Annotated in this window: 53 protein-coding genes and 1 tRNA gene; 27 read left to right on the top strand and 27 right to left on the bottom strand. The window is 44.6% G+C overall.

Annotation, left to right across the window (positions count from 1 at the left end):
• Positions 1-155: 155 nt before the first annotated feature.
• Both NO989_RS15800 and rhlB read right to left on the bottom strand, forming a co-directional pair.
• Positions 156-1667: a guanosine-5'-triphosphate,3'-diphosphate pyrophosphatase gene (locus tag NO989_RS15800; protein ID WP_371342859.1), complete on the bottom strand. Its 1512-nt coding sequence runs from the start codon at positions 1665-1667 to the stop codon at positions 156-158.
• A gap of 36 nt (positions 1668-1703) precedes the next feature.
• Positions 1704-2993 (bottom strand): ATP-dependent RNA helicase RhlB, encoded by a 1290-nt coding sequence (gene rhlB / locus NO989_RS15795; RefSeq protein ID WP_014997164.1) that lies wholly within the window; start codon positions 2991-2993, stop codon positions 1704-1706.
• A gap of 100 nt (positions 2994-3093) precedes the next feature.
• On the opposite strand from rhlB, the gene trxA (NO989_RS15790) reads away from it, so the two are divergent.
• The 4 genes from trxA (NO989_RS15790) (at position 3094) to NO989_RS15775 (ending at position 9324) form a co-directional block, all read left to right on the top strand.
• Positions 3094-3420, top strand: a complete 327-nt coding sequence (gene trxA, locus NO989_RS15790; RefSeq protein ID WP_012517074.1) for a thioredoxin TrxA — start codon at positions 3094-3096, stop codon at positions 3418-3420.
• A gap of 271 nt (positions 3421-3691) precedes the next feature.
• Positions 3692-4957 (top strand): transcription termination factor Rho, encoded by a 1266-nt coding sequence (rho, locus tag NO989_RS15785; RefSeq protein ID WP_014948094.1) that lies wholly within the window; start codon positions 3692-3694, stop codon positions 4955-4957.
• A gap of 229 nt (positions 4958-5186) precedes the next feature.
• Positions 5187-6485 carry an amidohydrolase gene (locus NO989_RS15780; protein WP_252119668.1) on the top strand — a complete coding sequence of 433 codons (1299 nt, stop codon included), beginning with the start codon at positions 5187-5189 and terminating at the stop codon, positions 6483-6485.
• A 22-nt stretch (positions 6486-6507) separates the two neighbouring features.
• Positions 6508-9324 carry an ATP-binding protein gene (locus NO989_RS15775; protein WP_371342858.1) on the top strand — a complete coding sequence of 939 codons (2817 nt, stop codon included), beginning with the start codon at positions 6508-6510 and terminating at the stop codon, positions 9322-9324.
• On the opposite strand, the gene nhaA is transcribed toward NO989_RS15775, so the two are convergent.
• Positions 9286-10560 (bottom strand): Na+/H+ antiporter NhaA, encoded by a 1275-nt coding sequence (nhaA, locus tag NO989_RS15770; RefSeq protein WP_014948097.1) that lies wholly within the window; start codon positions 10558-10560, stop codon positions 9286-9288. The genes NO989_RS15775 and nhaA overlap by 39 nt on opposite strands.
• A gap of 278 nt (positions 10561-10838) precedes the next feature.
• On the opposite strand from nhaA, the gene purE reads away from it, so the two are divergent.
• The 6 genes from purE to NO989_RS15740 all read left to right on the top strand — a co-directional run bounded on the left by purE (position 10839) and on the right by NO989_RS15740 (position 15250).
• On the top strand, positions 10839-11333 hold the full coding sequence (gene purE, locus NO989_RS15765; RefSeq protein ID WP_014948098.1) for a 5-(carboxyamino)imidazole ribonucleotide mutase: 495 nt from the start codon (positions 10839-10841) through the stop codon (positions 11331-11333).
• Entirely contained in the window at positions 11330-12466 is a 1137-nt protein-coding gene (locus tag NO989_RS15760; protein ID WP_252119670.1) for a 5-(carboxyamino)imidazole ribonucleotide synthase, read from the top strand. The genes purE and NO989_RS15760 overlap by 4 nt, the downstream gene beginning before the upstream one ends.
• Before the next feature lie 60 nt (positions 12467-12526).
• Positions 12527-12602 (top strand) — tRNA-Thr (locus NO989_RS15755).
• Between the two features lie 66 nt (positions 12603-12668).
• Complete coding sequence (locus NO989_RS15750; RefSeq protein ID WP_252119671.1) at positions 12669-13214, top strand: copper chaperone PCu(A)C; 546 nt, start codon at positions 12669-12671, stop codon at positions 13212-13214.
• A gap of 186 nt (positions 13215-13400) precedes the next feature.
• Positions 13401-13874, top strand: coding sequence for a Dps family protein (locus NO989_RS15745; RefSeq protein ID WP_014948101.1), 474 nt, complete (start codon positions 13401-13403; stop codon positions 13872-13874).
• 194 nt (positions 13875-14068) lie between these two features.
• Positions 14069-15250, top strand: a complete 1182-nt coding sequence (locus tag NO989_RS15740; protein ID WP_342325102.1) for a PQQ-dependent sugar dehydrogenase — start codon at positions 14069-14071, stop codon at positions 15248-15250.
• Positions 15251-15450: 200 nt separating this feature from the next.
• Here the strand turns inward: NO989_RS15740 and NO989_RS15735 are convergent, their stop codons facing one another.
• Complete coding sequence (locus NO989_RS15735) at positions 15451-17559, bottom strand: prolyl oligopeptidase family serine peptidase (RefSeq protein WP_371342857.1); 2109 nt, start codon at positions 17557-17559, stop codon at positions 15451-15453.
• Positions 17560-17842: 283 nt separating this feature from the next.
• Positions 17843-18175: a DUF962 domain-containing protein gene (locus NO989_RS15730; protein ID WP_014948104.1), complete on the bottom strand. Its 333-nt coding sequence runs from the start codon at positions 18173-18175 to the stop codon at positions 17843-17845.
• Positions 18176-18462: 287 nt separating this feature from the next.
• On the opposite strand from NO989_RS15730, the gene trxA (NO989_RS15725) reads away from it, so the two are divergent.
• On the top strand, positions 18463-19332 hold the full coding sequence (trxA, locus tag NO989_RS15725) for a thioredoxin (RefSeq protein WP_371342856.1): 870 nt from the start codon (positions 18463-18465) through the stop codon (positions 19330-19332).
• Between the two features lie 153 nt (positions 19333-19485).
• On the opposite strand, the gene NO989_RS15720 is transcribed toward trxA (NO989_RS15725), so the two are convergent.
• Positions 19486-19914: a hypothetical protein gene (locus NO989_RS15720; protein ID WP_371342855.1), complete on the bottom strand. Its 429-nt coding sequence runs from the start codon at positions 19912-19914 to the stop codon at positions 19486-19488.
• 264 nt (positions 19915-20178) lie between these two features.
• Here NO989_RS15720 and NO989_RS15715 point away from each other — a divergent pair, with 264 nt between their 5' ends.
• From NO989_RS15715 to NO989_RS15695, 5 genes are all read left to right on the top strand, one after another.
• Positions 20179-21357 carry an aminotransferase class V-fold PLP-dependent enzyme gene (locus tag NO989_RS15715; protein WP_283617329.1) on the top strand — a complete coding sequence of 393 codons (1179 nt, stop codon included), beginning with the start codon at positions 20179-20181 and terminating at the stop codon, positions 21355-21357.
• Between the two features lie 56 nt (positions 21358-21413).
• Positions 21414-21596, top strand: a complete 183-nt coding sequence (locus NO989_RS15710) for a DUF2065 domain-containing protein (RefSeq protein ID WP_371342854.1) — start codon at positions 21414-21416, stop codon at positions 21594-21596.
• 503 nt (positions 21597-22099) lie between these two features.
• The gene (locus NO989_RS15705; RefSeq protein ID WP_014948109.1) at positions 22100-23398 is read left to right on the top strand and encodes an adenylosuccinate synthase; all 1299 of its coding nucleotides are present in this window, start codon (positions 22100-22102) and stop codon (positions 23396-23398) included.
• Between the two features lie 316 nt (positions 23399-23714).
• A complete protein-coding gene (locus NO989_RS15700) occupies positions 23715-25121 on the top strand; it encodes an aldehyde dehydrogenase family protein (protein ID WP_371342853.1) in 1407 nt (468 codons plus the stop codon).
• 11 nt (positions 25122-25132) lie between these two features.
• Complete coding sequence (locus NO989_RS15695; protein WP_014948111.1) at positions 25133-25549, top strand: VOC family protein; 417 nt, start codon at positions 25133-25135, stop codon at positions 25547-25549.
• Between the two features lie 52 nt (positions 25550-25601).
• Here the strand turns inward: NO989_RS15695 and NO989_RS15690 are convergent, their stop codons facing one another.
• The gene (locus tag NO989_RS15690) at positions 25602-26309 is read right to left on the bottom strand and encodes a PepSY domain-containing protein (RefSeq protein ID WP_371342860.1); all 708 of its coding nucleotides are present in this window, start codon (positions 26307-26309) and stop codon (positions 25602-25604) included.
• 89 nt (positions 26310-26398) lie between these two features.
• Between NO989_RS15690 and NO989_RS15685 the strand changes: the two genes are divergently transcribed.
• Entirely contained in the window at positions 26399-26869 is a 471-nt protein-coding gene (locus tag NO989_RS15685; RefSeq protein WP_014948113.1) for an NYN domain-containing protein, read from the top strand.
• A 156-nt stretch (positions 26870-27025) separates the two neighbouring features.
• Here NO989_RS15685 and ggt read toward each other — a convergent pair whose 3' ends face one another.
• Complete coding sequence (gene ggt / locus NO989_RS15680) at positions 27026-28744, bottom strand: gamma-glutamyltransferase (protein WP_371342852.1); 1719 nt, start codon at positions 28742-28744, stop codon at positions 27026-27028.
• A 76-nt stretch (positions 28745-28820) separates the two neighbouring features.
• A complete protein-coding gene (locus NO989_RS15675) occupies positions 28821-30197 on the bottom strand; it encodes a Na+/H+ antiporter NhaC family protein (protein WP_371342851.1) in 1377 nt (458 codons plus the stop codon).
• Positions 30198-30393: 196 nt separating this feature from the next.
• Here NO989_RS15675 and NO989_RS15670 point away from each other — a divergent pair, with 196 nt between their 5' ends.
• Together NO989_RS15670 and NO989_RS15665 are read left to right on the top strand one after the other, a co-directional pair.
• Positions 30394-32367 (top strand): glycoside hydrolase family 3 N-terminal domain-containing protein, encoded by a 1974-nt coding sequence (locus NO989_RS15670; protein ID WP_287498769.1) that lies wholly within the window; start codon positions 30394-30396, stop codon positions 32365-32367.
• Between the two features lie 118 nt (positions 32368-32485).
• Positions 32486-33556: a mechanosensitive ion channel family protein gene (locus tag NO989_RS15665; RefSeq protein ID WP_014975538.1), complete on the top strand. Its 1071-nt coding sequence runs from the start codon at positions 32486-32488 to the stop codon at positions 33554-33556.
• Positions 33557-33715: 159 nt separating this feature from the next.
• On the opposite strand, the gene NO989_RS15660 is transcribed toward NO989_RS15665, so the two are convergent.
• Together NO989_RS15660 and murQ are read right to left on the bottom strand one after the other, a co-directional pair.
• The gene (locus NO989_RS15660; RefSeq protein WP_371342850.1) at positions 33716-35218 is read right to left on the bottom strand and encodes an exo-beta-N-acetylmuramidase NamZ domain-containing protein; all 1503 of its coding nucleotides are present in this window, start codon (positions 35216-35218) and stop codon (positions 33716-33718) included.
• Positions 35219-35236: 18 nt separating this feature from the next.
• Positions 35237-36250 (bottom strand): N-acetylmuramic acid 6-phosphate etherase, encoded by a 1014-nt coding sequence (gene murQ / locus NO989_RS15655; RefSeq protein ID WP_080759992.1) that lies wholly within the window; start codon positions 36248-36250, stop codon positions 35237-35239.
• Between the two features lie 190 nt (positions 36251-36440).
• On the opposite strand from murQ, the gene alr reads away from it, so the two are divergent.
• Positions 36441-37517, top strand: a complete 1077-nt coding sequence (alr, locus tag NO989_RS15650) for an alanine racemase (RefSeq protein WP_039225023.1) — start codon at positions 36441-36443, stop codon at positions 37515-37517.
• Positions 37518-37942: 425 nt separating this feature from the next.
• On the opposite strand, the gene NO989_RS15645 is transcribed toward alr, so the two are convergent.
• From NO989_RS15645 to NO989_RS15630, 4 genes are all read right to left on the bottom strand, one after another.
• Positions 37943-38668: a YitT family protein gene (locus tag NO989_RS15645; RefSeq protein WP_371342849.1), complete on the bottom strand. Its 726-nt coding sequence runs from the start codon at positions 38666-38668 to the stop codon at positions 37943-37945.
• 222 nt (positions 38669-38890) lie between these two features.
• Positions 38891-39202, bottom strand: a complete 312-nt coding sequence (locus tag NO989_RS15640) for a hypothetical protein (protein ID WP_014948122.1) — start codon at positions 39200-39202, stop codon at positions 38891-38893.
• Positions 39203-39294: 92 nt separating this feature from the next.
• Positions 39295-39681: a VOC family protein gene (locus tag NO989_RS15635; RefSeq protein ID WP_370133754.1), complete on the bottom strand. Its 387-nt coding sequence runs from the start codon at positions 39679-39681 to the stop codon at positions 39295-39297.
• Positions 39682-39729: 48 nt separating this feature from the next.
• The gene (locus NO989_RS15630; RefSeq protein ID WP_371342848.1) at positions 39730-40125 is read right to left on the bottom strand and encodes a Rho-binding antiterminator; all 396 of its coding nucleotides are present in this window, start codon (positions 40123-40125) and stop codon (positions 39730-39732) included.
• Between the two features lie 466 nt (positions 40126-40591).
• Here NO989_RS15630 and NO989_RS15625 point away from each other — a divergent pair, with 466 nt between their 5' ends.
• The 5 genes from NO989_RS15625 to NO989_RS15605 all read left to right on the top strand — a co-directional run bounded on the left by NO989_RS15625 (position 40592) and on the right by NO989_RS15605 (position 46043).
• Positions 40592-41710 carry a porin gene (locus NO989_RS15625; protein WP_014975544.1) on the top strand — a complete coding sequence of 373 codons (1119 nt, stop codon included), beginning with the start codon at positions 40592-40594 and terminating at the stop codon, positions 41708-41710.
• 19 nt (positions 41711-41729) lie between these two features.
• Complete coding sequence (locus NO989_RS15620; RefSeq protein WP_061439318.1) at positions 41730-42527, top strand: ABC transporter substrate-binding protein; 798 nt, start codon at positions 41730-41732, stop codon at positions 42525-42527.
• A gap of 146 nt (positions 42528-42673) precedes the next feature.
• Positions 42674-44011 carry an alginate export family protein gene (locus NO989_RS15615; RefSeq protein WP_342325132.1) on the top strand — a complete coding sequence of 446 codons (1338 nt, stop codon included), beginning with the start codon at positions 42674-42676 and terminating at the stop codon, positions 44009-44011.
• Positions 44012-44153: 142 nt separating this feature from the next.
• Positions 44154-45425 (top strand): NRAMP family divalent metal transporter, encoded by a 1272-nt coding sequence (locus NO989_RS15610; RefSeq protein WP_371342847.1) that lies wholly within the window; start codon positions 44154-44156, stop codon positions 45423-45425.
• Between the two features lie 147 nt (positions 45426-45572).
• Positions 45573-46043: a hypothetical protein gene (locus tag NO989_RS15605; protein WP_039225015.1), complete on the top strand. Its 471-nt coding sequence runs from the start codon at positions 45573-45575 to the stop codon at positions 46041-46043.
• 9 nt (positions 46044-46052) lie between these two features.
• Here NO989_RS15605 and glyA read toward each other — a convergent pair whose 3' ends face one another.
• A complete protein-coding gene (gene glyA, locus NO989_RS15600) occupies positions 46053-47309 on the bottom strand; it encodes a serine hydroxymethyltransferase (protein ID WP_371342846.1) in 1257 nt (418 codons plus the stop codon).
• 171 nt (positions 47310-47480) lie between these two features.
• Here glyA and NO989_RS15595 point away from each other — a divergent pair, with 171 nt between their 5' ends.
• Complete coding sequence (locus tag NO989_RS15595) at positions 47481-48338, top strand: LysR family transcriptional regulator (protein ID WP_371342845.1); 858 nt, start codon at positions 47481-47483, stop codon at positions 48336-48338.
• Positions 48339-48426: 88 nt separating this feature from the next.
• Here the strand turns inward: NO989_RS15595 and NO989_RS15590 are convergent, their stop codons facing one another.
• The 9 genes from NO989_RS15590 to NO989_RS15550 form a co-directional block, all read right to left on the bottom strand.
• Positions 48427-48756: a zinc ribbon domain-containing protein YjdM gene (locus NO989_RS15590; protein WP_014948132.1), complete on the bottom strand. Its 330-nt coding sequence runs from the start codon at positions 48754-48756 to the stop codon at positions 48427-48429.
• 24 nt (positions 48757-48780) lie between these two features.
• Positions 48781-49236: a GNAT family N-acetyltransferase gene (locus NO989_RS15585; protein ID WP_014948133.1), complete on the bottom strand. Its 456-nt coding sequence runs from the start codon at positions 49234-49236 to the stop codon at positions 48781-48783.
• A gap of 52 nt (positions 49237-49288) precedes the next feature.
• Positions 49289-49717, bottom strand: coding sequence for a GNAT family N-acetyltransferase (locus tag NO989_RS15580; RefSeq protein ID WP_348670497.1), 429 nt, complete (start codon positions 49715-49717; stop codon positions 49289-49291).
• A gap of 35 nt (positions 49718-49752) precedes the next feature.
• Entirely contained in the window at positions 49753-50085 is a 333-nt protein-coding gene (locus NO989_RS15575; protein WP_252119685.1) for a YnfA family protein, read from the bottom strand.
• A gap of 100 nt (positions 50086-50185) precedes the next feature.
• The gene (locus NO989_RS15570) at positions 50186-50437 is read right to left on the bottom strand and encodes a hypothetical protein (protein WP_371342844.1); all 252 of its coding nucleotides are present in this window, start codon (positions 50435-50437) and stop codon (positions 50186-50188) included.
• Between the two features lie 471 nt (positions 50438-50908).
• The gene (locus NO989_RS15565; RefSeq protein ID WP_371342843.1) at positions 50909-51187 is read right to left on the bottom strand and encodes a hypothetical protein; all 279 of its coding nucleotides are present in this window, start codon (positions 51185-51187) and stop codon (positions 50909-50911) included.
• A gap of 66 nt (positions 51188-51253) precedes the next feature.
• The gene (locus NO989_RS15560; protein ID WP_371342842.1) at positions 51254-51535 is read right to left on the bottom strand and encodes a hypothetical protein; all 282 of its coding nucleotides are present in this window, start codon (positions 51533-51535) and stop codon (positions 51254-51256) included.
• A 152-nt stretch (positions 51536-51687) separates the two neighbouring features.
• Complete coding sequence (locus NO989_RS15555) at positions 51688-51975, bottom strand: hypothetical protein (protein WP_131137123.1); 288 nt, start codon at positions 51973-51975, stop codon at positions 51688-51690.
• A 484-nt stretch (positions 51976-52459) separates the two neighbouring features.
• Entirely contained in the window at positions 52460-53164 is a 705-nt protein-coding gene (locus NO989_RS15550) for a hypothetical protein (protein ID WP_061439338.1), read from the bottom strand.
• Between the two features lie 199 nt (positions 53165-53363).
• On the opposite strand from NO989_RS15550, the gene NO989_RS15545 reads away from it, so the two are divergent.
• Positions 53364-54413, top strand: coding sequence for an IS110 family transposase (locus NO989_RS15545; RefSeq protein ID WP_061439340.1), 1050 nt, complete (start codon positions 53364-53366; stop codon positions 54411-54413).
• Between the two features lie 471 nt (positions 54414-54884).
• On the opposite strand, the gene NO989_RS15540 is transcribed toward NO989_RS15545, so the two are convergent.
• Together NO989_RS15540 and NO989_RS15535 are read right to left on the bottom strand one after the other, a co-directional pair.
• Positions 54885-55265, bottom strand: a complete 381-nt coding sequence (locus NO989_RS15540; protein WP_061439342.1) for a hypothetical protein — start codon at positions 55263-55265, stop codon at positions 54885-54887.
• A 141-nt stretch (positions 55266-55406) separates the two neighbouring features.
• Complete coding sequence (locus tag NO989_RS15535) at positions 55407-56078, bottom strand: hypothetical protein (RefSeq protein WP_061439344.1); 672 nt, start codon at positions 56076-56078, stop codon at positions 55407-55409.
• Positions 56079-56173 lie beyond the last annotated feature (95 nt).

The raw sequence follows: 56173 nt of genomic DNA, 5'->3' as shown, positions 1-56173 counted from the left end.
TATCGCGATCGCAGCCTTCGGCTGCTAGAAAAAATAAACCCCTCCGAAAAAAGAGGGGTTTATCATCAATCTGAGCCGTGCAATGCACGGCTTTTTTTATGTGTCTTTTTTATTTATCGTAATACATTTAACGCATCCTATCTGTATGTAAGTGATTACTTACAAACGAGTTCGCAGCCAGCTTTATGCTGAAGCCAGCATTCATTTGCTAGCTCTGCGTTGATCAAAGGATGCGATTTCAGCCAGCCTTCAGGAAAAGTAAGTGTCCACTTACTTTCTTCGCACTGCAAAGTTACCTCTGGTATATGTTTATTCTGACGACGCAGACATAACACCACTGCTATACGTAAAATTCGCAATAAGCCCTTTAGCATTGGACGGTAGTCTTCGTGGTACTTTTCAAATACGTCTGGCTTTATGTTTAACCTATGCTGAGCAACTAAATCGCGGATGGCTGCCCGCTGAAGGCGCGTGAAGCCGGGCAAATCAATGTGACTTAATATGTATTCACCATGCTCATGATGGCGCTTATATTCAATGTGAAGACCTATTTCATGAAGCTGTGCGGCTGCACCTAAAATAGTTTCGGTATCTAAATGACAAATATTCTGTTGTGCACAGAGTTGATGGCATAAAGTAAGCGCTACGTGACTAACCGAGTTCGCGTGACTAGCATCTACATGATAACGATGTTTTGCCTGATTAAGGGTCTGCTGGCGACGATCATTCTCGGTAACGTTATCTAACATTCCGTAGATAAGTCCTTCTCGAAGCGCACCACCAGAAATATTCATGTGCTTGATATTTAGCGCTTCAAATAAGCTGATGAGGATCGCTAAACCAGACGGGAAAATAGCTTTTCTGTTATCTTCCAATCCGTCGATATCAAGGGTTTTAATGCTGCCGCATTCAATACATTGCTTTTCTAAATGATACAAATAGTCTAAGCGGATAGCATCACTAATGCCCTGTGCTACAAGAATCTCAGTAATGGCTTGCGGCGTGCCAGATGCACCTAAACAATTCTCCCAATCAAAACACAAAAACGCGCTAGACACATCGGCAATAAGCGCGTGTGCGGCTTTTTTGGCATTGTCGAAATTGTTTTCGGTGATAGTGCCGCCGGTGAAATAGCGTTCCATAAACGTTACACAGCCCATATCCAAACTCTTAAGATGGATAGGCTGCATGTCGTTACCGATAATGATTTCTGTGCTGGCGCCGCCAATATCTATGACTAAGCTATTGCCTTGGTTGGCGGATGTGTAGGCTACGCCAAGATAAATTTGTCGCGCTTCTTCTTCACCGCTAATCACTTCAAGTTTGTGATTGAGAATCTCTTCTGCCTTGCGAATGAATACATGCGCATTGGTTGCCAGTCGCAATGTAGCGGTCGCTACAATTTTAATATTAGAAGGGGGGATATCCTGCAGGCGTTCCGAGAATACTTGCAGGCATTGCCAGCCGCGTTCCATGCTTACGTCATCAAGTGCGAAATCATCATCTAAACCTGCTGCCAGGCGCACTTTCTGTTTAATTTTCCCTATTATTTGCACACTGCCGTTAACAACGTGAACAATCACCATGTGAAAGCTGTTAGAGCCTAAGTCTACGGCGGCGTAATACTCGCCATAGGTCTGTGCGTCGTGCTGGAGTTCTGCCTGCATAAAATCTCGATTCTTATTGAGTTCCTTTACGCCTTATTACTGCGCTCTATTATTGCGTTGCTGGGGCTTTCCTCGGCCTCTACCGTTACCACGGCGTGAAGTATTTCTATTGTTAGGTGTACGTCTTCTACGTGGTTTTGGTGGCGTTACATCGTCAAGTAGAGCACTGCGGTCGTAATCGGTAACCGGAATAGCCTTTTGGATGTATTGCTCAATTGCAGGTAAGTTTAGTGCGTATTTTTCGCATGCGAAACTAATTGCAACACCACTTTGTCCTGCACGGCCAGTACGACCAATACGGTGTACGTAGTCTTCGGCGTCGTCAGGTAAGTCGTAGTTGAATACGTGCGTTACCGCGTCGATATGAAGACCGCGCGCTGCAACGTCGGTTGCCACCAAAATGTCTAGGTTACCCTTGGTGAAATCTTCTAAGATCCCCAAGCGTTTCTTCTGTGGTACATCGCCGCTAAGCAAGCCCACGCGATGGCCATCTGCGGTAAGCCAGTCGGTGACTTTTTCACAGCTGTTTTTCGTATTTGCGAACACAATCGCTTTTTCCGGCCATTCTTCTTCAAGTAGCGTAAGAAGTAACAGCATCTTGTCATCATCAGACGGGTAGAATAGCTCTTGAGAAACGCGTGTAGCGGTGGTTTGCTCTGGCGCCACCTGAACATGGGTTGGATTGTTCATGTGCTCGTATGCAAGTTCCTGTACGCGATAGCTTAGTGTCGCTGAAAATAGCATGCTTAAGCGTTCGCTTGCTGGAGGCATACGACGGAATAAAAAGCGGATATCTTTAATAAAGCCCAAATCGAACATACGGTCGGCTTCATCAAGTACGGCAACCTGAATATTCTTCAGTGTGAACACATTCTGTTTGTAGTAATCAAGAATGCGTCCTGTCGTACCAATTATAATATCTACCCCTTCTTCCAAAGTTTCACGTTGACTTTGGTAACCTTCGCCCCCATAAATCAAACCAAGCGACAATCCAGTATGCTCACTAAGCAATTTGGCGTCGTTATAAATTTGAACGGCTAGCTCTCTGGTCGGCGCCATGATAATTGCGCGAGGGCCATTTGATTTGCTGTTATCTGCATTTTCTGCTTTGCTTAGCAAATAGTGAAATGTAGCTACCAAAAAGGCAATGGTTTTACCGGTTCCGGTTTGAGCCTGACCTGCAATGTCGTGACCTTCCAATAAAGGAGGCAGTGCAAGTGCTTGAATTGGTGTACAATGTGAAAAATTAGCTGCCGCCAAGGCGTCAACAACCTTGCCGTTAATCGGCAGGTCAGAAAAGTGAGTATCAGTTAAGTGAGTAGGCATAGCTTATAGCTTATCAGTGCTTGCATTAAAAAACAGTTTCTATATAACACTTATGGTCAGGCTGAGACAAATCAGCGACAGACCAATAATGGAGAAAAGAATGAGCGACAAAATTATCCAGTTATCTGACGATAAATTCGAAGCAGATGTTATCAATGCTGAAGGTCCTGTACTGGTTGACTTCTGGGCTGAATGGTGTGGCCCGTGTAAAATGATCGCACCAATCTTGGAAGAAGTTGCGACCGAGTTTGATGGCAAGTTAACAGTTGGCAAGTTGAATGTCGATGAAAATAACGAAACTCCACCTAAATATGGTATTCGTGGTATTCCTACATTGCTACTTTTCAAAAACGGTAACGTTGCTGCAACTAAAGTAGGCGCGCTATCTAAAGCTCAATTAACAGAGTTTCTTAACGAAAACCTTTAATTGATTTCAAATTGAAAACCGGTGCTAACGAAGCACCGGTTTTTATTTACGCCACAGGGACTAACGTTTCATTCTAGAAGAGCAAGCCACAAATTATTTAACATTTCGGCGGTAAAACGCTGGACGTTGATTAAATATAGTGCTAACTTTTCTTCAGCGCTCATCCGAGCAGCGTTCTGCTTACGCCCACATCAGGGTGATATCAAATCTAAACTAGAACAGAGTGACTTTAAGTCCTGTAAGCGAAGTTCAAGCACAAAGACCCACCAGTATGAATTTAACTGAATTAAAGAACAAACCAATAAGCGAGTTGGTTAACCTGGCCGAGGAGATGGGCCTGGAAAACATGGCGCGCGCCAGAAAACAAGACATCATTTTCTCAATCCTAAAGACACACGCAAAAAGCGGTGAAGACATCTTTGGTGATGGGGTACTAGAAATTTTACAGGACGGTTTCGGCTTCTTACGCTCAGCTGACTCTTCGTATCTTGCAGGACCAGACGATATTTATGTATCGCCAAGCCAAATTCGACGCTTTAACTTGCGTACCGGTGATACGATTGCCGGGAAAATTCGTCCACCGAAAGACAGTGAACGATACTTCGCCCTGCTAAAAATCCGCGAAGTTAACTTCGACAAGCCTGAAAATTCACGTAATAAAATCCTTTTTGAAAACCTTACACCACTTCACGCAGCAGATCGCTTGCGCATGGAACGTGGTAATGGCTCAACAGAAGACATTACGGCTCGTGTACTAGATTTGGCGTCGCCAATCGGTAAAGGCCAGCGTGGTCTTATCGTAGCGCCACCTAAGGCCGGTAAAACGCTTCTTCTTCAGAATATTGCTCAGTCAATTGCTGCTAACCACCCAGATTGTGAGTTAATGGTATTACTTATTGATGAGCGTCCGGAAGAAGTAACCGAGATGCATCGTCTTGTTCAAGGTGAAGTCGTTGCTTCAACCTTCGATGAGCCAGCAAGTCGTCACGTACAAGTTGCTGAAATGGTTATCGAGAAAGCCAAGCGTCTTGTTGAACACAAAAAAGACGTGGTTATCCTGCTTGACTCGATTACTCGTCTTGCTCGCGCTTACAACACGGTTATCCCATCATCAGGTAAAGTACTTACCGGTGGTGTTGATGCGAATGCTCTTCACAAGCCTAAGCGCTTCTTTGGTGCTGCCCGTAATGTTGAAGAAGGCGGAAGCTTAACGATTATCGCAACAGCGCTTATCGATACCGGCTCTAAAATGGACGAAGTTATCTACGAAGAGTTTAAAGGTACAGGTAACATGGAATTACACCTTAATCGCAAAATCGCGGAAAAACGTGTATTCCCGGCTATCGACTTCAACCGCTCTGGTACCCGACGTGAAGAACTGCTTACAGCGCAAGATGAACTACAGAAAATGTGGATCCTTCGCAAAATCGTTCACGAAATGTCAGAAATTGACGCAATGGACTTCCTTATCAGTAAGTTGTCGATGACCAAGACAAACGATGAGTTCTTTGACGCAATGCGTAGACAAAAGAGTTAATAGAAACTTAGTAATAAGTTGATATTTAAAGAAAAGGCGCCACTCGGCGCCTTTTTTATTCCCTGCATCGATAAAGCACTTTTCTTATACTTCCGTCTAATACCCTCAGTCTTGTGAATGGGGTATTTTCGTCTGCTTATTGATTTTTAACAGCAATCGTTAGTTCAGTGGTGTGTTCTCCCTTGAGATGATTTACTCTGTCTAAAAAACACCAAAGGAAATAATAGTTATGTACCAGAAATTGCTGTCACTCGCATTTGCAGGGTTGACCTCTGTGTCAGCTGCTAATGCCGCTCAGATCAATGTTGATGAATTAGCGAATAAAGTCGAGCCTGATGTAATTAAATGGCGTCATCACTTTCATGAATTTCCTGAATTATCGAATCGCGAGTTTAAAACCGCTGAATATGTTGCTGACTACCTTGAAAGCCTAGGTTTAGAAGTGCAGACCGGTGTGGCAAAAACGGGTGTGGTAGCTATTTTAGACTCGGGCAAGCCAGGTCCTGTCGTTGCATTACGTGCAGACATGGACGGACTTCCTGTAAAAGAGCAAAACGATTTGTCCTACCGCTCAAAGCAGATGGGCGAATACAACGGAAAAGAAGTGCCGGTTATGCACGCCTGTGGTCACGATACTCACATGGCAATGCTCATGGGCGCGGCAAAAATTCTTACCGAAATTAAAGGCGACCTGAAAGGTAAAGTGAAGTTTATCTTTCAGCCAGCAGAAGAGGGCGCACCCGCTGGAGAAAAAGGCGGTGCGGAAGTTATGGTTGCTGAAGGTGTACTTAAGAACCCTGATGTAGACGCTATTTTTGGCCTGCATATCAATGCTAATACCGATGTGGGTAAAGTGCGTTATAACGCGGGTGGCACCATGGCCGCGGTAGACCCATTTAAAATTGTTATTCACGGTAAGCAAGCCCACGGCGCTTATCCTTGGAAGAGTGTTGATCCAGTGGTTACCGCTGCGCAAATGATCATGTCAATTCAGACCATAGTAAGTCGTGAGTTGAAATTGATTGACGATGCAGCGGTGGTGTCTATTGGCTCTATTCACGGCGGTAACCGTTCAAACATCATTCCAAATGAAGTAGAAATGGTTGGCACAATTCGTACACTCAATGAAGCCGCTCGCGATCACATTTACGAGTCGCTTCCGCGCAAAGTAAAGGCTATTGCTGAAAGTATGGGCGCAGAAGCAGAACTTACGCTACCGCTAGATTACTATTACCCCATTACGTACAACGACCCAGAGCTTACAAAAGCCATGCTGCCTACTATGCAGCGTACCGCAGGCGTTGAAAATACGCTGCTTTCTAAACCGGTCACGGGGGCGGAAGACTTTTCATTTTTCCAAGAACAAATTCCAGGTTTATATGTTTGGGTAGGCGGTAAGCCATTGGACGTGTCTGAAGAAGATAGCCCTGCTCATCACACACCGGAATTTTATGTTGATGATGAAGGCATGAAATTAGGCGTGAAGCTTCTAACGAACTTTACCCTAGATTACATGGCTCAACACTAAATCTATCCGCCGGAGACATGCGTTGAAAATTGGCAGTATTTCATTTTCTTTTTCATGGTCTCTGGCCCTTCAAGCACTGCTTGTATGTGTGTTAGGTGCGGGTCTTAATGCTCTCAACCCACCCTTTGATAGCACAGGGATAGCTACATTTGGCATAGGTGCGGCAGTCTACGCTTCACTTCGGTTTTCTCCTTTTATTTCCATTCCTATTGCACTTGTTGTCAGCCTTCCCTTATGGCTTAACGACGGGAGCATAGTTGGAAAAGAAAGCCTTACTCTACTGCCTATCGTGCTTAGCTTTTTTGGCTATAACAAGTCGCTTAAACAGGTGATAAAAGTAGGCGCAGGCTTTTGGTCTATTGTCTTTCTGCCCATTCTCGTTTTAGAGCATTCTCTTTATGATGGCGATAACGCAAATATGCTGTTTTCGGGTGTGCTGGTCACCTGGGTAAGCGGTGTATTTGGTCTTGTAACCGGACACTTTTCGTATTTGGCAGTCCACGGGCTTAAGCGACAAACATCAAGTAAGTCAGAGCGGGTTACGCTGCACTTTCTTTTTGGGTACTTCTTTTCCGGTTGCTTCTTCGTTGCTTCCATGGCAGTAATTTATTTGTCGGTAAGTCTGTTTCAACAACAGCAAGAAAGACAAATTCACAGTTACATGTCGCAGCGGGTGAATGTGCTGGAGTTCCAACTTTCGAATTTTATTCAGCAACACCAAAGTGCCATTATTAGTGCAGCGCAAGTGTTATCTAGCGAGGTATCAAACAGCGATTTCGATAATGCAGCGGTGACAAATTTGCGGGTGTTGGCATCGCACAATCCAGAATTTTTGACCTTCCTCATTGCAGATGACAAAGGCGATCTTACCCACGCTTACCCGCCTAGCCTGTTGGATAAGGCAAGACAAAGCGGCTTGTCAAATGTGGCTTACAGGCCGTATTTCTTTGAAGTCATGCAGACAGGTAAACCATTCCTTTCAAATGTATTTCAAGGCCGAGGTTTTGGTAACGATCCAATTGTAGCCTTGTCAGCTCCTATTACAGATGCAGATGGCACTCCAAAAGGTATTGTAGAGGGCTCTTTATCGTTAAAGAGCTTTTCTGCTATTGATAACTTAAGCTTAGGTGGTTTTTTGATGCTCATTGAGGATCAAAAAGGCGAAGTTATCTATGCATCTAAAGGCCTGAAGATGAAGCCACTCACTAAAGCACCTTTTTATATTTGTGAACCTGATTGTGCTGTTGAGGTGGAGAACGGGCCTCAGGGGAAAACATGGTTGAGGTTAGCGAAAGATATGCCTTTTGCTAGCTGGAAAGTTAGCTATTACTTCGACAAACGACTGCTAATGGCATCAATGAGTAATTATTTGCTAAAAGACTTACTGCTGCTATTGGCATTATCTGCATTTGGAACATTCACCGGATACGTAGTCGCAAAAATGGTCGGCGCGCCTATTCGTCGCCTTGTTCGCTACATTGCCGAATTCGACCCTACACAAAAAGAAGTTGTTATAGCACCACAAAGGGCACTGCACATTCAAGAGCTCTCGTCGCTAAGCGATGAGTTCGTGAGTTTAGAAGCCCGATTGCTCGATGCATTTGAAGAGCTAAAGGTTGCAAGAGAAGTAGAGCAAAGCCTGAATGTCGAGCTAGGGGAATTGAATCAGTCTTTGGAAAAGCGCATAGAAGAGAAAACCGAGCACCTTGCGTTAGCGCTTAAAGAAGCGGAAGCCGCGAATGTGGCGAAAACGCAGTTTCTCGCTAACATGAGTCACGAGATTAGAACGCCAATGAACGGCATTATTGGCTCATGTGAATTGATGCTCGAGAATGAGTTGCCGGAAAATGTTTCGGCTAGAGCCAAAACAATTTCACGCTCTGCTAGCAATCTACTTATCATCCTGGACAGTATCTTAGATTGGTCGAAGATTGAATCGGGTAAAATGCTCACCGATATCCAAAGTTGTGCCATTCGCGAGTTACTTGAAGCTTCTTGTGACCTCTACCGTCACGCTGCGCAAGTAAAAGGGTACGATATTGCTTTGTATATTAATCAGGGCGTACCTAACGCACTGAACATTGATGCAGGGAAGGTGAGCCAAATCATCAATAACTTACTTAGTAACGCGATTAAGTTCACCAGCGATGGTGTCGTGACGGTTAACGTCAGCTATGCCCACCAAGGACTTAAAATTTCGGTTACCGATACGGGAATAGGCATTGCTCCCAACAAACTACGCCTTATTTTTGATAAGTTTGAGCAAGCCGATCCGTCCACTACTCGAAATTTTGGTGGCACAGGATTAGGTTTGGCCATTTCTAAAGGTTTGGTTGAGCTTCTTGGTGGAGAGCTTTATGTTGAAAGTGAACTGGGTAAAGGAACAAGCTTCACCTTCCACATTCCTGCCACAGTAAGTGAAGAAAAAGAGCATGCAGAAAATGAGGTGATTCCGTCATTACCTGATGGATTACGGGTTTTATTGGCTGAAGACAACGACATTAATGCTGAAATCGTCATGGACATGCTCAAATCGTCCAACATCAAATGTATTAGAACGAAAAACGGGCAAGATGCTGTTAAGGCCGAGAAGAGGCACGATTTCGACGTAATTTTAATGGATTGCCAAATGCCGATCATGGATGGTCATACAGCATCGAAACTTATTCGAAGTGAAGGCAGGAATAAGGACACGGTCAGGATCATCGCCTTAACCGCCAATGCGTTTATCGAAGACAAAAATGCCTGCTTAGAAGCAGGCATGAATGCGCATTTAAGTAAGCCTATTCGAAAGCAGGTTCTATTTGACTGTATTGCCCGTGAACTTGCTAGCGTTTGAGGCTACATCAGTGTTATCGCTCGGCGCTTCGCTAACGAATCGCAGTACAATATACCCTAAGCACGCCGAGACAAGAGAGCCGGTTAAAATGCCCACACGCTCGTCAAAAATTTGATTGATACCTGTCTGTGCAAAGGCCAGTCCCCCAATGAATAAGCTCATTGTAAAGCCAACGCCGCAAAGTAGCGCACAGCCATAGATATGCTTGAAGTTAAGATCCTCTGGTAACTTAGCCAGCTTTAACTTCACCATTAAGTAGCAAAAACCGAATACGCCAATTTGTTTACCCACAACCAAGCCAAGAAAGATCCCAAAGGTAACAGGATGGAAAATACCCTCCGGACTGATGTTACCAAAACTTATGCCGGCGTTAGCGAAGGCGAATAAAGGTAGGATCGCGAAACTCACCGAGCCATTCAAACCGTGCTCTAGTCGCGTTACCGGAGAATAAGATTCGTCTTTCTCATCCCGCATAGGAATAAAGCCAGCAAGTACGACACCTGCCAGTGTGGCGTGAACGCCTGACTTCAACATGGCTACCCACAGAATGATTCCCACAAAAACATAAGGCGGAATATCTACCACATTGCGTTTATTCATTTGCCACAACAGCAATAAACAACCTGCAGCAATATACAGCGCACCCGCGGTAATGTGCTCGGTGTAAAACAGGGCAATAATTACGATAGCACCGATATCGTCAATAATAGCCAGGGTGACTAAGAAAACTTTCAGGCTCGTAGGTACTCGACTACCTAGTAGCGCCAAAATACCTAACGCAAACGCGATGTCAGTAGCGGCGGGAATTGCCCACCCTGCAATGGCTACGGGGTTGTCCCAGTTGATGCCTACATATATCAAGGCGGGTAGTGCCATACCACCTACAGCACCCGCTGCGGGTAAAATAATATCTTTGGGGTTGGCCAATTCACCTTCGCAGATTTCGCGCTTCAGTTCCAGACCCACGTGAAAAAAGAACACCGCCATTAACCCGTCGTTAATCCACAGCAATAATGGCTTATCGATAGCCCACGTACCGGCTGATATTTGTACCGGCATACTGATTAAATGATCGTAAAGCGTATCTAGGGGTGAATTAGCAATAATGAGCGCAAGAATCGTTGCACCCATTAACAATATGCCGGGAGCGGCTTCGCGATTTAAGAAGTCAGAGACCACGTCTTGTACTTCTTCTATCACCTCATCAAGTACGTCGGGTTCGTGCTTATCTGTCATCAATAACCTCTAACGCCCGTTCATGGTCAACGTCGCAAAATGTGGAAATAAAAGCGTTCGTTAATCCGTGTAGTCAGGCAACTTTTCTACATAAATTAATTATAGTTAATACGACTGACAGCGAAGAGATAGATCACCCTTATAAGAGAGTAGCCTCAACAACCCTTAAGCGAGTGGCGCTATAATTGACGCCATTTACGGTGGGATTTTGAACGGTTTTACGCTACAATCGCGGCCTTTCCAAGGTTGTCCACTTTACCTACCCCGAGGATCTCTAGATGGCAAAAGTCGCGATTGTAATGGGTTCAACTTCAGACTGGCCTACTATGCAGCAGGCCGCAAAAATGCTGAAGTCGTTTGGTGTTGAATTTGAAGCGAAGGTGGTGTCCGCGCACCGTACACCCAACTTGCTAGTAGAGTTTGCAGAAAGCGCTGCAGATGAAGGTTTTAGCGCAATCATTGCTGGCGCAGGCGGCGCAGCTCACTTACCGGGTATGATTGCTGCACACACGCATTTACCTGTGTTTGGCTGCCCGGTTAAATCAAAGGCGCTCAACGGATTAGACTCACTGCTTTCTATCGTTCAAATGCCGAAAGGTGTTGCGGTAGGTACACTGGCAATAGGTGAGGCTGGTGCAGCAAATGCGGGTCTTCTCGCGGCACAAGTTGTTGCGCTGCAAGACGAAAGCGTACGCAATGCCGTTATCGCTTTTAGAAAATCGCAAACTGATACGGTACTTGCTTCAAGCAATACGTTGGAGCTAGATGAATGAGAGTAGTCGTTTACGGCGCAGGCCAACTTGCTCAAATGATGTACCTGGCGGGAAGCCCGTTAGGTATTGACGTTCAAGCTGTGGACGTAAACAACGATACCGTTGTACATCCAGTTAGCAAAACCCCTCTTGAAATCTCACTTACTCAAGCACTAGAAGGTGCAGATGCTCTTACCGTAGAATTTGAGCATGTACCTGAAAGGCTTCTTGAAGACGCGGCGAAAACAAACAAGTTGATGCCGAATATCGACAGCATTCTTGTTGGCGCCGATCGCGTACGTGAGAAAAAGCTGCTTGAAAGCATGCAGGTTGCAAATTGTGAGCACCAAATAGTTACCGACCTTGCCCAGTTAGACGATTGCGTAAAGCAGTTGGGTAGCAAACTCATTCTTAAGGCTAGCCGCGATGGCTATGACGGATATGGTCAATGGCGTTTAAGTGATGAGGCTGACTTACCTGAACTAAAAAATGCACTTCAGGGATTAGATTTGCAGACCGTGCCTTTAGTGGTTGAAAAAATGGTGGCTTTCGACAGAGAGTTGTCATTAATCGGTGTACGCAATGCTAATGGCGACGTACGCACCTATCCACTTGCTGAAAATTTGCATCACCAAGGTCAACTTCATGTGTCGGTTGCACCAGCGACTAACGTTGATGACGCACTTCAGGCCCAGGCTCACGATATTTTTGTGAAACTTGCTGAGGGTATGAACTACGTCGGTGTGCTGGCTGTGGAACTATTCCAAGTAGGCGACAAGCTACTTGTAAACGAACTTGCTCCTCGTGTACATAACTCCGGGCACTGGAGCCAGTCGGGCGCTGTAACCAGCCAGTTTGAAAATCACTTACGTGCAGTCTGTGGATTGCCTCTTGGTGACACGTCAGCCATTGGCCCAAGCGCTATGGTCAACATTATTGGTTGCAGCAGCTTCTCGCGCGATTTGCTAAGCATCGATGGCAGTCATCTTCACTGGTACGGAAAATCTGTTCGTGAAAAGCGCAAGATGGGACACATCAATGTCACCACGAATAGTTATGAAAGCTTGGGTGAAAAGCTCATGGCATTGAGCAAATATTTACCACTTGAGTACTTCCCAAAATTAGTTGGTGAAGCAACGCGATTAAAAGGTTGACACCCACGCGTTTATCGCTAGAATACGCATCCGCTGTCTAGGCAGCGGTTTTTAAAGTGTGCCGACTTAGCTCAGTTGGTAGAGCAACTGACTTGTAATCAGTAGGTCGCCAGTTCGATTCCGGCAGTCGGCACCATTTTTCTTTTTTCCTATGCCAATCTTACGTACACTTGCTTACGAGTATTCATTCGGAGCAGACTGTATGTCATTTTTTTCCAAATCACTTAAACCATTAGTTATCGTAACTGGCTTATTTTCTTTAAGCATGTCTGCGACTATTTACGCGCATGGCAATGACCATGATAACCATCACATGCCAAAAGAGCAGCACAAGCACGCCAGTAAGCAATCAGAAGTAATGGTAATGAATGGTTATGCCAGAGCGACCTTTGCTTTGGCAAAAACCGGCGCAGTGTACTTTACTTTGCATAATCATGGTGACAGCGATAAAACACTGACGTCTGTTTCAGTATCAAGCGATGTAGCAAGTGAAGCGCAAATCCACACAACGGTGATGGAGGAAGACGTGATGAAAATGCGTGAGCTAACTGAAGGCGTTATAATAAAAGCGGGCGAAATGGTCTCTTTTGAATCAGGCGGCCGTCATATCATGTTGATGGGGCTGACCAAAGGATTAGAAGAGGGCAGCGAAGTAGCACTAACCCTCACATTTAGCGATGGGAGTGAACTACCGGTTTTGCTACCTGTTAAAAAAGAAGCGGGCGAAAGCCACCATCACCACCATTAATAGAGTGGCTGAGGCAGAATGTATAAAGTCATCGATTAATGCGATGAATGCAATCAACTAAACCGTTAATCTAAATCAAAATTTCTGTAGTACTATTAACTTATATTATTTAAACCAAGATTTTTCAGCGCCGATGAATGGACTGAAGGTAAATCTAAAAAGGGTTTTAACGTTAAGGAGTGTGACATGAGCAAGATTGATATTGGTATTTCTGAGAGCGATCGTAACGCAGTAGCAGAAGGTCTTAAAAAGCTATTGGCCGACTCTTACACTTTGTACCTTCAAACACATAATTTTCACTGGAACGTAGAAGGTCCGCAGTTCCGTGAATTGCACCTAATGTTCGAAGAGCATTACACAGAGCTTGCCGAAGCGGTAGACGAAATTGCAGAGCGTATTCGTACTCTAGGTGTAGCTGCACCGGGCACATATAAGTCTTTCGCTGAGCTTAGTTCAATTGAAGAAGTGGAAGGTGTACCTGAAGCGACGGAAATGGTGAGATTGTTAACTCACGGTCATGAGCAAGTTGTGAAAACCTGCCGTGAATCGTTAAAGCTAGCGCAAGACGCAGACGATGAGTCATCTGCAGCGTTAATTGGCGATCGTATGCGCGTTCATGAAAAAACTGCGTGGATGCTCCGTGCAACATTACCGAAGTAAATCGCTACATAAGTGCGGTGACAGTGATTTAACATAGGCTTAATCGGCCAGTCACCTTTATCGCATAAGCAAGTAAAATTATCACAAAGGGTACAGCAGCGCTGTGCCCTTTTTTGTATACTGCCTTCCACTAAGAATAATAGAAGAAGCCTGTGTGAACGCGCACACGGCTTTTTAAAATGAGGCTCCTAGCGATGAAACCATCAACTATTTTAGCTGTACCATTCAAACCTGTGAGCGCGCTAGCGCAGTCACTTACTTGTGTATTGGCGCTTACGATCAGCCAATCCGCTTTAGCTCACGGAGATCATAAACATGGCGAAGCGCATGAAATCACCGACAGCGATATTACCGTAACCACGCTCGCTGAAGGGCTTGTTCATCCTTGGGGAATGGCATTTTTGCCAAATGGCGATCTGCTAGTTACGGAACGTGAAGGTGGCATTCAGCGTTTATCAAAAGACGGTAAGTTGTCAGGACGTCTAGGTAATGTGCCTAAGGTGGTTGCGCAAAACCAAGGTGGTATGTTGGACATCGCTATCGACCCGGATTTTGCCAGCAACAACACTATCTACTTCTGTTACAGCAAAGCGAGTGAGGTTGAGGGCAAGCCGGGCAGCAGTAGCAGTGTTGCAAAGGCTAAGCTTACCGACTCAGGCCTTGAAAATGTTGACGTTATCTTTAGTGCCGACTCAATTGTGGATAACGGCTTTCACTTTGGCTGTCGTTTAGCGTTCGATGCTAAAAAGCACTTGTACATCACCATGGGCGACCGCTACAAGTACATGAAAGAAGCGCAGAACACCGATAACCACTTCGGTAAAATTGTACGCATAAACCGTGACGGCAGCGCAGTAGAAGATAACCCATTCACAGACGGCAAAGCCCCTGAAATATTCAGCTATGGTCACCGCAACGTGCAAGGCGTTACTGTTCATCCTGAAACTGGTGCGGTATGGGCGATGGAGCATGGCCCGAAAGGTGGTGATGAAATCAATATCCTTGAACGCGGTGCAAACTACGGTTGGCCTGTGATTACCTATGGTGTTGACTATAGTGGCGACATTATCAGCGACAAAACCCATATGGATGGCATGAAGCAGCCTTGGGTGTATTGGGACCCATCAATTGCGCCAAGCGGCCTTACCTTCTACCAAGGTGAAATGTTCAAAGAATGGAACGGGGATGTACTGGTGGGGTCGTTGAAGTTTACTCACCTTCGTCGCATAAAAGTAGAAGATGGAAAGCCCGCAGAGCAGTTTGAATATGTTCGTGACAATCACGCCCGTATTCGCGACGTTGAAGTTGGCCCAGAAGGTGCCATTTACTTACTGACCGATGCACCGAACGGCAAAGTATTAAAGCTAACCAAATAGCATAGTACCAGTCCGCATAGATAAGTGCTCACTCAGAAGGCGCTGGCAAGCTTCATAGCGAAGCGTGGGAATGCAGGAATGGCTGTTCCCTTTCAAATTCTGGTATTAGACGTAGAATGAGAAAAGGCGCCACTTCATTGTTATTGTAAAATGAAGTAAGCGCCTTTTTTATTTATAAGGACATCGGGTCTCGTATTGACTTATTCGCCGTCGTTATTCTTCTTGTAGCGTTCAAACCACGCCACAATATTTCCTACTTTCTGTATTAAGCGAGAAGGGCGGCTTGCAATGCCGTGTGAAGCCCCTGGAATTCGCACCATTGCAGCATCGACACCTTGTAACTTCAACGCTTGATAATACTGCTCTGTCTCACTAATTGGCGTACGGTGATCGGCTTCACCGGTTAGCAGCATAGTGGGTGTTACTACGTTGCCCACTAAGCTCAAAGGGCTACGCTGCCAGAGTTTATCCGCAATAGCCCACGGCATATCTGCCATCCAGTAGTTGCTAAAGTACGGGTATGCGTCGGCAGTCAATGAAAAGCTCATCCAGTTAATAACCGGCTTCGCCACAACAGCTGCACTAAAGCGGTCTGTTTTACCAATGGACCATGCGGTAAGGGTTCCGCCGCCTGAGCCGCCAGTAATAAACAGATTCTCTGAATCTATATAGCCTTGCTTAACAACCGCGTCTACCACATCCATTAGGTCGTTATAATCTTCTGATGGGTAGTTATGGTGGATCAAATTACCAAAGTCTTCACCGTAAGAGCTGCTGCCCCTTGGGTTAGCCCATACCACGACATAACCTTGCGCGGCCATTAGCTGAATTTCCATGGCAAAGTGAGGGCCGTAGGCTGCATGTGGGCCGCCATGAATTTCTAAAATTAGCGGGTATTTTTTGCTGCTATCAAATCCTGGTGGCAAAGCAATCCATGCGTCGATAGGTAGCTCGTCCACACTTGATACTACGGAAAGGTCTTGTACTTCTGCCAGCGTTTTATGACCAAGTGCATCGCTGTTTAAATCGGTGAGTTGCGTATCGTCTTTGCCTTTTCTATAAAGCGCCAGATCGCCAGGTACAGTGCGGCTTGCCATGGTGTAAACAATGTCGCCTTTATCACTAACTGCGAAGTCGCCCGACGTGTAAGGGCGTCCAAACGCTTGTCCACCTATGCTAACGTCGATAGGCTTCACATCGCCTTTCAGGTTCACTGCAGCAAGTTTAGTTTCGCCGTGATCAAGGTAAGAAAAGATTAATCCTCGGCTGTCTTTGCGCCACTCAAATTTGCCTAAGCTTCTATCTAGTGACGTAGTTAAACGGGTGATGTCACCACTTTCAAGCTCAAGTACCACAAGGTCGCCATTCTGATAAGAAAGCTTTCTGTCGTTGAGCTGAGTAAATGCAAGGTATTTTCCGTCGGGACTCAAGGTTGGTCTACCTTCAGGCCCTTCGATATCGGTAACTTGTTCAACTGCCGCTGTATTCACATTCACTTTATAGATGTCGCTAAACAAAGGGTGCAGCGCGTAGTCTTCTCGTTGTGGTGTGGCGAAATAAATCCAGTCATTCTCTTTAGAGAAAGAAAGGGTGCCGCCGCTAGGGAATTTTCCAGTTGTTAACTGACGCGGCGTACCGCCTTCAACAGGCAGAACAAATATCTGGTCAAAGCCTTCACGCAAGTAGCCTCTTCCGTCACCTCTATACTGCACCGCATCAATATAGGTGCCTTGGTCAGCCCACTTTGCTCCTTTAGGCTTGCTCGGCATGCCGGTAAACAATGGCTTTTGCTTTTCTTCGGTAAACTGGGTGAAGGCTAAGGTTTTGCTGTCATGAGACCAGGTTAACTGACGAGGTGCTTCGCTGGTGTTGGTCAAGCGCACAGACTGCATGGTATCTAAGTAATAGAGATGGATTTGTGCGCGGCCGTTGACCGATTTTGTATATGCCACCATTTTGCCGTTGGGCGATAAGGTAGCCTGTGACAAGTTTTCATCTACACCAATAAACGGGCGATGCTCACCGGATTTAATATTTACTTGCCAAAGTCGGCTTTGTCTTCCGTCAGTCATGACATCCATGCTCTGACGAGAATAAATTACCGTATCCTTATTAAGAAACTGTGGGTTGGCCACAAATTCTAAGTTAAAGGTGTCATCGTATGTCAGCGCATTTAAGCTAGTCGAATCAGAGGCAGATTCCTGCACTGCATTGGCCTGACTTATACCTAAAACCAATAGTGATAATGCAGTCGAGGTAACACATAAGCCTTTTCGTACTGGTCGAAAGGCGAAACAAGACGCAAACATAGTTGTTCCTTTTGTTATTGTTTTTTGCGCTGAGCGCGATAGGTAGAATGTTCGCTGTCGTGTGCTTAGCGTAAATCCTAACGCAAATGTAGCAACCTGCGAACGTTGTCTCTAACCATATCGCTTTCGTTTCTTTTATGTAAAGCGCGTGCGGTGAAGAGGCTGGATTGTCCGTTAAAATTACATATCCAACATTAAGCGCAACGTTTAACAACGCAGGGCGCTAGCAATGGCAGTTGTCATTATTAATAGAGGGCTGGCCGTCCTTTAAGTCATTTGAGCTTTATTCGCCTTTAAGGCTAATTTTGCCCACAAGAATATCTTTAAACATGACCCAGTCGCCCATTAGGCTGTAAAGCGGGTGTTTAAATGTCGCAGGGCGATTTTTCTCAAAGAAGAAATGACCTACCCAAGCGAAACCGTAACCTACTAGCGGAATAAACCACAGTAGCGACCAGCTAGCCATAAATACTGCTAGTGCTATAACGCCGAGAACCAGCCACGAGCCGATAAAATGAAGCGTGCGGCATGTACTATCTCTATGTTCATTTAAATAAAACGGGTAAAACTCTTTGAATGAAGCAAAATGCGTGTCAGCGCTTGTTTGTGTAGACATAAAACCCTCTCGGCCATAAGCATGTATTTTATAGAAGTAGAGTGACTTAGTAGCAGTAGTTTACACTACGTTAACATTCTATTCTGAAATAGATTGTCGTGAATACGACAAAAAGAGAATGAGTTTTTGCAAATATGCGTGCTCACTGGCGCAGATCAACAAAGTGGCGAATTAAGAAGCGCTTCCTAGTGCAAGGCGCGGTGACCAAAGATAGCCTACCTTAACCTTGTAATTTCAGGCCGTCTGCCCCATATTCCTCTCAATATAAGAAATTAAAGGCCTGCGTTATGGAAAATCTCGTTGCGAATAGCCAAGCAACCATCGTAGATATTACGGTAGAAAACTTTCAACAAATCATCATTGAAGCGTCGCAAGATAAGCTGGTGCTAATCGATTTTTGGGCAGATTGGTGCGAGCCCTGTAAAGACCTTATGCCTATTTTGGAAAAGCTGGCGGGTGAATACAGCCAGCACTTGATTCTGGCCAAAGTTGACTGCGAAGCCCAGCAAGAAGTCGCTGCACAGTTTGGTATTAGAAGTCTACCAACGGTGATGGTGGTGCAAAATGGTCAGCCTGTTGACGGCTTTGCGGGTGTGCAACCTGAGCAGCAAATTCGCGAAATGCTCGCTAAATATTTGCCTAATCCTGAAGACGATCTACTTGCCACTGCTGGCAAAGCGATTCAGCAAGGTGATTATGCAGAGGCACTGCCCGCAGCTAAAGAAGCCCTAGCGCTTAACCCAGATAACGTAAACGTTAAATATATGCTTATTGATTGCTATATCGAGACCGGATCTATCGATACAGCCAAAGCGTTATTGGAAGAAATTAAGTTGGTTGATCAAGACTCTCGCTATAAGAGCTTAGCGGGAAAAATTGAATTGGCAGAACAAGCCGCCGACACTCCTGAAATTCGTCAGCTTCAAGCAGCGGTAGAAGCGAACCCAGACGACTTGCAGCTTAAAGTTGATTTAGCGGTACAGTTGCAGCAAGCGAACAAAGCACAAGATGCACTAGAGCTTCTTTATAGTGTGTTAAAGAAAGAACTTGGGTTTGGCGACGCCAGAAAGCTGATGATGGATATGGTGAATGCGCTTGCCGACGGCGACCCGTTGAAGTCGGAATACCGCCGAAAAGTTTACAGCTTATTGTACTAACAACGTCAGCATTTTAGCGGCTGTCGTAGGGAACAATGAGTCGAGTCTGACTTTGATAAATTGACTGTACGAGGTTCGTGCTGGTACTTGCAGGTGAACGAGAACGCATGCTGACGAGTGTCACCGTGTGTATTTCTACTTCGATTGCTGTATTTATTTAGGCGAGAGAATAGGGGAGAACCCCTCTTTGTGCAGCCAATTAAGTGCTTCGAAATACTTTTGAAAATAATCGCGCTCGTAGTTAGCTGATTCAGTGTCACGGTGCTTAGATGGGTGGGTTCGTTCTAATTGGGCCCGCCTAACCATTCCGGTATCCAGCACGTAAGCTGAGCGTGTAAGCCCTCGCGAAATGTTCACCTTTATTGCTTCTGCTAAACGGGTTTGGCATTCAGGCGTAGAAAGCACCCAGCGGCGTCCGTCCATAAGGGCAGCCCAAGGCTTATTGTCGAACTTAGCGATAAGTTCATGCATTTCTTCTATAAAAAACTCTGTCGTTTTCAGGTTCCACGCCCCGGTTGCAAACACCTCAAGTACGTTACCTGAGACATCCAATGAATAATTTCCGTATTTAGGAAAACGCATAAAATACCTTTAATGTTTGTCTGCGTGGAACAGACGGAGCTTGCTAACTCGGCTAACAAAAACATCTTGCCTCTATAGGGTATAGCAGAGTTCTTAAAATTTGCTGTAGTTGTGTTTATATAAGAAATATCACTAAGCACGTCGATTTGGGCAAAACAATTTACACTTAATTTGTAAATAAATGTTTTGTTGCAGGCGCAGATTCATGCGAAAAAGGTAGAAATTTGATAGGGTTTACGCAGTTTTTATATTGGGCACTAGAGCATGGCATATCAGCATTTTTATACGGGTTTTCTTAATGCGAACAAAGGTAAACAGCATTATGCGTGTCACAGCCACTACTTTTGGCCCGACTGCACGCGTGATGCAATGCTCAACTACTGGGATGACAGCGCTAAGTATGTTGACGAAAAATGGGGATATTTCTTCCAAACTTTGGTGCCAGAGCTACAGCAGCGCATTAGCAACATACTGAACACTGGTGCGCCACAGCAAATCGTTTTTGCGCCCAATACCCATGAGCTGCTTTATCGCGTAATGAGCTGCATCGATAGTACTGCGCCTTATAAAGTAGTGTCGACAGACAGCGAGTTTCACAGTTTTCAGCGCCAAGCGAGTAGGATGCAAGAGCAGGGTGCGATAGAACTTATTACCGTACCTACTAAACCCTACGATACGTTTGCGTCGCGCTTTAAGGCCGCCATTGCCGAACACGATCCCGAGCTGGTTTTCTTTAGTCAGGTGTTTTTTAATTCCGGATACGTGGTGAACGATGTCACAGATATCGTAAATAGCGTAACTAACGACAATACCCTTATTGTGGTTGATGGCTATCACGGGTTTATGGCAAAGCCTACCGATATAGCGAACATTGCCCACCGAGCCTTTTATCTTGCCGGTAGTTACAAATATGCTCAGGCAGGAGAGGGCGCATGTTTTGCGCACGTACCCGTGGGCTGTGAGCTAAGACCCGCATATACAGGCTGGTTTGCAGAGTTTGGCGAGCTAGATAAGCCTCGCAAGGTTGGCGGTAAAGACAGCGTTCAATATAGTCTAGATGGAATGCGCTTTGCTGGTGCGACCATGGATTTTACCGCGCTCTACAGATTAAGAGCCGTGCTTCGCATGTTCGACGACAATGGCATTGATGTCGCTACAGTTAACGAATACGTAATGGGCATGCAGCGCACATTTCTAGAGAAACTTGCTACCTGCAACCATCCCTTGCTAAACGAAAAACATCTAGCAGTAAGTGATGAAGCAAACCGAGGGCATTTCCTTACCTTTGAATTAGATAGTGCCGATGAAACAAAAGCCCTTGCTTCAGCGCTTAAAGAGCACCATATCCTTACCGATTTTAGAGGAAACCGCTTACGGTTTGGTTTTGGTCTGTACCACACCCCTGAGTACATTGATTTAACCGCACTGAATCAGAAAGCGTAAGTCGTTGCTTTAAACATACGTAAATATTAACGTCACACTTATTTAAGGATAGTTTTATGGAGTGGCTACTACCCGCTTTAGCGTTGGTACTTATTATAGAAGGAATAGGGCCGCTTCTTTTTCCTAATAAATGGCGCAATTATTTACTTCAGATAAGCGAACAGCCCAGCAATCAACTGCGTCAAATTGGCGGAACCCTTGTGATAATAGGCGCACTACTGCTGTTTTATTTCAGTTGAGTTAGCGCCCAGATCTAGACATTAAGAGGCGTGAAGCGGTGTGAAAACGGACCTCATCAAACACTGCCACACGCTTTACCATAATACATAGTACGAAAAGGAGCGCGACTTTACCGTTGACTGAAAAGTGTGCTCTTAAACCTGTATTCAACATTCAGAGGTATATTTTCAGCCCTTTGAATACCTCATTAGCTTTTAAGCATCCAATGCCCGCGAATAATAGCAAAACGTTATATAAATGGGCGTAGTGCAGACTGCGATAGACCGTCTGTTCAGCTTTTTTACCGGGTAATGTTTAGAAAGCTTTAAAAATTAGCGTCTTAGAATGTTTGTGCTGAAAAATAAGAAGCCAAGCCTTATTTCAAAAAGGCTCGAGCGGCAGTGGGTCATCTTTGTGATTTCAAAAATAAAAATAAAATAGTCGTATTTTTGTTCGAAAAAGAGATGATCCTTGCCCTAGAATTTTGTAGAATCCCCGCCTAATTTTCTTACACATATGATTCATGGCAAAGAACGTTGTGGTACTCGGCACTCAATGGGGTGACGAGGGTAAAGGCAAGGTCGTAGACCTACTCACTGATCGCGCAAAATATGTTGTTCGTTACCAAGGCGGACACAATGCAGGTCACACTCTAGTAATCGACGGTGAAAAAACCGTACTTCACTTAATCCCATCAGGCATCCTACGCGATAATGTTACCTGTATTATTGGTAACGGTGTTGTGCTTAGCCCTGACGCACTAATGAAAGAAATGACTATGCTTGAAGAGCGTGGCGTTCCAGTGCGCGAGCGATTAAAGATTAGTGAAGCTTGTCCGCTTATTCTTCCTTATCACATTGCACTAGACGTAGCGCGCGAAAAAGCCCGCGGCGCAAAAGCAATTGGTACAACGGGTCGTGGTATCGGTCCAGCGTATGAAGATAAAGTAGCCCGTCGTGGATTACGCGTTGGCGACTTGTTTAATGCAGAAGACTTCGCAGCAAAGCTGAAAGAAGTGCTAGACGTGCATAACTTCACGCTTACTCAGTACTATGGCGAAGAAGCAGTAGACTTTGACGAAACCTTAAAAGGTGCAATGGAAGTTGCTGACATTCTTAAAGCAATGGTTGTTGATGTAACTGACGAACTAGACAAAGCACACAATGCTGGCTTGCCTATTATGTTTGAAGGTGCACAAGGTACACTTCTAGACATCGATCACGGTACTTATCCTTATGTTACGTCGTCAAACACTACCGTGGGTGGTGTAGCAACGGGTGCTGGCTTTGGCCCACTTAAGCTAGATTACGTACTGGGTATTGTTAAAGCATACACTACGCGTGTAGGCTCAGGTCCTTTCCCTACTGAACTAGAATGTGAAGTAGGCCAACACTTAGGTGTTAAAGGTCACGAGTTTGGCGCGACCACAGGTCGTAAGCGCCGCACGGGTTGGTTCGATGCAGTTGCGATGAAACGCGCAGTACAAATCAACTCTATTACAGGTTTCTGCTTAACTAAGCTTGACGTACTAGACGGTCTTGAAAGCCTTCAAATTTGTGTAGGCTACAAAGATGCAGACGGTAACGTGAAAGACGTTCCACCTATGGCGGCTGACGGTTACGAAAAAGTGACGCCAGTTTATGAAGAAATGCCGGGTTGGACAGACAACACTTTTGGTGTAACTGAGTTTGAAGCGCTTCCACAAGCTGCAAAAAACTACATTAAGCGTCTTGAAGAGCTAACAGGTGTGCCGGTTGATATCGTTTCAACAGGCCCTGACAGAAACGAAACTATCGTTTTACGCAGCCCATACGACGCGTAATAGTTTCACATTAAATATGTTTAAAAGCCCAGTGTTCACTGGGCTTTTTTGTTTGTAATTTTTTGACCTTTTACTTTTATATAATCTTGTTATTGCTTCAACGTTAACTTTTTATACTTCTTAAGTGTAATGTCAGCCACTTGCACCTAAAATACGAGCTCATTAAACATTAATTAACAATTTAGTTGCGTTGTCTTCGAACATCCCTATTAATATAAGATAGTATCAGTTAATTATTGCGCTGCTTTGCCCGACAACAATCTTAAGACGAGCCATAGAATTGTTGCAGTGGGTGTTATGCTATCGGAGCCTTCTTATGCCAAATAGACCTTCTCTTCACGCAGTGGAAACTGGCGTGTGTTTCGTTGACGTTGTTCACAAGCTTAACGACAGTTTCGATACAGGGAAAACCCAGTCCTTGGAGTGGCGTAAAAGCCAGTTAAAGGCATTAGAAACTTTACTGAAAGACAACCAGCACGACATTTTGCAGGCCCTTAAAAATGACCTGGGCAAATGTAAGACCGAAGCCATGGTAGCGGAACAAGGGTTTCTGCTTTCTGATATCAAGCATACGCTTAAGCATTTGGATAAATGGGCAAAGCCACGCAAAGTATCAACGCCCATGGTGGCATGGCCAGGTAAGAGCTTTCGCAAGCCTGAGCCGCTTGGCACTGTGCTTATTATCGGAGCGTGGAATTATCCGCTTCAGTTATTGCTTGCCCCTTATATCGCCGCTATTGCAGCGGGCAACTGTGCGGTATTGAAACCCTCTGAATTGGCTGAAGAAACCTCGTCGCTGGTGGCTAAGCTTATCCCCCAATATATGGATAATTCATGCGTTGCTGTAATAGAAGGCGGTAAAGATGAAGCGACGGCGCTACTTGCCTGCAAATGGGACCATATTTTTTACACCGGTGGTGAAGTGGTGGGCAAAATTGTCATGAGCGCCGCGGCCAAACATTTAACGCCAGTAACCCTTGAGCTTGGCGGTAAGAGTCCCTGTTTTGTTGATAAAAACACAAACCTTGCTGTCACCGCGCGCCGTTTAGTGTGGGGTAAATGGATGAATGCGGGCCAAACTTGTATTGCGCCTGACTATGTCATTGTTGAAAAGGGCTTTGAGCAAAAGCTTATTGATGCGGTTAAAAAAGAGCTGAAAAAGCAATACGGCAAAGCACCTTTATCGTCACGAGATTACGGCAATATCGTTAATCATCGTCACTTAAAGCGTCTTGAAAGTTACCTTGAAAACGTCAATGTGGTGTATGGCGGCGAGCTAGATGAATCTCGTCCAGCAATGGCGCCTACCCTTGTACTGGAGCCATCGCTAGATAGCCCGCTAATGAAAGAAGAGATCTTCGGCCCTATTCTACCTATTATCACTGTTGACAGCATGGAGGCGGGCATTAAGTTCGTGAACAGCAGGCCTAAGCCACTCGCACTTTATGCATTTAGTGATAAGGATGATGTGCTTGATAATATTATCAGCAAAACCAGTTCAGGCAGTGCGTGTACTAACGACACTATGCTGTTTATGACTAACCCTGAGTTACCGTTTGGTGGCGTAGGAAATAGCGGCATGGGTAGCTATCATGGCCAAGCAGGTTTTGATACATTCAGCCATATTAAAACGGTAATGAAACGTTCATTCGCCCTTGACGTGTTCTTCCGTTATGCGCCGTTTTCTAAGTTTAAGCTGTCGTTGCTTAAGAAGTTTTTATAACAGGAGTTTCCATGGTTCAACCTTTTCATCTTGCCATTCCGGTCACTAATTTAACCGACGCAGAAGCGTTTTACGGTGAGTTGTTGGGTTGTGAAAAGGGCCGCAGTGATACCCAGTGGATAGATTGGAACTTCTTTGGCCATCAATTAGTGACCCACTGTGTAGAGGCTATGCCGTCGCCGCCTTCACATAACGGGGTAGACGATCATGCTGTGCCGGTGCCGCACTTTGGCGTTGTGCTAACCATGGACGATTGGCAAGCACTGGCAAGTAAATTAGAGGCTGCCGATACCGAGTTTGTTATCGCACCTTATATTCGTTTTAAAGGAAAGCCGGGCGAACAAGCCACTATGTTTTTCAAAGACCCTTTCGGCAACGCGTTAGAGTTCAAAGCGTTCGCCGATATTTCTCAGCTTTTCGCTTCATAATAATGGGGGCAGTTGCTCTTTGCCGTACATCAAAGAGCTGCCTGATACTAGGCTAGCGCTTCTTCTTTTTTGGTTTGAAGCGCTTATATAAAAGCGCAACACCTGTAAGGGTGAACAAAAAGGCGCTGCCCGAAAAAGCAATTAACCACGGCGTGTTAAAGTTACTTCTGTCCTTATAATCCATTATGTGCAGCATCCACATAAAATCAAACAGCCGCCATGTGTCGGTACGTACGCGCAGAACACTGCCTGTGTTTGGGTCGATATAAAACCGCGAATTAAGGTCGTCATCGAAGTTTACCTGCCATAATGGCGCAGACAGGTTTTGCACTTCTTGAGGTAACACGCTTAATAGCTGGGTCTCACCAATATCGCCAGTACCTGGGTATTGCCCTTTTGCTGCTTTACGAATAGCGCTTTCTTGCATGGTTTGCAAAGCTTCACCTGTTAATGCGCTGTAGCGATAGGCAATGTTGTCATCCACGACATGATAAACAGGAATAGCATGAAGCGTGTTTGGGCCAGCATGGCCTACTTCATTTATACGATGAGTAAGTGAAAGAACGGCAGCGCTACTGTGGTGGCGCAAAATGTCTGAAGGGGTAACCGTAACGTTGTGCCACGACGTAGTGACGGCGTGTTTTAAGTGGTTGCCTCTTACTTCATCTATGGGTAACCAGGCCATAACCAAGCCGCTTAAAAACCATAGGCCTATTTGTACAAATAGTATTAAGCCTAGGTAGTTGTGCGCCTTGCGCATAAATTTCATCATCAGGTTTTTTGGTTTTATTATCAAAAGGCTATAACATCAGAAAACAATAACCGAGTAAACCGAAGAAGAGGGTGGTTTTGAATAAAGCATTAGTGCTGGTAGACGTACAAAATGTGTATTACACCTGCCGTCAGGCGTACAAACGTAACTTTAATTACAACCAGTTTTGGCGTGAACTTACCTACAATTTAGACATAGCACATGCTTTTGCATACGCCATAGACAGGGGTGACAGCAAGCAACGTGAATTTCAAAACATTCTTCGTGCTATTGGGTTTGAAGTAAAGTTAAAGCCTTTCATTCAACGTGCTGACGGCTCGGCGAAAGGTGATTGGGATGTAGGTATAACAGTAGATGCACTTGAACACGCCGACGATGTTGATGAGATCATTTTGGTGTCGGGCGACGGCGATTTCGATATTCTTGTAAACGCCCTTAAAGCAAAAGGGAAAACCGTAACGGTGTACGGTGTTCCTGCATTAACGGCTGAAAGTATTCAAAAAGTGGCGTCTAAATACGTGCCTATCGACGCCACGCTGTTGCTGTAGTTTTCAGCTTGTACTTTGTTCAAGGCTGAACTAATTACACTGAGCCCTCAAAGCTACACTAATGGAGCTCAGCTAATGTGGCTGAGCTAACAGCCCTGTGCTAATACGGTTGTACTAAGACGGCTGTGTAAATACGACTGTGTTAATAAGGCTGTACTAATATGGTTGTACTAGGCTCTTACCTCGTCCGCTTTTTTCAGATGCGGCTTCTACACCCTCTTTAGTGCGCTTAATTAAATGCACATCACCAAAGCGACGATTATCTATGGTATAGCCCATTGCTTTAAGCTCATTTACCGTTGCCTCTGTAAACCCGTCGTGCATACGAATGGTGTCTTTGGGCAATAGCTGGTGATGAAAACGTGGTGAGTTCACGGCTTCTTCAGCGCTCATATCGTAAAGCAGGGCATTCAATAGCGACTGAGTTACTGACGAAATAATGGTAGTGCCGCCAGGAGAGCCTGTTACCAGTACCACTTGGTCGTCTTTAGTGACCAGCGTTGGCGTCATAGAAGACAGCATGCGCTTGTAAGGTTCAATAGCATTCGCCTCACCACCCACTGCGCCAAAGAAGTTAGGCACGCCAGGCTTAGCACTAAAATCGTCCATTTCATCATTTAACAAAAAGCCAGCACCAGTCACAACAACACCGCTACCAAACGTAAGGTTGATGGTCGTTGTATTGGCAACAGCGTTACCCCATCTGTCCATAATGGAGAAGTGTGTTGTATCTTCGCTTTCTTTTAAACCAGGCTTAACGCTTGGGGTATCAGAAATACTGGTAGGCTGAATATCTGCTGCGCGTTGAGTAATATAGTTAGCGTCAGTGAGCGCTTCTACCGGAACACTAACAAAATCAGGATCGCCCATGTATTCAGCGCGATCGGCAAACACGCGCTTACCAATTTCTGACATAACGTGAATGTATTCAGTACTGTTTTGCGCTGGCAAATCGTGCGTTGCGTCATAGGCTTCTAGCATGCCGATCCACTGGGCAACGGCAACACCACCAGAGCTTGGAGGAGGTGCGGTCACCAGCTCATAACCTTGCCAGTTTAGGTGAAGAGGTTTGCGCCACACTGCTTTGTAAGCCAGTAAGTCTTCATAAGTAATAAGGCCGCCGTTTTGCTGCATAAAATCAACAATATGCTTTGCTACATCGCCTTTATAAAAGCCATCCTTTCCCTGTTGCTGAATCGCTTTAAGCGTTTTCGCTAGCTCTGGCTGTTTGAAGGTAGTGCCTGCTTTAGCGTGTGCAAAATACTCGCTAAAGTTGTTATTGATAGATGCTTCTTTGGTACGCTCAATATAGTGATCAATGTTATTGGCCAGCTTCTCGTGAACCACAAAACCTTGCTCGGCTAAATCAACGGCTGGTGCGAGTAGACGCTCCCAATCCAATGTGCCGTATTTTTTGTGCGCGGCCCACATACCAGCAACGGTACCAGGAATGCCAGACGCTTTAGCCCCAAACAAAGACTCGTACGGTTTTACGTCACCTTGCTCGTCAAGATACATATCGCGATGCGCATTTTCAGGTGCCATTTCACGGTAATCTAAAAAGTCGGTGCTATCTTCAAACTTTATTGTCATAAAGCCGCCACCGCCTACGTTGCCCGCCTCAGGTAGAGTAACAGCCAAGACAAACTGTGCCGTAATAGCAGCATCAATTGCGTTACCACCTTCTTGGAGTACCTGCATTGCAGCATCGGCACTGTAGCTGTCAGGCATGGCAACGGCCTGTTGGCTAAGCCCTACTGTATTGTTGCTAGCACTATCAATAGAGGGATTTGGCGCATGGGAACACGCTGCCACTACTGAAATAAATGCCACTATTACCGAGATAAACCCGATGTTAGCTATCCGCTTTTTCATTACAAACTCCTTGTTACAGACATTGCTAAACCTTTGCGATTAGCAACTGACTTCCAGCAAACTTTAATCAACGGCATTAACCAAGCATGACCAAGCTTGCTACAAAATAGGCAATAAGCGTAAGTGCGCCCGCAAATAGTGCGTAGGGAAACTGAGTTTTAACGTGCGTTAATACGTCAGTACCTGCTGCTAGCGAAGATACGGCAGTAGTGTCGGAAATAGGTGAACAGTGATCACCAAATATGCCGCCCCCCAAAATAGCGCCAATGACCAGTGAAGGGGGTAACCCTAAACTTTGAATCAGCGGCACACCAATAGGAATTAGGATGGCGAATGTGCCCCATGACGTGCCTGTGGTAAACGACATGATCGCTCCGGCAATAAATAGCATGGGAACAATAAGCACTAAAGGAAGATACTCTCCCACTATGCCCGCGACAAACACGCCTGTTCCAAGCACCTTAAGGCTATTGCCTAAGGTTAACGACAGTAACACTATGGTTACTAGAGGAAGTAGTTCACCCATCCCTTTAAAACCAATTTCTACCGCTTCCTTGTGGGTAAAACGCTTGTGGATTAAGAGCAGACCATAGGCAATGGCAGTGGCAAGAGCCGTAGCGTAAAGTACAGATTTGCTCCCGCTGCCTTCAGACAATACGCCATTACCTGTCCAGAACATGAAGCCAACCATGCTTAATACCATTATTATTAGCGGTACCAACATAAAACGTGCCTTGGTGGCAGGTTCCGTAGTTTGGTTAACCTCTACATGCGTGAGTGCTTTTTCTTCCTCAGCCATGGGGCCGTGCACTTTGTCAGCGGAAATAGTGTAGGCCACAATAAGTAAGGTGAAGATAGCGTAAAAGTTAAAAAATACGCTGCCCCATAAAATTGAGGCTGACGAAGCTGGTAGCTCGTATGCATCGAGAAGGCTGAGTATAAATGCCCCCCAGCCGTTCAATAAAATCAAAATGCAAACGGGCGCGCTGGTGGAGTCGATGATGTAGGCTAAGCGCGCGCGGCTCATGCCGAAACGGTCAAACAGACCTCGGGCGAATATGCCGGCAGTGAGCACACTTAAGTTTGATTCTATGAATACAGCGATGCCAGTGAACATGGTCAAGCCGCCAACTTGTTTGCGACTCTTCGCTACCCCTTTGTTTACTAGAAAGTTGACCGTTGCCGTTACTCCGCCAGAGTCACGTATAAATGCGAGCAACGCGCCCACTAGTACAGAGAAAATAAGCACCCGTGTATTGCCCGGACTCGCGGCGGTATCAACCACGCGCTCTATGGCATTAATGGGCGCCATATAGCTGCCAGCGATATCAGCATTTACCAAAATTAACGCTTCCGCGCACAAAACAGCCAGCGCTAATGCGAGTATGACTTCTTTTTTCCAAAAGACGACGGCAATAGCCACAAGAGGGGGGATGACTGACATCCAATCCATACTTCTTTCCAAACTTAAATTTATGTGTGCCTAGGACTTGTTGAGCTTTGATAAGTTACTACGCTCTACTTGCCCTATAGGTATGTCTATTTGCGTAAGAGAATGTGTGATTGCAGTTCAAAGTTGGCGAACATGCTTCTCTCATTTATGCTAGCGTACCGTATTGTGCTTCGTGTTACCAAGGATTAGATAAACATTGTTATTCCAGCAAGTTATTTGTAAAAAACGTGCTTCATTGATGGGCCTTAGCGCTATCTTGTCAGGCATACTCATTTTATTAAGTGCTTCACTGTTTACTGCTAGCGCAACCGCTCAATCTGAAAGTGCTAACGCTTCGAATAATCCTAAGCCCAGCGCTGATGCCGAAACAATTCGCGCTGTAAAAAACATGCTCGGGCAAAAAATCATTTTGGATTTTCGCTATTTCTGTGAAGACAATACGCCGTCTTCGCGCTGCCGTACGCCCATGACCGTAATTCCACCGTCACTTTTAAATGTGCTTAGTACGCACAACATCGGCGGTGTTATTTTGTTTTCAGAGAACATTCAAAATACCGAGCAGTTAATTACGCTCAATTACACCATGCAGCAGCATATGGTAAAAGCAGGTCGTCAGCCGTTATTTATTGCTGTCGATCAAGAAGGGGGCAGAGTAGCAAGGTTGCCTTCAGACATGCTCTCGCCGTTTGCGGGTAACATGGCCATTGGCGCCACTTTTCATCAGCGAGGCAGCGCATTTGCGCAAAGTGTGGCATCTCATATTGGCCAAACGCTTTTACCGCTGGGAATAAACACCAATTTTGCGCCGTCGGTTGATGTAAATAGCGAGCCGAAGAACCCCGTTATTAACGTACGCAGCTTTTCGGAAAATCCAGAGCAGGTAGCCGCACTCGGGCAGACATTTGTCAGTGCTATGCAAAGTACAGGTGTAATGAGCGCTATCAAACATTTTCCAGGCCATGGTGATACCCATGTAGATAGCCACAGTGGCCTGCCGCAAGTAACGCATAGCAAAGCGCAAGCTATGGCGGGTGACATCCTTCCTTTTGCGAATATCATTAATAGTGCAACGCCTCCTGCAATGGTAATGAGTGCACACATTCAGTACCCGTCTTTAGACGATACGACAATTATTGATAAGCATGGTAAGTCACAAATAGTTCCTGCTACTTTGTCGAAGAAGATACTAAGCAATTTGCTTCGCAACCAATTAGGATATCAAGGCCTTATCGTTACTGACGCGTTAGACATGGCAGGTATTACTCAGTTTTTCTCCCATGAAGAAGCATTAGTCAGTGCATTCAGCGCAGGTGCTGATATTGCGCTTATGCCGTTCACCATAAGAAACCAAGACGACATAAAAAAGTTCGCGTTACTTTTGGATAATGCAGCAAATCGAATGTCGGAAAGCGCTTTCTTGAAAGCGTCTCATAATCGTATTATTAAGGCAAAACAGCGCTTTGCTTTGCAAAGTTTTATTTCCAAGCCCATGTCATGGTGGCTCAATGAAGCGAAAGAAAATGCTTCAATGAATAACCCTAACAGTTTGAAAAACAGAGGAATTCAAATTGAGAAAGCGCTTTCTAAATCGTCAGTTTCTGTACTCTTCGGGAAGGATGAGTTGCCAATAACTTCAAATCGCTGGTTGGCGCTTATGCCAGACGCAGCAAGATGTTTAGCATTTGAAGCCGCGCTTACACGCGCACGTTCCAACTTCAACAATAAGACTCTGGAGTTTGCGTGTTTGCCGTTAACTGCGTTACCTAAAACCCAATTAGCAATGAATCTACTAAAACAAGCTGACGTGCTGGTGGTTGGTAATATTAGTCCGCTACATGCTAACTATGAATTAGGAGGAGTCGATTTACCTGAGCATGTGAAACGACGCGCAAGCGAGACTGAGGTGATGGCATTTAGCAAAAAAATAATGGTTGCTGCGAAAGCACAGAATAAAACCGTGGTCTTTGCTCCACTGCGCATGCCATATAAAGCGCATGACGTGAAAGAGCTAGCCGATGTTGCTATTGCTACATTTAGTTATGCGGTGAACATTACACAGCAAAGTGATAAAGAAAATCAGCACGTTACGAGCTATAGTCTTAATGCTTTGGTTGATGTAATACTTGGTAGCGCGCTCGCTGAGGGACGTTCACCTGTTTCGTTGAAATAGGTGGCCACGCGAAAGCAGAGACCAAAACCAAAGATATTGCCCATTTAAGTGCGAACAAAGAGCCAAGCCAAAAGTCATTTCAAAAGCCAATTCAAAAGCCATTTCAAAAGGAAATACCGTGAATACAACAAATACATCAGGTGCTACGCAAACTTCATTAGTCGATACGGTATTAAGTGCGTTGTTCCCTTTTGTTCCGCTTCTTGTCGCTATTGTATTGGTAATAAGTGCGCTCATCGCACTGCACTACCTTCTGCTAGCCAAGCAGAGCCATCTTACTAGTGAGCAGAAGTTACCTCGCCAAGTTGGAATGTTGGTACTTACTATCATTGGCGCTGTTGTAATTGCAATGACGCTCCCTGTAAGTGAGAGTACTAGAAATCAGGTTATTGCACTTATCGGCGTACTTATATCAGGTGTGATTGCCTTTTCTTCTACCACCATGGTAGGGAATTTGATGGCGGGGATCGTACTTCGTGTAAATCGTCCGTTTAAAGTGGGTGACTTTATCAAGGTAGAAGGCTACAGCGGTCGCGTTACCGAAATGGGCTTGCTCGATGTGGAAATTCAGACTGAGAGCAGAGAGCTTATTGCCTTTGCCAATACGCTGATGGTGAATTCGCCCGTTTCTGTGACCAGAGCGTCTGGCGCAATTGTTAGTGTGGATATCAGCTTAGGTTACGATATTCATCACAGCATTATTGAAAAGCACTTACTTGTTGCAGCTGAAAATGCTCAGCTGTTAGAGCCATTTGTACAAGTAGTTGGGTTAGGCGACTTTTCAGTAAGTTATCGCATTTCAGGTCTACTAACCGAAGTAAAGAGTTTGCTGAGCGCGCGTTCAAGACTTCACAAAGCCGTACTCGACGCTTTGCATAATGCCGATATCGAAATTGTTTCTCCTAGCTTTATGAATCAACGCCCCCAACCTGACGGCTTGAAAATGATAGCTAAATCGCCTGGACACACTAAACAAGAAGAAGCATCTCCTGAAGACGTTATTTTTGACAAAGCTGAAGAGGCCGAGCAAAAAGAAAAAAGTAAAGAAACGCTGATGCAGACGATCGCCGATATTGATGCAAAAATCGCTGAGAGTGACGGCGAAAACAGAGATGAGCTTAAACATCAAAAAGCCACCGCTGAAGCTCAGCTCGCAGCTTTGGTAAAAACAAAAAATGAAGAAGGTTAGTTTTTACTAACTTTTTTAGCTTCCATTAAATCTGGGGGTATGCGGGTGTGAGTATTTACTTACACATTATGTGGTAAGTTTAGTATCGCTAACACTTCCTCCACATTTACCTTGATATGATACCTCAAATTCTCAAAGCTAAAGGTGTTTATCTGTCGATCAATCCGTGTCGTCGTAAAGCAAATAGGCCTTTCGTCTTTCTCTAAATTTATTTAAATCTTTCTGCCAACTTTGGCGAATTTCTGTAGGCGTTTTGCCAGTCTGAATTTGAATTCGTAGAGCATCAGTGCCCGCTAATTTGTCGAAGAAATCTGGGCGAGTAAAGAAGGTTTCTTCAGAGGCATTACTGGCGCTGATCATCTTGTTATATTCAGAAAAACGAGAATAGGCATCTATCAATGTAGCGATATCTAAGCCACTAATTGGTGAGCGCTTGTGAGTTGTTTGCTTAGAGTCAGAGCCTTCAAAGATCGTTGGATCAGCATAAGAAAAGACATGTGCACTTAGCAGAGTATTTTCATGTTTAGGGTGGGGCGCTGCGCTATTTGCATTTACCGGTATCTCGGTTTTACCAAATTCAACAAACGGGTGGCCAATAAGTTGGAAGGGAAAGTCAGTGCCGCGACCTATACTCACGTCGGTGCCCTCAAAAAAGCACAGCGTTGGGTAAAGGAGTATCGATAAATCGTTTGGCAGATTAGGGCTAGGGGCTACGGGCAATGAATAATGTGCAGTGCGTTGATAATCCTGCACTGGGACAACGGTAAGCTTAGCGTTGTCATAACTGCTCACGTCAATATCTAACCACTGTTCCCCCACAATCATTTGAGCAAGTTCGCCCAAGGTCATACCGTGTAAGACGGGAATAGGATGCATGCCAATGAACGACGAAAATTCAGATTGAAGTACTGGGCCGTCAACATAACGGCCGTTAGGATTTGGCCTATCTAACACGATAACGTCGATATTACGCGCAAAGGCCGCCTCCAACACATAGTGCAAGGTGCTTAAATAGGTATAAAAGCGTACGCCTACATCCTGAATATCGAAAACAATCACATCGATGCCATCCAACATGTCGGGGGTAGGCTTTTTGGTTGCGCCGTAAAGGGAGTGAATAGGTATACCGGTTTTAGCATCAATATTGCTATCTACCTTTTCGCCAGCGCCTTTGTCTCCTCTAAATCCGTGCTCCGGCGACATAATACTTACAACATTAACACTGCGTTGAAGTAGGGCATCAAGCAGATGCTGATTGCGCTGGCTTGTCTTTATCTTATTTTTTTGTGTAGCCAAGCTGTTGCTCGATTCGCGCTCTTCAGGCTCAACCGTGCTAGAAGGCAATGCGCTGTGGCTCGAAACCAACGCGCTTTGGTTTACCACCAAACTAACCCGTTTACCTGCTAGCAAGGGCAGGTATTTCGAATAGCGTTCAGCGCCTACAGTAAACTGCTTAGTGCTTGATACAGGCTGCTTATCCCCTAGTGTAGGCTGCTTCGCGTTGCCACCTGCACCGCTTGTATATACATGTGTAGATAAGCTTTGCTGTGCACAGCCGTTAAGCGATAAGCTAATTAGTGCTAGAGAAAGTACTGCAATGAATGCGCTCGACGTTAGGCGTCTAAAAACCTTGTTCACTGTGACCGAAGTTAAAACTTTCATAGCATTAGGCTACCGTGGTTATTCGCTTTTATTCACGGCGGAACGTAAATACCCACCGCTAGCATCTAATTGAGCGGCGGCCTGCTCGGCAGATTGCCCCGTTAATACCATTAAAATAGCAACTTTAGCTTTGTTATTACACGCACTAAGCGCTGCTAAAGCAGCATTTTCACTGCAGTCCGTAGCCTGCATAACAATGCGAAGCGCACGGGCTTTTAGTTTTTCGTTAGTGGCATTCACATCTACCATTAAGTTTTGATAGGTTTTCCCCAGCTTAATCATTGTGCTGGTGCTAATCATATTAAGAATTAGCTTTTGCGCCGTACCCGACTTCATGCGCGTACTGCCAGTAAGTGCCTCAGGACCAACAACTGGGCATATAGCTACATCAGCATGGGTAAAAATAGCGGCGTTAGGGCTACATGCAATAGCGCCGGTAAAGCAGCCAAGCGAACGGGCATATTCCAGTGCGCCACTTACATAGGGTGTACGACCGCTTGCCGAAATACCAATAACGGTATCGTTGTGGTTTAAGGACAGCGCTACAAGATCAGCACGCCCCGCGTCGACGTCATCTTCTGCACCTTCTACGGCGTGCTGAATGGCTTTTTCACCGCCAGCTATCACGCCAACAACCAGTTCATCAGGCACGCTAAACGTGGGGCGGCACTCTACCGCATCAAGTATGCCCAGCCTGCCGCTGGTCCCCGCGCCTATATAAATAAGCCTGCCACCATTTTTAATGCTAATGGTTGCAGCATCCACCGCTTTTCCAATTTGCGGAATTTGCGAGGTAACTGCGTTTGCCACTTTCGCGTCTTCGTTGTTAATGCGGGCAAGAATGCCTTCCGTGCTTAGCGTGTCTATATCGAGGGTGTCTGGGTTTCTGCCTTCTGACACAATTTTATTCAGTGACTGGGCTAATTCGTTAACGGTGGGTTTATTACCTGCCGCTTGATTGTCAGTACTGACTGTATTTTTAATACTGGCGTTGGCGGATGATTCTGAAGTAGAAGAATTGTGCGAAGACATTAAAAACCTTGGGGCAACGAAATTGTGATAATGAGCTAGCGCAAAGCATAACGGTATTTTATGCCATAAGAAACCTTGCGTTAGATGGTACGTTTTTCATTATTAATCCTGCGCAGCTAATACGTTTCTCGTGGTACACTTTGGCTTTCGATATTCTTTCTCATTAAACATTTAAGGAACGTGTTTTTCTGTGAGCCGACAAACGCAAGCTATCATTCATGCTGATGCCCTTTTACATAACTTTAAAGCCCTTGCTGCTTTAGCGCCCTCAAGCCAGTCTATGGCGGTAGTAAAGGCCGACGCTTATGGTCATGGAGCAGTAAATGTAGCGCGCATTCTTCAGCATGTTTCTTCGCGTTTTGCCGTAGCAATAATTGAAGAAGCCATTGCGCTTCGCGACGCGGGAATTTCTGCGCCTATTGTGGTGTTAGAAGGGGCACATCAGGCAAAAGAGTGCCAAATGGCATTTCAGCATAACTGTATATTAGTTATGCACTGCGAAGAACAGCTTACGTGGTTAGAAAGCTGCCCCGAACAGCAGCGCCCGCATATTTGGCTTAAAGTGGATAGCGGCATGCACCGGTTGGGATTTGCCCTTTCCGATATCGAAGGGATTGCTGCTAAGTACAATCATTTACTTAGCGAGCAAACGGTTATTGCTACGCACTTTGCGTGCGCTGACGATGTAGATAATAACTTTACCAACACGCAAATCGATGCGTTCAATCAAGTAGCGAGTAAATTGGACTTGCCAACCAGCGTGGCTAATTCTCCCGCCACGGTAAACTGGCCTGCAAGTCGAAATGCTTGGAACCGTTTAGGTGTGGGGGTTTATGGCGGTGCCGTTTCTACCTCACAAAATCTCGACATTGAAATCTACCCTGCCATGACACTTCGCTCCAGTGTATTAGCGGTACGAACCATACCGGCAGGCGAGGGAATTGGTTATGGTCAAACCTGGGTAGCAAGTAAGCCCAGCAAAATTGCAACCGTAGGCATTGGTTATGCCGATGGCTATCCAAGACACTGCAAAAACGGTACGCCGGTAATGATTAGAGGTAAACGTGCCTATTTAGCTGGCCGCGTTTCTATGGACATGATCACAATCGATGTAACTCATATCGACAACGTCGCGGTGGGCGATGAAGTTGAACTCTGGGGGCAGAATGTGCCAATTCAGGAAGTTGCGGCTAATGCTGACACTATCGACTACGAATTAATGACCCGCGTTTCTCAACGGGTGCCGCGCATTGTAAAATACCTTTAACTTTCAAAGCAGTGCCAATTTGGCTAGACTTCATATAAGTTTTAATAAAGCACTATTCATTAAAAGAATGAGACTTTTACCCCCATTTTGAGCCTATACTGTATCGGCTTGGTTGCGGGATTGCGGTGAATGTTTCGCCTCCAACTGTGCTGAGCAACAACTCATAAGTGAGGTTTGTATGCGTACTTCGTTTTCTCGTCCAAGAGTGAACCGTGGAGTAGTAAGTCGACCGTCAAGACCTGTTCAGAAGAAGCAATAGGTTTGTTGTAGGCGTCTAGGAATACAAATAAAAGATACAAGAAAGCCCGATTAGGTTGTGCCTAACCGGGCTTTTTATTTGTTGCCCTAATCATCGCTGCTGTCTCTTTTTGAGGGGAGTAACAGCGAAAATTTATGACCGAATGGCAAAGACTGGCTGAGTAAATTTAGCTGTTTTGTGCGCGAAGCTCGCTGTCTAAGCACTGTTTTAGGCTGTTTTCAGCACGATTTTCAATGTGATTGGTATCGGCATTGTTTGACTCAGCGTTTGCCTTTTTTGATTCAGATTCGCCTTGCACTGGGAAGTAACGCTCTGGTCTATGGTTAAGCGAAATAACCATGTTCAAACAAAATGCCGCTAAAATTGAAATTAGCACTAAAGGCCAAGCGATGAAAAACAGAGCACTAAGTAATATACAGCTATCGACGGTTAGCTGGAATGTACCGGCTCTAATATTGAAACGTTGTTGTAAATAGAACGCCATAATACCAACGCCACCAAGGCTTGAGCTATGACGAAACATCATCAGCATACCTACACCAATTAGAATACCGCCAAATACCGCCGCGAAAAATGGATTTACGTGGCTAATATCCACAAACGCTGGAATTTGCTCAGTTAGTACAGAAACCGTGGTGACGGATATAAAGGTGTTAATGGTGAAACGCTTGCTAATTTGCGTCCAAGCTAGGGTGTAAAACGGTAAGTTAATCAGAAAGAATAGCAAGCCGAAGTCCATATCTACGGCATAAGTACCTAACAGCGCTAAGCCTGCCGCGCCACCTACCATTAAGTCTTGAGACTGAAATAAATATACGCCAAAAGCAACAAACAAGCCGGCGCTTATCAGGGCGAAAACATCCTCGATGACACTGTGTTTTGTTTTTTGCATAAGAAAAAGTTTGCGTTAAGAAGACACAGCGTAATTATACGTTTACAACACAGTAGGTTACAGCGAGATGAAAAGTTAACTCGGTGCGATAAATGGCGGAAGGTAAGTTTGCCTTTACGACTTTTAGCGCACCGGTGAATAGGGTGTTGCGTCGATGTAAACGTTGCACCAACCTGGTTCACATAAATCGCAAAAAGTAGAGGAAACTTCTAGGGAGTCTGATTACTCAACAATAGAGAATACAACGGTATCTTGCTTATTAAACTCTACACTGCATTTCATAATGCCTAAGTGTAGAGGGCTATATGCTTCGATTTTGCTGCCATTTGCAACAAACTCTGTATCCCACAACAATAAGTTTGCAGTATCTAGCTGGCGTTCGACACTTTTTTTCGATACGCCAGGCGTAAAGTTATCGCAGAGAATTATGACTTCGCGCCTTGCTTCTATCCAATAAAACGTCGTAGTGATCAACAGTGCTATTGCCGCTATTGCAACAACATCAGCAATAATGGAACGCTTCATGGCCTGCACGTGCTACTTCTCCTCTACTTCCTTACACTATTCATTTAAAACCTTGCCGCAAAAAATATCGCAACGACAAGGCGCACTTATATAAAGTGCAATTAGGTCGTTTGGATCAAATCCCACTTATTGCCAAACTTATCTCTAAAGATGGCTACCGTACCATACACTTCTTTCCGAGGGGTTTCTAAAAATGCTACCCCTTTGCTTTGCATGGCATTGAAGTCGCGCCAGAAGTCGTCAGTATTCAAAATTAAAAATACTTTATCGGCGGCTTGGCTGCCAATGAGTGCCATTTCTGTGTCATTTTTTGCTTGCGCCAACAACAAGCTCGTAGCACTGTGTGGTGGGGTTGCCAGAACAAAACGCGAGTTTTCGCCGGTTACTTTGTCTTCGGTTAAGGTAAAGTTTAAAACCGTGGTGAAGTATTCAATGGCACTGTCGTAGTCGTCTACAAAAAAAGTAATGGCCGAGAGGTTTTGCGTCATAAATCAGGATCACTTTGAAAGTTAAGCTAAGTTAGCTGCGCATACTACCTAAAAGCTGACTGAGCTGAAATGCGGGTTGTCAGTTATTGCGTGAAGTTGAGCGGTTTCATTAAGCGCAATATTTTGCGTGGATGTGTCGATGGACATTTGAATACACTCTGTGGCCACGTCGTTGCGTTTATCGATAACTGTGGTCAGTGCTGTACCCTTTACCGTATTCCCGTCTTTTAATACTACGCTCACCTCAAGCCCATACATGCAGGCAATTTCGATGTAGTCGTAAAGCTGGCACGCTATGTTCACATATTCCCCTATTCGCTGTTCAAGTGGCGACCAATTAGTAGAGTAGACCTGACGTTCACAGCAAAACTTTCCACATTTACCGCGCATACATAGCGCTTCACTTTCCACAGTAAACGACCAATGTTTAATACCAGTCCGCATAGATCATTTCCCACTCAGCGAGATTTAAAATGTTCGTAATCGCGGCGTGTTACCGCAGGTATAGTGGTTCTACATCAAGGTGACACAACAAAGAGTACGGACATTTTAAACTCGCCCTTCGGGAAGGTCTGGCAAGCTTCCTAGCTTCATTCTGGGAATTTGAAAGGAAACAGCCATTCCTGCATTCCCACGCTTCGCTAGGAAACTTGCCAGCGCCTTCTGAGTTGGTAATGATCTATGCGGATTGGTATATCTGCCGCCTCGCGGGGGGCGATTAATTTCCATGAGTCACTTCACAGAAGTCTGACCTTAACAAATGATCTTTTTTTAAGGTTTGCTCAGTATTGTTAGTACTGAAGGATTTATTTTGGTGCGCGATACACCTAAGCGCTTGAACGCCCCTCATGTTTCTTAGAGGCATTTTTTAGCAAAGGGTTCCCGCCAAAAATTCAATACAGGAACAGTAATGAACAAGCTACTATCCGCATTTTCTTTAGTTTCAATAGCCTCGTGCACCTCAAGCTTCGCAAATGCCGACGAACTTCCCTTTAATTTAAGCGGCCATGTTAGGGTTAACTACGGGCATCAAGACTGGCAAATCCCCGAGTTTAGGGATGGTTTCGAATTTGAATCATTCAAACTTGGCGTGTCGGGTGAGTCAGATCAATTTAGCTATAAAGCCGAATATCGATGGTACGAAAACACCGACTTCGACACAGTAAGGTTCGCCGACCTGACTTATCATTTCGATGAGCAAACCGAGATTACAGCAGGTATAACCCAAACACCGTTTGGTTTGCAGCCCTTTGCCAGTAACAACTTTTGGTTCTCGGTAAATTATTACCTTGGCTTCGAAGATGATTACGATGCTGGGGTGAAAATAAACCACGATTGGGGCAACTGGGATTTTCAAGCCGCCTATTTTATGAACGACGAGTACAACGATGCCGCTGAGTTCGGGCGCTATTCGTTCGACGTGGCGGACGACGGTGAATATCGAAATAAAGAAGACGGCCAATATAATTTACGTGCTAACTACACAGCAAACTTTATTCGCGGAGGCACTACCGATATTGGCGTGTCTTACCAATACGGCAACATCTTAAACCTGGATACCCTGGACGATGGTGATATGAATGCCTATGCCGTGCATATGCGCCATACCCAAGGCGACCTAAAAGTCGAACTGCAGTATATCGATTATGAATACGATCTGGCTGCACCAGAAGGGCAAGCAGACGATCGCATAGCGCTATCCTCTTTCACCTTTCCGTTCTTAGCCGCGGCCGACGGTAAAACCTATTCAGCAAACCTTGTGTACTCTGTGCCTTATAAGTTTACTCACATAGAATCACTTACTTGTTATTCAGAGTACAGCGTGGCAAAGGGTGAAGGAAGTGAAGGGAAAAACTCGTCGCAGTGGATAAACGGCTGTAGCTTTGGCTGGGATAAATTGTTTGTATATGTAGATAGTATCCAAGGCAAAAACATGTGGTTCTCAGGCGGTCCGGGCGTGGGACTCGACTTAGGTGGTAGACAAGAAACTACCCACCGCCTGAACATAAACCTTGGTATTTACTTCTAATCACTAACAGGACTTTGACATGCGATTACTATTAATAGCGACATTTATACTAGCGCTAGTTCCAATGCAAAGTTTTGCCCATGCGTGGATGAAACTGCGAATAGCGACCACAGAGTATGCCCCTTATACGTCAACTGATATGCAGCACGACGGTTATATCAATCACATAATCGCTGATGCGTTTTTAGAGACGGGCGTTGTAGTTGAGTTTGTATCTTTACCCTGGGAAGAAGCGCTTGAAGCAACGCTGAAAGGCGAATACGACGCCATCTCATACGGCAATTTTGTGCGCGCCCGGGAAAGTGAGTTTTTCCACAGTAACCCTATTAGTGCGGAAAGCTTGGTGTTTTATGTTAATGCTGAAAAGGGCCCTGATACTTGGGCTGAATTAAGCGACTTAAAAGACCTAAAGATGGGCGTAACAGAAGGGTATTTATACAACGATGAACTTGCCGCTTACATTAAAAGCAGCAGTAATGTTGTGGAAAGTTCCACAGACAAAGACAATTTACAGGCGCTGATTGACGGTAAAATTGACGTTTTTCCCATTGATGAGTTAACCGGATGGTACTTGCTTCAGCGTGATTTCGATAGTGGCGACCGCAGAGATGTGATGCCCATTAAGCCGTTTATCTCAACTGTAACCACGCATCTGTTAGTGCCTAAAGGCGAAAGTGACAGTCAGCTTATTCTGTCGCTATTTAATAAAGGGTTAGAAGAGTTAACGCTGGACGGAAAACTGACCCGCTTTAAACGCCTTCTAAAAGAAGGCTACTATCAGCATCCGCAGAAAAAAGTGAATTTTGACAGACGCTAGCTGGCGTTTCAGGCCTAAGGGGCTATAGATAAGCCCCGCTGGCTAAACGCCAAAGGCATAATAAATTAAACTAAAAGGGCAGTGCGATAATAAAAATAATCTATATACTTCAGTGCACATGATACTGATGTAATGGTTATTTCCTAATGCGCAGCCCTTTATTTGTGCGACTTTACGGGCGTGGTCGTTTTCGCTCGCTGTTGAGCACATGCCTTCTGCTAATACTCGTTGTTATTTCCCCGTTAGCCAACGCGTCGAGTGATGAAATAACCTTTGATGTCTCTGGCTCGTTTAGAGTGCGCTACGAGTCGTTGAATAACCCTATATTTCCAACATCATCAGCTGCTCGAGAACAAAGTAATCAGCGTCTTTCAACACGCTTTATCGTGAATTCTACGGTAAGTTATCAAAACCTCGCGGCAACGATTGAAATACGTGACTCGCGAGTGTTTCTGGATGAAAACGATCCAACGCTAACGGCCAATCAGGTTAATACACTAGAGCCTACACAGTTTTTTATCACCTACAAACCTGAACGAGAATCAGGCTTATACGAAGTGTCTGCGATAAAAGTAGGGCGTATGGAGCTCGACTACGGCAGTCGCAGGCTATTGGCCAAAACAGCCTATCGCAATGCCACCAATAGCTATGATGGAATAGTGGTGGAAGCAAGAGTTGCAGATTGGCAAGTACACGGGGTGTACGTGCTGCCGGTATCTCGCTTTCCTACTGACAGTGAAAGTCTGGACGGGAACGAACGCGCGTTCGACAAAAGCTTTAGCGAACGAAAATTCTTTGGTGTGTACGCTGCGTCAAAAGACAACAACGTTAAGCTGCAAAGCTACTGGTTAAAAGAAGACGATAGTGAAGCACTTGCCACCAAAAACCGTGATTTGTACACATTGAGTGTGGACTATACCCAGCCTTTCGATAATGGCCTGATAACAAATATAGAGGTGGTGGGGCAAAAGGGAACTTCTTATCAAACTGCATCTGCTAACGATACAGACGAGAAAGACGTTCGTGCATATATGCTGTTTGGTTATGTTGGGAAACAGATTACAGACAACACCTTTCTTAGAGCTGAAGTTGACTATATCAGTGGCGACAACGACACAAGCGATGACACAATCTCTGACTTTGATACCTTATACGGCGTGCGACGTTTTGATTTCGGACCTACTGATGTATATCAGGCTATGCCACGTAGAAACCTAAAAGCAGTGGGGCTTCGAAGCGTGTCTAAGCCAGCAAAATCGCACAACATTATGCTTGGTTACAAAGCCATGTGGTACCAAAAAGCACCTCAAGACGTGGACAGTTTCATTGGCCATCAAGTGGAAGCTCGCTGGCGTTATCAAATGCGACCCGAGTTGCGATTAGTGCTAGGTGGAGCCTACCTCAAAAAAGGAGAGGGTTTTGCGCGTGGAGATTACAGCGACAACAGCGCCTTTTTATTCACTGGCGCTTTGTATACCTTTTAAAATCTCCGGCTAAATAGCCCGCGTAAACTGGGTACAGCTGCTTACACTACAAGCCTTGCAGATGAGCGCGTACTCTCTTTTCTGTTTATTATATTACTGATATGGTTAACGGCTATTTTGAAATGCCCATTTAGAGGTTGCCTTGTCGTATTCAGCTGAAACATCGTTTTTTGCCCGTTGTATTGCACTATTAAAATTGCTCGGCCCGGGTGTGCTTATGGCAACAGCGGCGGTAGGCGGTAGTCACTTAGTAGCATCAACTCAAGCGGGGGCGAAGTTTGGTTGGCAGTTAGCGCTGCTTATATTGGTAGTTAACTTACTCAAATACCCATTCTTTAGAGCAGGCGTTAGCTACACCATCAGTACAAAACAAACCCTTCAGCAAGGGTACTTGGGAATGGGACGACGATATTTGGCAATTGCCTTGGGTTTGAATACCATTGCGTCGGTGGTCAATGCTGCAGCGCTGTTGTTGTTTGCAGCAAGCTTATTGTCGTATTTTGTTCCTTTCGATATCGCCATAACGTTGTCCGCTTCAGTGGTTTTGGCACTTATTTTAATCATTCTACTCGCTGGCCATTTTGAAGGATTGGACAATATCGCCAAAGGCATAATGGGTGTGCTTGTGGTGGCGACAGTCGCCGTATTCGTGGTGGCACTAAGCAATTATTCTGCTTCACCAGCACCTGCCGTGGCACCGCCTTCGCCTTGGACGCTCGCTACATTAGGCCTTTTAGTAGTCACAATGGGGTGGATGCCTGCGCCTATTGAAATATCGTCCATTACTTCACTTTGGTTAAAGCGCCAGTGCAAAGGGCAAGCCGTAACGCCAAAGTCGGCCCTTTTCGATTTTAATTTAGGTTATGCAGTGACGGTGCTACTCGCATTGTTGTTTTTGGGTTTAGGTGCATTAATTTTGTATGGCAGCGGGACAGAGCTAAGTACCAGCGGTATCGGCTTTTCCCATCAGCTAATTAGTATGTACTCATCAACCATTGGACAGTGGGCGCATTGGCTTATCGCACTGGTTGCATTTTTGTGCATATTTGGTTCTGCGCTAACCGTTTACGATGGTTATGCGAGGGTGGTTGCTGAAGCAATAGCGCTTCTTTTTAACAAAGACAAAAACGCACGAAATACGCTGGTAACGCCGGTGTTACTGTTCATGGCAGTGGCGAGTTTTATCATTGTGTTGTTCTTTAAATCTGCGCTATTGGCAATGTTAGGCTTTGCGATGACGCTGGCCTTTGTTACTACTCCAATGTTTGCTTGGCTTAACCATAAGCTTGTGGCACAAACCAAGCTTCATCAAGACGCGGCGCCAAACGTGGTAGTGAAGCTGCTTAGCTATTTAGGCCTAATCTATCTATTTGGGTTTCTAATGGTGTTTATATGGTGGAAGTGGTTTAGCTAGCCACTTCCTACCGTAACGAGAGCGCAGAGCACTTTAGGTGCTTCGCAAGTCTCGCCTTAGTAAATTAGTTTAATTACGCGCACTTATGCGAGCCCTAGCGCAATACTCATCTATACTGTAGATGACATCGTTTGAGGAGTTCGCAGCTTGGTGCGTGGCAAAAAACTATTTCCTTCCACCCTTTTATTATGGGGTAAGCGTATCATGCTGCTTTCGCTTGTGAGTGCGGCAATGTGGGGCTGTTCAAAAGAACCGCAGCAAACTATCCACTGGCACAATGCTTACGACATTGAGCGCGAACTTCATCTTTTGGGGCAGCAAGAAGACCCTCGCGAAATCTACAAAAGGCTTCAAGGTATTAAGCAACAGGCTTCGCTACAGCTTTCTCAAATGCGTGAAGCAGGTAATCAGGACCCGTTATTTAGGGAATGGTTGGAGTCGCTACGCATTAGCTTATCGTTAGCCCCTTTGTACGGCGATACCATTGAAACGTGTAGCGTGTGGCAAGGCGCCATGGAAGACGCTTGGGGAGTGGGAATAGTGCAGTTTAATGAACGAGCCAAACTCGTGTGGCGGGTAATGGTGGCTACCTGCAACGCACGAGTTCGCTCGGTATAGTACTAGGTTTTACTTAGTATAAACGGGGCGAGCCGCTGTTAGCGTTGCCACTTTATCTATCACTTGCTGTACTACTGCATTGTCTTCTGGCGCTGCTAACACATCACAAATCCAATGGGCTAATTGAGCACAGTCTTCTTCACTAAAATTGCGTGAAGTGACCGCAGGTGTGCCAATTCGAATACCACTTGTAACGAATGGCGACTGCGGGTCGTTGGGTACTGTGTTCTTATTTACCGTTATATTCACGCTATTTAATATCGCGTCGGCTTCTTTCCCCGTCATTCCTTTGCTTACAAGACTTAGCAGGAACATGTGGTTGTCGGTTCCATTAGATACTACGTCAAAGCCACGCTTCATAAACACATCAGCCATAGCTTGTGCATTAATGACTACCTGCTTTTGATATGCGCGGAACTCTGCTGTCATGGCTTCTTTAAGCGCTACCGCTTTTGCGGCGATAACGTGCATAAGTGGGCCACCCTGAATACCAGGAAAAATTAATGAATTGAATTTCTTTTCAAGCTCGGGGTTTGACTTACACATAATAAGCCCGCCACGAGGACCACGTAGTGTTTTATGGGTGGTAGTAGTAACCACGTGAGCCGCGTTAATTGGCGAGGGATAAACACCGGCCGCAACAAGTCCTGCAACATGTGCCATATCTACGAGTAAATACGCGCCCACGCTATCAGCGATGTCTCTAAACTTCTGCCAGTCGACCACGCGAGAGTAAGCCGAAAAGCCCGCTACAATCATTTTTGGTTTGTGCTCTTTAGCCAAGGCTTCTACTTGGTCATAGTCAATTTCACCGGTTTCTGTGTTCAAGCCATACTGAATCGCGTTGTATAGTTTTCCCGAGAAGTTAGGCTTTGCACCGTGTGTGAGGTGCCCACCGTGATCAAGGCTCAACCCAAGAATGGTATCGCCAAGGTTTAATAGCGCCATATAAACTGCAGTATTCGCTTGAGAGCCAGAGTGAGGCTGCACATTCACATAGTCAGCTTCAAACAATGCTTTAGCTCTGTCGATAGCATGCTGTTCTACTTTGTCCACCGCCTCGCAGCCACCGTAATAGCGCTTGCCCGGATAGCCTTCTGCATACTTATTAGTTAGCTGACTGCCTTGCGCCTGCATAACAGCTTTACTGGTGTAGTTCTCCGATGCAATCAGTTCAATGTGATGTTCTTGGCGTTCGTTTTCTTGCGCAATAAATGCTGCGATATCTGGGTCTTGTTCGTGAAGGTGCTGGTTAAGTGGGTTCATGCTGGCTCCTAAATGTCATTATTTTGTATCTGATACTAGGAGTGTAAAAAGAATAAATAAAATTAATAAAAAATATGGCATTATAATTTTATTAAATGGCCTTGTGAGCAAGTTTGGCACTAGTAAGGCAAAACAGCAGACAAAGCTAATAGAGAGGTGTAAAGCAAAGTAATGAAAAACTTATCGATAGATTTTCTGCGTTCGTTCGTGCTTATTGCACAGACGGGTAGCTACACTCAATGTGCCGAGCAGCTTCAGCGCACACAGCCTGCCATTAGCTTACAGATAAAAAAACTAGAAGAAATGATTGGGGAAAAGCTATTTTCCCGCGACAAAAATCGCTTGGCAGTAACTGGCGCTGGTAGTCGCTTATTGTCGTATGGTGAAAAGATAGTGGCACTGAACGATCAGGCGATGGCCGAATTCGGCAAACCGCAGGTTACGGGAAATATTCGGTTAGGCATTCCCAGCGAATTTAGTACAACGCTTATGCCTAAAATTATTCGACGGTTCACGCAAACCTATCCGGAAATATCGCTAGAGGTGCATTGTGCGCTAAGTAAAGACTTACTTAGTGAGCCGCTTAAAAGCCAGTTCGATTTAATTCTTTCGCTACAAGAAACACCTGATCCTCAGCAAGACGGCTACATCATTTCAGATCAACTGGTATGGGTGGGGAGTCAGCGCTTTGTAAATAGCGTGCCTGTTAAACTGCCTATTATTGCTGCACCGTCGCCGTGTATTTACCGCAAGCGAGCAACCAATCTGTTATCGGCTATCAAAAAACCGTGGCAGGTGGTGTATACCATTGCTGACTTAAATGGCATACAAACGGCGATTAACGAAGGGCTGGGCATAACCGTTCTTGCAAAGAGTTCAGTGCCACCTGGTCTACACGTTTTATCTAATTCAGAAAGTTTACCCGAGCTTGGGCATGTGGGTGTTTGTTTAGTTAACCCTCAGAAAGTGTCATCGAAAGCGATTAGCTTGCTTACTGAAACCATTACCAACGAAGTCGCAAATTTTTAAGAAGGGATGGATTGGAATAGCTAGCGCGCCTAGTTGACAAAAAAATAAGCGCGCTAAAAGGAAATGAGGCTTTTCAATAAAACGCCGCTTATGCCTTTTTAACAAATTGTGCAGTCAGCATCATTTCACCCGCGCCATCTACTTTACAGTCTAGCTGGTGGTCTTTGGCATCTTTTACGTGTCGGATAACGGCTTTGGTTCCAATTTTTAGTACCAACGAACTGCCTTTTACCTTCAAATCTTTTGCTAGCGTAATTTTGTCGCCGGCTACTAACGGTGTACCGTTGAAGTCTTTAGCAGAGACTTCCTCTTCTACCTCGTTCGGGTTCCACTCGTGTCCACATTCAGGGCAAATAAGTAGAGGCTGATCTTCGTATACATATTCTGATTGGCAATGCGGGCAAGGAGGTAACGACATGTGGAATTCTCTTAAAGTACTAAATTAAAGCGCTCGGGTCATAAAGTGGCTGTTGGGATCGATTGAGTAACTGCCAAATGGACCGCAATCAACAAAACCAAACTTTTTGTATAGGGTTCTGGCCGCTAAAAAGTAGTCTTGCGTTCCTGTTTCTAAACTTACCGAACTAAACCCTTTCATTTTCGCATGTTCTAGGGCAAAAAGTAATAACTGAGACGCTACACCGCATCCTCTAAACGGCTTGGCTGTGCGCATAGATTTTAGCTCGGCGCTATGTGTATCAAGGGTTTTAATAGCGACGCAGCCCGCAAGCTGTTGCTGCTTCCAGCCACTAAAAAAAGTAATGTTCGAAGCTTTTAGTGCTTCAACATCTAATGCATGTACGCTCTCAGGTGGCGATGTAGCATACATATCAGACAAATGCTCTTCTAAAAGCGCTAGCACTTCTCCTCCGGTGAGATCATCAATAATAATCTTCATGTGCTTTGGCCTTTAGGTATATTCTGAATAGACGGCGGTACAAGCCTGTTTGTTAAGTGCTTAAGGGTTTAGTCATGTTAAAAAAGCGGTCGTCTTCACCTTCAATGATAAATCCCACTTTTTTATAAAGCGAAACTGCAGGGCTAACTTTGAATACTCGTAAGTCAAGCGAGTTAGTATTGGCCCCTAAGGCTAGTCTTTCTGCTTCTTCAATGGCAGCACTACCTATGCCTTTGTTCTGTGCGCTGGGTATGACCTGAAGGTCGCGCAATATACAGGTGTTACCGTCGTATTGAAGGCGCATAACCCCCACCGTTTCGCTGTCTACTTGAATGTCGTAATTAATGAGCTCTGCGGTAACCCCAAGCACTTTGTCGACGTCCCAATCAGGCGCAAACTGAGCGTAATAATCGCGCATGTTATTAAAGGTAAACTCAGCAGCCCTTGGTAGGTTCGTACTTGGAATAAAGGTAATCTTCATCGCGTTTTCTTCGTTATTTATTGCAAGCAAGACTTTTATCCATGACTTCTTGGTGCGAACATAATTATCGCCATACCAATCATAGCGACAAAGGTGCCCACCAAGTCCCATAACGTTGGCTTCACTCCATCAACAAGCCAAAGCCACATAATAGCCATGAAAATGTAAACACCACCGTAAGCCGCGTATACGCGCCCGGCAGCGGTCGGGTGAAGTGATAACAGCCAAGCAAAAAGCGCGAGCGATATAGCCGCTGGTACTAACAACCATATGGACTTATCTTCTTTCAACCATAAGTAGGGCAGATAGCACCCAACAATTTCAGCAAGTGCAGTAATTACAAACAAACCAATGGTTTTTAATTCCAACGGGCAGACCTCTTTTGAAATACTGTTGGTAAGCAAATAATACCTTTTGAAAAGGGCATTAAAGCGCTACTCGCACGCCATGCTAGGAAACTATCTTTCACTAGTTATCGTCGCTTTCAGAGCTAAACAAACCTCTAAAAAGCGCGGTAAGTGCTCCAGACACCGTATCTTCTATAGCATCGTTTTTATGGTCACGCTTTTTACTGTATCGGTTAGTAGATTCTTCTCGCTGTCTTTTTTCAGCACTGGCACTAGCCCCATCAAGAAAGTCTCTTGCAGCCCTATCAGAAGCTGAAGCGCACCCTGTTGAGATTACGCATATTGACAAGATTACTATCAATTTAATCTTCATGTTATCTAAATTCCTATCACCGTATAACGTCTAATAAAGGGCATCTTAAAGTGGAGCGTAACAACGAATCGTTATGTACTTTGCTTGCTCATACCTCTAATTGCAAAGAAGTAATAGATTAAAAACCCCAACCACGAAAAGAAAAGGGAAATGGCCCCCCATGCTAACTTGTGTATGCCTTTAGCTTTTTTGGATGTTAAGGCAATTAACGCTGGTAGAAGTGTAAGGCTGAAAAGCACGATAAAAATAATGATTTGCCAAAAACTCATATTAAAAGAACTCCTTATCTTTTGATTTCTAATTACAAGGGCTGCACCAAGCTCACCGAATGTAGACGAATAACCTCTACTCGTTTCTATACCCATTGATTTCAACGAATTATTTTTTATTTACTTGAACTACAGCCTATAGAATCAAGTTTTCTGAATTACATACTACAGTCTTAATCGTCTTTTTGTTAAGACATTTAATTTACTGCGATTTTTGTTCTGAAAGGTGAGGCATAATAGCGTAAAAAACTGAACAAATTGCTATCACATAAAAAGAATGGAAGAAAAAGCCCACCATATTTAACCCATCTGCTTCACACTGTGTTTGCAGGCCAGAGCAAAAAAAGAACTCCACTACGAATGAAGACAGTACTCCTAAGCCAAAAATTGCCATATAACTGAACAACGGTTTGAGCTTTAGAATTCCAATAATCAGCAAAACAACAACTACTGGAATAACAATAATTAGCGCAGTCTGCATAAATCCCTCTTAGATTGATTTGGCTACTCACAATCCTGTGAAAGAAACTTGGTAGATTACGGCCTGTTAAACCAAATATAAACTGCATACAATTAACAACCAAGTTAGTGATATACCGAGTACTATTTTGAATGTTGGTAACTTAGTTTGTGATAATGAATAAATCGCATATGCAGCAGGAATGACAGCGAAACAGCCACCAAGTACTAAGCCTTTAAAAAATCCTGCGATTAACCCCCATTCATCTGCAATAAATGCATAAACCCAAGTGACTCCCCAGGCTACAAAGCAAAATGAAAGCAATAACTTGGCTATTCTGGCTTTTACCTTTACATCTTTGCTTTTCATAAATATCCCGTTAGATAGTTACCAGAGGTAAATAACGACTAAACATTGTGTCTTCCCTAGGGAAGATACAGTCGAGAGACGAACTTGGCTGATTTGTAAGGCCGACATCTATTTTGAAAGCACATGGCTTGTGGTTACCTGAGCCATGTTGTCTATTTCATCAGCTTTACTACGCATTGTTTGAAAGGCTCTACTTTTGAACTTAATTCTGGGGGGAGTATTTCGGTACCGTCTGTTAAATCTAGAATGCCTGACACTACTGGTTTGTCAGCTGTCGTATCTATCTTAGCATTTATGGTCATGGAAAAGTTGTAGCCGCTTGGGAGTAGAGATGCGCATTTTTGGACTGAATTTAAGGGAGCTGGGTTACTAAATGATTGAAAGGCTAACAGTGAAGATAGCAAAGTGGCTGAGCCAATAAAAAAAGCTTTTTTGTTCATGGTAATTCCTTTTAACGTATTTTGCTGTCTCAAACTTCGACCTTAACTGATCTACAAAGTTCTGTAGCTAACGTCGCAGCGAACGTGCTCATTGGCTTGTTATATGTGTACAAATTAAAACCTTTCACACCTCACTTTAGTAAAAAAACTAGCTACAAAGAGGATGATATTTGTTCTAGGCAATTATTTATTTGCCCATCGGTAACAATAAAACCACCCAACAGGCGGAATCAAGAAGTTGAGCAAGACGGCGTAAATGACAACCAACCCGATATTGTCAGCCTTTCCTTTAGCGAATTTGATGGTAAAGAAAATTACAACTAAAGCGAGGATGAAGAGTGCTTGCCCCCAAAATGTTGCATTTAGATTCATAACATTCCTTATTGATGAACTTTCTGAAAAGCATTGGTCTTCCCCATTAAAAGTGGACGTCCATGTTAAGCGTATTTTGCTTCGTATCCATATGGGCTGACATAACCCAATGTTAAATGCCGCCTACTCTGACTTTGAAAAACTTAGTTTTTTCGCTCAAATGTTGATATGACCAAGGAGGGTTTACTACATCAATGTTAGAAACGCCCAGCGTAGCAAGCCCTTCGAGTGAATAGTACCAGCCGATAAAGTCTTCTTTCTCTGCGAACTCTTTATATTCGGAAGACTGCCCTAGTGTTGTTATTCGCTGGTCCACACCAATTTTTTCGAAGAAGTTTCGCTCACGAATTACAGCTGACTTCATATATTTTTCTAAGCTCTGCTTTGTTAATTCCCGCTCTTCCTCTGGAAGAGCATCAATAAACGATGATATTTCCTTCTCCATCCCGGTTGTACCACCATGGAAACCAATAACTGCGTGATTCGAAATCCTGTGATGATTTGCTGCAGAAAAAACGTAGTTAGCGCATGATGAGAGACAATACTCATTGACCTCAAGCTTCAAATCATAGTCATGAACAATATTGCCAAGATCCATTCCATGATTGATTTCACCTCCTTCGGACGTTATAGACAGCCATTCAACTTTACTCTTACCACTTTTCAGAATTAAAAGAAGTTTCTGATTTGCTGATGGCGATAATTTACCGTGATAAATTACTGTGTTTTCGTTCAAATCGACTATTGTTTCACCACCCTGCGCAGGCACGAATGATAGAGAAACAATTAAAATAAAAGACCATAAAAGTTTAAACATGTACCTTCCTTGTGGAATTCAAAGCCCCACTAAGGGGCAAATAGACGTAAGCTATAATACCGAGCGCAGAGAGGGAAGCCTAAGAGTATATGTCCCAACCCGCTTGCGTCTACAGCGGTTTGATAATCATTGAGCCTCCTCCCTATCAGCATAAACTGAGTTTATCCTAATAGGCGACCAAACCAAGGGAGAAAACTCAATGAACTTTTATACTAATACACATCCGTACTATTGTGGAATCGATCTTCACACAAGGCTGCTTTACGTCTGCATTATTGATAATGAAAACAACATTCTTGTTCACAAAAAAATAGATGATTCACCCGATAAACTGTTAGCGCTTCTAACGCCATATCTGGGCAATATTGTTGTTGGAGTGGAATGTATGCACTGTTGGTATTGGGTCTCTGACTTCTGCGAAGCGCACAATATCGATTTTATTCTTGGCCACGCGCTTTATATGAAAGCGATTCATGCAGGTAAAACGAAAAACGATAAAATAGACGCGCTAAAGATAGCGAAATTAATGCGCGGAGGGAACTTCCCGCTTGCGCATGCTTATTCGAAGGAGCATCGTTCGATTCGAGATGCGCTTCGCCGTCGCACGCACATAATGAGAATGAGTGCTCAACTGAAAGCGCACGTTGCTAGCACAGTCAGTCAATACAACTTACCCGCTTTAGAAACGCGGTTAGATTTAAGAAACTCACCTGATAGAGAAAAGATGCGCCACTTTTTTCCAGACGAAGCTGTGCAAAAGAGTATGGATTTAAATCTAAATATAATCGAAACCATGGTGAGTGAGCTCTACAAGATTGAACATTATGTAAAGACTCAAGCACAAACACACTGTGCAACAGATTTACATATTCTAAAGTCGTTTCCAGGTATCGGGAAAATTCTAGCCCTCACCATTTTGTATGAAGTTGGCGATATTAAACGGTTTCCATCAGTTCAGAAGTTTGCCTCGTATTCACGGTTAGTCAAATGCAAAGCTGAGTCGGCCGGTAAAACGCATGGTACGCAGGGAAATAAGATTGGTAATGCTCATTTAAAATGGGCATTTAGTGAAGCAGCAGTGTTGTACCTTAAAGGTAATGACAACGCGAAACGGTATCTAGCCAAGCTGCAAAAACGAATGAGCAAGGCGAAGGCTTTATCTGCACTCGCTCATAAAATTGGGCGATGTACTTACTTTATGTTGAAGAACCGGCAGGTATTCGATGAAGAGCGCTTTTTAAACGGTTAAGTCGCACAGTGGGCATGAGCTTAAACATCTAACTGGTTAAATGGTGAGTATCTCTTTTATCGCAAAGTACTCTGCAAAAGCAGCATCGATAAATATACCGATATGCCAAAACCTGTTGGTTTGATTAGACATGCGGCTGTTGCGCATCTATACCTTTTTACGAATTTGCTTACACCTTCACTGAACCTGATACTAACTGGTCAATGCAGCCACTTAGGTTTGAATAGGACAGAGGAAGGTTAACCGATGAATGTCTAGTGCCGTTGCCAGTCAAAAGGAATTGAAAAGCGCAACAACAAGAGCCGGTGACCGGCGCAGCTCTACATGTGTTTGACGTAGGCAATTTGCCTAACATCAGCCATGACAGACGAAGTAAACGAGTTCTAAAAAGGCAACGGTATTGATCTTGAAATAGTGGTCAAGGGGCTATCTTTTTTCATTGACAGCCCGGAGGCTCATATGTGTTATATTTTAGTTAAAAACAACCGGCAATGTTACCGAAATACCACAGCCTTCGCCGTATGAAAAAACAAAAAAGTGTTTTCGAACGAGCTCATTTCCAACGGTATACCAAACTACTTTTCCTTCATCACGCTCGAGAGCTTCCGCAGGCATAAACAGTGATGGTTCCTCGAGACTGTCGATGAATAGTGCCGAATTTTTATATTCTCGATCTTCGATTTTGTTGGGTAATAAGATTTCTACTGAATAACTGCCATCAAAATACTCAGTATTAACTGTAAAAAGTGGCTGATATTTTTCATTCCAAAGAAATGCCTGTTCCTCAGTAACAATACAAGTTGATGCGTTCGAAGCGCCGCAAAATAATAAACTTAATAAAATCCATCTCAATTTGAACTTACTCCGAAAATATAACGGCCCGCATAACGGGCAAAAATACGTAGGCTATAATACTGAGCGAAGCGAAGGGAGCCTACGTGTTTTTGTCCCTAGCGAGCGTAGCGAGTGTTAATGCGTTTGTTAGCTTCCTTGTTATTCGAAGAACATACTTGCTGCTTTAGTTGCTGCATCTTCAGAATAATAAATAAGTTTTAAGACTTCACTGTGTTCTAGTTTCGAAACGTCGTTAAAATTTTGATAAACAGAGCTATGGTGGTCATTTGTAATAAATGTACTACCAACATATTTTCCAGAATTAGCGTCAAATACTAGCGCTACATAAATAGGGACAAAACTCCTGACGTCGCTCATTTGAGTCTTGAACCATGCGCCACTGCAAGCCTCGCCTTTATAAAAGTTTTCGTAGTCTCTCGCGACAAGGAGAAAGTCTAAGTCATACTTAGCTTGAATTTCTCTAAGCTTATTTAATCCCTGTGGCACCAATTTGGCACTAGCGTCCCAGGATGAGTAACTTAAATAATTGCTCCAATCAATACTAGAGTCTATTTGAACGGGAGTGTTAAAAGTGTTTTTAATTCCTTCAACATAGCCTTTTGTGACTAAGGCGTTGACATTTTCAGTAATAGGGTAAATTTCTTCAGTGTTTTGGAATACTGTCTTGCCAAGGTGGGTGTGGCATAGTTTTAAAGTTTCATTTAGCTTGTAGTCAACACCGATTCGACTATTTTTGAAAGAAACTGGTTCAGATGTGCTTGAACATCCGACTAATAAAAGACATAGACTTAAAAAAAATACAAGTTTCAATTTAAAACCTCTGGGAAGCTAGACACAATGACTCCCTGTAAAAGTGCTAGCCCCCGCATTTTCGTGGGTTAACTTTTCAGCCAGAGCCATAATTA

It is taken from the genome of Alteromonas sp. DY56-G5 (assembly GCF_041414725.1).
GTDB classification, from domain to species: Bacteria; Pseudomonadota; Gammaproteobacteria; order Enterobacterales; family Alteromonadaceae; genus Alteromonas; species Alteromonas macleodii.
This window is presented reverse-complemented; position numbering and strand designations above follow the sequence as displayed.

Excerpts from the sequence above, each read along its gene's own strand:
- NO989_RS15800 (WP_371342859.1), bottom strand. The coding sequence starts at position 1,667 with ATGCAGGCAGAACTCCAGCACGACGCACAGACCTATGGCGAGTATTAC.
- rhlB (WP_014997164.1), bottom strand. The coding sequence starts at position 2,993 with ATGCCTACTCACTTAACTGATACTCACTTTTCTGACCTGCCGATTAAC.
- trxA (WP_012517074.1), top strand. The coding sequence starts at position 3,094 with ATGAGCGACAAAATTATCCAGTTATCTGACGATAAATTCGAAGCAGAT.
- rho (WP_014948094.1), top strand. The coding sequence starts at position 3,692 with ATGAATTTAACTGAATTAAAGAACAAACCAATAAGCGAGTTGGTTAAC.
- NO989_RS15780 (WP_252119668.1), top strand. The coding sequence starts at position 5,187 with ATGTACCAGAAATTGCTGTCACTCGCATTTGCAGGGTTGACCTCTGTG.
- nhaA (WP_014948097.1), bottom strand. The coding sequence starts at position 10,560 with ATGACAGATAAGCACGAACCCGACGTACTTGATGAGGTGATAGAAGAA.
- purE (WP_014948098.1), top strand. The coding sequence starts at position 10,839 with ATGGCAAAAGTCGCGATTGTAATGGGTTCAACTTCAGACTGGCCTACT.
- NO989_RS15760 (WP_252119670.1), top strand. The coding sequence starts at position 11,330 with ATGAGAGTAGTCGTTTACGGCGCAGGCCAACTTGCTCAAATGATGTAC.
- NO989_RS15750 (WP_252119671.1), top strand. The coding sequence starts at position 12,669 with ATGTCATTTTTTTCCAAATCACTTAAACCATTAGTTATCGTAACTGGC.
- NO989_RS15745 (WP_014948101.1), top strand. The coding sequence starts at position 13,401 with ATGAGCAAGATTGATATTGGTATTTCTGAGAGCGATCGTAACGCAGTA.
- NO989_RS15740 (WP_342325102.1), top strand. The coding sequence starts at position 14,069 with ATGAAACCATCAACTATTTTAGCTGTACCATTCAAACCTGTGAGCGCG.
- NO989_RS15735 (WP_371342857.1), bottom strand. The coding sequence starts at position 17,559 with ATGTTTGCGTCTTGTTTCGCCTTTCGACCAGTACGAAAAGGCTTATGT.
- NO989_RS15730 (WP_014948104.1), bottom strand. The coding sequence starts at position 18,175 with ATGTCTACACAAACAAGCGCTGACACGCATTTTGCTTCATTCAAAGAG.
- trxA (WP_371342856.1), top strand. The coding sequence starts at position 18,463 with ATGGAAAATCTCGTTGCGAATAGCCAAGCAACCATCGTAGATATTACG.
- NO989_RS15720 (WP_371342855.1), bottom strand. The coding sequence starts at position 19,914 with ATGCGTTTTCCTAAATACGGAAATTATTCATTGGATGTCTCAGGTAAC.
- NO989_RS15715 (WP_283617329.1), top strand. The coding sequence starts at position 20,179 with ATGGCATATCAGCATTTTTATACGGGTTTTCTTAATGCGAACAAAGGT.
- NO989_RS15710 (WP_371342854.1), top strand. The coding sequence starts at position 21,414 with ATGGAGTGGCTACTACCCGCTTTAGCGTTGGTACTTATTATAGAAGGA.
- NO989_RS15705 (WP_014948109.1), top strand. The coding sequence starts at position 22,100 with ATGGCAAAGAACGTTGTGGTACTCGGCACTCAATGGGGTGACGAGGGT.
- NO989_RS15700 (WP_371342853.1), top strand. The coding sequence starts at position 23,715 with ATGCCAAATAGACCTTCTCTTCACGCAGTGGAAACTGGCGTGTGTTTC.
- NO989_RS15695 (WP_014948111.1), top strand. The coding sequence starts at position 25,133 with ATGGTTCAACCTTTTCATCTTGCCATTCCGGTCACTAATTTAACCGAC.
- NO989_RS15690 (WP_371342860.1), bottom strand. The coding sequence starts at position 26,309 with ATGCGCAAGGCGCACAACTACCTAGGCTTAATACTATTTGTACAAATA.
- ggt (WP_371342852.1), bottom strand. The coding sequence starts at position 28,744 with ATGAAAAAGCGGATAGCTAACATCGGGTTTATCTCGGTAATAGTGGCA.
- NO989_RS15675 (WP_371342851.1), bottom strand. The coding sequence starts at position 30,197 with ATGGATTGGATGTCAGTCATCCCCCCTCTTGTGGCTATTGCCGTCGTC.
- NO989_RS15660 (WP_371342850.1), bottom strand. The coding sequence starts at position 35,218 with ATGAAAGTTTTAACTTCGGTCACAGTGAACAAGGTTTTTAGACGCCTA.
- murQ (WP_080759992.1), bottom strand. The coding sequence starts at position 36,250 with ATGTCTTCGCACAATTCTTCTACTTCAGAATCATCCGCCAACGCCAGT.
- NO989_RS15645 (WP_371342849.1), bottom strand. The coding sequence starts at position 38,668 with ATGCAAAAAACAAAACACAGTGTCATCGAGGATGTTTTCGCCCTGATA.
- NO989_RS15635 (WP_370133754.1), bottom strand. The coding sequence starts at position 39,681 with ATGACGCAAAACCTCTCGGCCATTACTTTTTTTGTAGACGACTACGAC.
- NO989_RS15630 (WP_371342848.1), bottom strand. The coding sequence starts at position 40,125 with ATGCGGACTGGTATTAAACATTGGTCGTTTACTGTGGAAAGTGAAGCG.
- NO989_RS15625 (WP_014975544.1), top strand. The coding sequence starts at position 40,592 with ATGAACAAGCTACTATCCGCATTTTCTTTAGTTTCAATAGCCTCGTGC.
- NO989_RS15620 (WP_061439318.1), top strand. The coding sequence starts at position 41,730 with ATGCGATTACTATTAATAGCGACATTTATACTAGCGCTAGTTCCAATG.
- NO989_RS15615 (WP_342325132.1), top strand. The coding sequence starts at position 42,674 with ATGCGCAGCCCTTTATTTGTGCGACTTTACGGGCGTGGTCGTTTTCGC.
- glyA (WP_371342846.1), bottom strand. The coding sequence starts at position 47,309 with ATGAACCCACTTAACCAGCACCTTCACGAACAAGACCCAGATATCGCA.
- NO989_RS15595 (WP_371342845.1), top strand. The coding sequence starts at position 47,481 with ATGAAAAACTTATCGATAGATTTTCTGCGTTCGTTCGTGCTTATTGCA.
- NO989_RS15590 (WP_014948132.1), bottom strand. The coding sequence starts at position 48,756 with ATGTCGTTACCTCCTTGCCCGCATTGCCAATCAGAATATGTATACGAA.
- NO989_RS15585 (WP_014948133.1), bottom strand. The coding sequence starts at position 49,236 with ATGAAGATTATTATTGATGATCTCACCGGAGGAGAAGTGCTAGCGCTT.
- NO989_RS15580 (WP_348670497.1), bottom strand. The coding sequence starts at position 49,717 with ATGAAGATTACCTTTATTCCAAGTACGAACCTACCAAGGGCTGCTGAG.
- NO989_RS15570 (WP_371342844.1), bottom strand. The coding sequence starts at position 50,437 with ATGAAGATTAAATTGATAGTAATCTTGTCAATATGCGTAATCTCAACA.
- NO989_RS15565 (WP_371342843.1), bottom strand. The coding sequence starts at position 51,187 with ATGCAGACTGCGCTAATTATTGTTATTCCAGTAGTTGTTGTTTTGCTG.
- NO989_RS15560 (WP_371342842.1), bottom strand. The coding sequence starts at position 51,535 with ATGAAAAGCAAAGATGTAAAGGTAAAAGCCAGAATAGCCAAGTTATTG.
- NO989_RS15555 (WP_131137123.1), bottom strand. The coding sequence starts at position 51,975 with ATGAACAAAAAAGCTTTTTTTATTGGCTCAGCCACTTTGCTATCTTCA.
- NO989_RS15550 (WP_061439338.1), bottom strand. The coding sequence starts at position 53,164 with ATGTTTAAACTTTTATGGTCTTTTATTTTAATTGTTTCTCTATCATTC.
- NO989_RS15545 (WP_061439340.1), top strand. The coding sequence starts at position 53,364 with ATGAACTTTTATACTAATACACATCCGTACTATTGTGGAATCGATCTT.